Genomic DNA, 41,542 nt, shown 5'->3' with positions numbered 1-41,542 from the left:
GGCAGACGGTCGCCGGGGCGCAGCTCGCCGCCCGCGATCAGAGCCTCGATGCCGCGGGACAGCCGCGCCGCGAGCGTGCCGTCTCCGTGGGTCCATCTGCCCAACCGGGCGGAGAGCGCCTCCGAGGCGACCTCGCCCGCACGGACGAGAGTCGGCGATGAACCTGCGGATGGCGCAGGAATGGCCGATCCATGGTCCACCGGCCGAGTATTGGCCCTGTCATCGACGCTCATGAGACCTGATTCTGGACCAATGAGCACCTTCACGACCACTCCTCCGGCAGATCTCGGTCCAATCAGGCCCGATTGGACCATCGGTCAGCTCATCGAATGGCTGAGCGACGACTCCCGCCAGCACGACCCCGCGCTTCAGCATCCGCTGTCCCTGATCGAGGCGGCACTGACCGGCGAGCAGTGGTCGCGGCCGCCGTCGACCGTCGCCCTGATCCGCTCGCTGACCCACGCCGTACCGCAGCACGGGTCATCCGTGATCGCCGACGTCCTGCTCCCGTCGCGAAGCCTCACGCTCGTCGCCTAGGCGCGACGGTGTCCCGGGAGCGCGGGCCAGGTCAGGTGGCCTGAGCGGAGGCTGACGGAGGCGATGGCGCCGGAGTCGTCACGATCTCGGCGCGGTCGCGGAAGCCCTCCGCCGTCACCCGGTCCAGGGCGACCTGCTTGCGGATGGCCGCGGCCTTCTCATACAGGCTCGGGTCGCCGTAGCTCGTGAGCACCTTGACCAGCACGGGCAGCAGCTCGATCATGAAGAACAGCGCCGCGATGAGGATGTGCGCCCACAGGATCGTGGGCTCCTTCTCGCTCAGGCGGTTCAATCCGCTGATCTGGCTGAGCAGCCCGACGGCTCCGGCGTTGCCCTGGGCCACGGCATCCGCGCGCGCGTTGTACGCGGCGAGCGCCTGGTCGTAGGTGTCGCGGGCGGCCGGCAGCTGGGACTTCGCCTGCTCGCGGTTCGTCGACTCCGACGTCGAGGTGTTCTCCTTGGCGGCGGTGCCGGCGGCGGCGAGCTCCTCGTTCGCGGTGCGCAGCTGGGCGGCGAGCGCGTCGTACGTCTGCTGCGCCTCGGCGAGTTGAGCTTTGGCGGCGTCCGAGCTCGCGCCCTCGCCGTTCACGCCGGTGCAGCCGGGAACGGTGCCCGCGCCCTCACCGGTCAGCTCGCACTGGTAGAGCACGCGCGCCTGGTCGATGACCTTCTGCTGCTCGGTCATCTTGGCGGTCACGTCGTCGACCGTGGCCTGGGCGGCCGACTCGGTCGCCGAAGAGGATTCGGTGCCCGCGACGATGCCGGTCGCGGCCTGGTTCTCGAGCTCGGCGACCTTGGCGGTGGCGGAGTCCAGCGCGATCTTCTCCGGACCGGTCTCGAGCGCCTCCTGATCGGACTGCGACTGCGTGATGTTGGTCGACGCGACCTCGCGGGCGATGTCGTTGTGGAAGATCTGCAGCACGAGCGGCTCGGCGACGACGAAGCCGATGATCGCGGCCATGATCACACGCGGGATCGCGAGGCCGATGAGCCGCCACACGTTCCGCGTCGAGCTCATGGTCGAGGTGAGGAAGCGATCGAGGTTGAAGATGATGAGCGCCCACACGAGCGCGAGCGGCACGGCCAGCCAGATCGCGGCCTGCACACCGGTGGTGAGCGCGAAGAGCATCGAGATGGCGGAGACCAGCGCGGTGCCGGCGAGCACGAAGAACATCTGCACGAAGCGCGGCGTCTCGCCGGGGACGCGGTCGAGGATCTCGCCCTCCGCGCCACCGAGGATCGCGAGTGTCCGGGCACGGGAGCCGGGAGTGCGCGGGGCACGCTTCTTGCGGGGCTTGCGGACGCGGGGCTCGCGCGGGGGCTTCACGGGCGCGGACTCGTCGGCGGCGACCGCATCGGCGATCGGGGTCGCCTCGGCGGGGTCTGCGACGGGAACCTCGCGGGTGGCGTCGTCGGCGCCGGTCGGCTCGAATTCGCGCAGGAAGTCGAGGTCATCGGTGACGGCGTCGGGTTCGCCGTCGATGATGATCCGACCCTGCGAGTCGTAGCGACCCGGCCGATGGGCGGAATAGGGCATCCGAACAATCTACGAAATATCGCCTGTGGATACCGTGGAAAAGTCCTTGGAGTGCCTCACAGGTTCCGTGCCGTCCGACGGATTCAGGATGCCGGAAGCAGCCGATCGAGAGCAGCGGCGTAGGCGGACAGGCCGTCGTCGAGGGCGAAGTGTCCGGCGGCGGCGAGGGTGCCGAGCCCGTGGATCAGGCCCCACAGCGCGACGACATCGGTCGGTCGGTCGAGTCCCACCGCGGCTGCGCCCTCGGCGAGCACGGCCTCGAGCCCGTCGATCAGCGGCGCCATCGTGGCGGTCGGCGATCCCGGGATGCAGACGGTCGGGTCGTAGACGGCGTCGAACGCATGCGGATGCTCGATCGCGAAGCGGATGTAGGCCGACCCTCCGTCGATGAGCGCCGCCCGCGGGGTCGAGGCTTTCTCGGCGGCAGCGCGGACCTGGTCGAGGAGGTCGGCCATGCTGCGCTCGGCGATCGCCTTGAGCAGTCCGAGCCGGTCGGAGAAGTGATGGTACGGCGCGTTGTGGCTGACGTTCGCGGCCCGCGCGACCTCGCGCAGGCTGATCTCCGCCGCCGGCATCCGCTCCAGCAGCTGCATCGCGGCGTCTTCCAGGGCACGGGCGAGATCGCCGTGGTGGTAGCCGTCCTTCGAACTTGACATGAGCAACATCATCTCCTATCTTGACACTGTCCACCAGCTTGACACTGTCCAGATAGGAACCACGCCATGACCGCTCTCGTGATCGACGGCCACCCCGACGCCCGCTCCTTGACCGCCTCGCTCGCCCAGCGGTACGCCGCCGGGCACGGCGATGCCCGCGTGCTCGCCCTGCGCGACCTCGACTTCGACCCCAACCTGCGCTTCGGCTACCGCGAGCGCATGACGCTCGAGCCCGACCTCGTCGAGGCAAAGCAGGCTCTGCACGATGCCGACACGATCGTCATCGCGACACCGGTGTGGTGGGGCGCACCGCCGGCCCTCCTCAAGGGCTTCTTCGATCGGGCGCTGCTGCCGCAGCAGGAGTACCGCTACTCGAAGCTCGGCCTCCCCGAGGGCCTGATCCCCGCGCGCCGTGGACGTCTGCTCCTGCTCGCCGACACTCCCTGGTTCTTCCTGCCGTTCACCGGCCTCCCGGCACAGACGCAGATCGTGCGCAACACCATGAAGTTCTGCGGCATCCGCTCGGTGCGCACGCACCGCATGCTCGGAGTGAAGGATGCCAAGGCGGCGACCATCACCCGCTGGCTCGACCGCGCCGAGCAACTCGGCACGACAGACGCCCGCCGCGCGGGCGGGACTCAGGCCATCGCGGCGGAGGCGGCCTCGTCTTCGGTGGTGGCGACGAGCTGACCGCAGGCGCCGTCGATCTCCTTGCCGCGGGTGTCGCGGAGGGTGGTCGGGATGCCGGCGTCGTTCAGGCGGCGCACGAACTCGTTCGTGACGTCTTTCTCGGATGCCGTCCAGATCGAGCCGGGCGTCGGGTTCAGCGGGATCGGGTTCACGTGCACCCACCCGCGTCCGCGCTGATTGAGCTTCTCGGCCAGCAGGTCGGCGCGCCAGCCGTGGTCGTTCATGTCCTTGATGAGCGCGTACTCGATCGACACGCGGCGGCCGGTCTTGGCGTAGTAGTCGTAGGCGGCATCCAGCGCCTCATCGACCTTCCAGCGGGAGTTGACCGGGATGAGCTCGTCGCGCAGGTGGTCGTCCGGTGCGTGCAGCGACAGCGCGAACGTGACCGGGATGCCCTCGTCAGCGAGCTTCTTGATCGCCGGCACCAGGCCGACGGTCGACACGGTGATGCCACGGGCGCTCATGCCGAGGCCGTCGGGCTGTGCGGCGACCATCGACCGCACCGCATCCATCACGCGCTTGTAGTTGGCCAGCGGCTCGCCCATCCCCATGAAGACGATGTTCGAGACGCGCTCCATGCTGTGGTCGTCGGACTTCTTGCCGCCGAGCCCGCCCTCGGCGATGAGCCGGTTGGCGCGGACGATCTGCTCGATGATCTCGGCGGTCGACATGTTGCGGGTCAGACCCGCCTGGCCGGTCGCACAGAACGGGCAGTTCATGCCGCAGCCGGCCTGGCTCGACACGCACAGCGTGATGCGGCCGGGGTAGCGCATGAGCACCGACTCGACCAGGGCGCCGTCGTGCAGACGCCACAGGAACTTGATCGTGTCGCCCTTGTCGGTCTCGAGGCGGCGCACCTCGGTGAGCAGCGGCGGCAGCATCCCGGCGACCAGCTGCTCCCGGGTGTCGGCCGGGAGGTCGGTCATCTGCTCGGGGTCGGACGTGTAGTGGCGGAAGTAGTGCGTCGACAGCTGCTTCGCGCGGAAGCCGGGCAGCCCGAGCTCCTTGACCTTCTCGATGCGTTCGGCCGGTGTGAGGTCGGCCAGGTGCACGGGCGGCTTGCCGCGCTTGGGGCTCGCGAACTGCAGGAGCGGACGCCCCTCGGCATCCTTCTGCTGGGTCCACCCCTCGGTCGCCGGGCGCACCTGTGGCTTCTTGGTCTCGCGGACCGCCCCCGAACGGGACGACGCGGGCGCTGCCTGTGGGCGCGTCTCGCGCGTGCGGGGAGTCTCAGTCATACCTTCCAGGGTACGCGGTACCGGGTGGGAAGTGCCTGGAGCGCAGGCGGCCCGACCCGACTCACCCCAGCAGCGGGCGCTGTGCGGCGCGCTGACCCTCGTACTCCGCGCGCGCCCGTCGAGCCGTCTCGGTGCGCGAGACCTCGGCCACCGGCACATCCCACCAGCCCTCGCCGTCGGGGCCGTAGACCGTCGGATCGCTCTCGACATGGATGAGCGTCGTCCGCTCGGAGGCCTTCGCGGCGGCGACCGCGGCACGCAGGGCGTCGATCGCCGCGGACCCCTTCGCGATCTCGATGACGTCGACGCCGTAGCTGCGCGCGTTCATGGCGAGGTCGACCGGCAGCACGTCGCCGCGCTGGAAGTTGCGCGCCTCGTCGTCGTAGCGGCGGTACTCGGTGCCGAAGCGCTCCGAGCCGACCGTCTCCGAGAGGTGCCCGATCGAGGCATAGCCCTGGTTTTGGATGAGCACGACGATGATCTTGATCCCCTCGGCCACGGCCGTCGCGAGCTCGGAGCTCAGCATCAGGTACGAGCCGTCGCCGACCATGACGACGACGTCGCGCTCGTCGCCGGATGCCGTGAGCCCGCGCTTGACGCCGAGTCCTCCCGCGATCTCGTACCCCATGCAGGAGTATGCGTATTCGACGTGATAGCCGAGCGGATCGCTGACGCGCCAGAGCTTGTGCAGGTCGCCGGGGAGCGAGCCGGCCGCCTGCACGATCACGTCTTCGTCGGCCACGGCCCCGCGCACGGCGCCGATGATCTCGGGCTGGCCCGGCAGCTCGCGGCCCGTGGGGGCGAGCGCCCGGTCGACGACCGCATCCCACTCGCGCTTCTCGTCGGCGATCCGTGCGCTCAGCGCCGGTGCGACGCGGTATCCGTCGAGCTCGTCGCGCAGCGCGACCAGGGCCTCCCTGGCATCCGCGACGACGGGCAGCTGCGAGCCGTGCTTGTAGGCGTCGAAGGCCGCGATGTTGATGTTGACGAACACCGCGTCGGGGTTCTGGAAGGCCGTGCGGGACGCCGTCGTGAAGTCGCTGTACCGGGTGCCGACGCCGATGATGACGTCGGCCTCCGCCGCGATGCGGTTCGCCGCGGTGGCGCCGGTCGCACCGATCCCGCCCAGGTACTGGGGGTGATCCCACGGCAGCGCGCCGCCGCCCGCCTGCGTCGTGCCGACCGGGATGCCCGTGGCCTCGACCAACGCCCGCAGCGCCTGCTCCGCTTCGGAGTAGATGACACCGCCACCCGCGACGAGGAGCGGCTGCTTCGCACCACGGATCGCCGCGACCGCCCGCGCCAGCGGTCCGCGCTCCGGCAGTGGTCGGCGGATGTGCCACTCCCGGTCCTGGAGGAACTCGAGGGGCACGTCCAGCGCTTCGGCCTGAACGTCTTCGGGCAGGGCGATCGTCACCGCACCGGTCTCGGCGGGATCGGTGAGGACGCGCATCGCGGCGAGCGCGATCGAGAACAGCTGCTCCGGGCGCTGCACCCGGTCGAAGAAGACCGAGAGCGGGCGGAACGCGTCGTTCACGGTGAGCCCGATGTCGTGCGGGCGCTCCAACTGCTGCAGCACGGGGTCCGCGACCCGGGTGGCGAAGGTGTCGCTCGGCAGCAGCAGCGCCGGCAGCCGGTTGGTGGTCGCGAGCGCCGCACCGGTGAGCATGTTCGTGGCGCCAGGACCGACCGAGGCCGTGCTCGCGAACGTCGCCCTGCGGCGATGCATCCGGGCGAACCCGACGGCCTGGTGCACCATCGCCTGCTCGTTGCGGGCCTGGTGGTAGGGCATCAGGTCGGGCTGCTCGAGGTTGTACTGCTGCAGCGCCTGGCCGAGACCGGCGACGTTCCCGTGACCGAAGATGCCGAACATGCCGGGCACGGTGCGCTCGCGGATGTCGCCGTCGACCGTCCACTGCCGCGAGAGGAACTCGACCAGCGCCTGGCCGACCGTCATCCGTCTGGTCTGCATCAGAGTTCTCCCTCTGCTCGGTAGGGCAGCCGGGGATCGATGTCCTGCCCGCTCCAGCTGTCGCGCACCCACGCGTGCGCGGGGTCGTCGGTGATGAGCCAGGCCCGCTCCCGGTCGGGGCCGGCCATGACGTTCAGGTAGTAGAGGTCGTAGCCGGGAGCTGCCACGGCGGGACCGTGGAACCCGAACGGCACCAGCGCGATGTCGCCGGTGCGCACCCGTTCGGCGATGTCGATCTCGCCGGCATCCGAGGAGTAGGTCGCGAACATCCCGAAGGCCGCGTCGGCGGCAGCGGCGTCTCCGCTCGAGCGCGTGGGCGCCGCCTCGAAGTAGTAGATCTCCTCGAGCCGGGACTCTCGCCCCGGCACGTGCTCGTCGTGCTTGTGCGGCGGGTACGACGACCAGTTCTCGGCGGGCGTGATGACCTCGCACACGATGAGGCGCTCGGCGTCGAGCGCCTCCGGCGTACCGAAGTTGTGCACCTGCCGGCTGGAGGCGCCGGCGCCACGGAGTTCGACCGGGGTCTCGGCCGCGAGGATGTGCCGCGTGGGATGCACGACCGAGGTGGGCGAAGACGCCACGGCCACCCGGCCGGAGCCCGTGATGACGGCCGTGGCCGCCGCCGACAGGTAGAGCACGTCGCTCGGACCGTCGAACACGGAACGGCGACCGGCGAGCAGCGTCTCGGTGGTCGATCCCTCCTCGGTGTGCGCCACGGAGAACGACCCGGAGAGCGGCACGATGATCCGCTCCACCCCGGTGTCGGCGAGCGCGAGGCGCTCCCCCGCGCCGATCTCGCCGATGCGGATGCCGGTGTGCGCCCAGCCGGGCGTCGTGTCGTCGACCACGCTCTCCCAGCCGTCGCGGCCGATCGCGCCCCGGCGGTGGAACCAGTTCCCGTCCTCGGTCATGGCGTCTCCTGCCCGCATCCGCTGGTCAGCTGTTCTGGGGGAAGCCGAGGTCGATGCCGCCGTGGAGGGCGGGGTCGAGCCACCGACTGGTGATCGCCTTCTCGCGGGTGAAGAAGTCGAAGCCATGGACACCGTACGCCTTCGCGTCGCCGAACAGCGATGCCTTCCACCCGCCGAACGAGTGATAAGCCACGGGGACCGGGATGGGCACGTTGATGCCGATCATCCCGACCTGGACCTCGTGCTGGAAGCGGCGGGCCGCCCCGCCGTCGTTCGTGAAGATCGCGGTCCCGTTGCCGAACCGGCCGGAGTTGATCAGGTCGACCCCCTCCTGGAAGGTCTGCACCCGCACCACCGACAGCACGGGCCCGAAGATCTCCTCCTGGTAGGCCCGCGAGGATGTCGGGATCTCGTCGATGAGCGTCGGCCCGAACCAGAAGCCGTCCTCGTTCCCGTCGACCGTCAACCCTCTGCCGTCGACCACGATGCGCGCCCCGTCGGCCTCGGCGATGTCGACGTAGCCCGACACCTTCGCGCGGTGCTCCGCGGTGATCAGCGGACCCATGTCGGGCTCGCCGTCGGCACCGCCCGCACCGTCGCCGATGCGCAGCCCCGCGATGCGCTGCGAGATGCGCTCGATCAGCGCGTCCGCCACCGGCTCGACCGCGAGCAGGACCGAGACGGCCATGCACCGCTCTCCCGCCGCGCCGAATCCCGCGTTCACGGCCTGGTCGGCGACGAGGTCGAGGTCGGCATCCGGCAGGACGAGCATGTGGTTCTTCGCGCCGCCGAGTGCCTGCACGCGCTTGCCGTGGCGGGACGCGGTCTCGTAGATGTACTGGGCGATGGGCGTCGAGCCGACGAACGAGATCGAGGCGACGTCCGGGCTCTCCAGCAGCCCGTCCACCGCCTGCTTGTCGCCCTGCAGCACGGTGAACACGCCGTCGGGCAGCCCGGCCTCGGCCCAGAGGGCGGCGAGCCAGAGTGCGGCGGACGGGTCCTTCTCGCTGGGCTTGAGCACCACGGCGTTGCCCGCGGCGATCGCGACCGGGAAGAACCACATCGGCACCATCGCCGGAAAGTTGAACGGGGAGATGATGCCGACGACGCCGAGCGGCTGCTTGAGCGAGTACACGTCGATGCCGGTCGAGACGTTCTCCGAGTAGGCGCCCTTGATCAGGTGCGGGAACCCGGTCGCGAGTTCCACGACCTCCTGTCCGCGCAGGATCTCGCCCATCGCATCGGAGCGGACCTTGCCGTGCTCGGCCGTGATGATCGCCGCCAGCTCACCCTTGCGCGCGTTCAGCAGCTCACGGAACGCGAACATCACCGCCTGGCGCCGCGCGATCGAGTAGGCGCTCCACACCTGGAATCCGCGCTGCGCGGAGGCGATGGCGTCCGCGATCTCGGAGTCGTCGGCCAGGGCGACGTGCCCGGTCACCGCCCCCGTCGCGGGGTTGTGGACGGGAGCCGTGCGGCCGCTCGCCGAGGCGCGGGCGGCCCCGTCGATCCAATGGCCGATGACGGGGATGTCGGAAGCGGAGGTCATGCGTGTCCTTCTGCGGAGAGGGCGATCAGGCGGTCAGCCCGGGGTGGACGAGGGAGGCCGCGACGTCGATGGCGGATGCCACGTCGATGTCCGACGAATAGAGGAGAGTGCGGCCGACGGTCAGGCCGCGCACACCGGGGAGCGACAGGGCGTCCTCCCAGGACGAGAACGTGTCGTCGGGGTCGGCGCCCGCGTCGCCGCCGAGCAGCAGGACGGGCAGCGTCGTCGCCGCGAGCACGCGTTCCATGTCGTCGACGACCGGCAGCTTCAACCAGGTGCTCGCGCTGCTCGCACCGAGCCCGCTGGCGATCGCGATCGACAGCATCACGGCATCCGGGCTCAGGTCGTTGACGACCCGGCCATCGACCCGGCGGCTGAGGAACGGCTCGAGCATGATCGGCAGGTCGGCACGGGCCGCCGCGGTCACCGCGTCGGCCGTCGAGGCCAGCGTGGGGGCCGTCCCGTCGTCGTCGAGGTTCACCCGCAGCAGAGCCTTGGCGAAGTCGATGCCGGAGTCCACCATCGCGGGCACGTCGTACCCGGTGTAGCGGTCGTCCATCTCGAAGGTCGCTCCGCGGAGCCCGCCGCGGTTCATCGACCCGACGACGATCTTGTCGTCGAGCAGGCCCAGCATCGCCAGGTCGTCGATGATGTCGGGGGTGCCGAGCACACCGTCCACTCCCGGATGCCGCAGGGCGATCGCGAGCCGATCGAGCAGCTCATAGCGGTCGGCCATGGCGAACGGCGACCCGCCGACCGCGAGCGCACCGCGTGCGGGGTGATCGGCGGCGATGATGAACAGCCGCCCGTCCCCACGGATGATGTCGCGACGGCGACGTTCGGCCAGCGTCTCGCGGATCGCGTGCGGCGACTCCGCGCGCACCGTCCGGAGCCGGTGGAAGTCCTCTTCGGTCAGGGCTGTCATCTCACGCATCTCCGTTCACGACCTCGGCGACCTCGCGCTCGGTCGGCATCGCCGTCGAGCATTCCCGGCGTCCGGCGACGATGCCGCCCGCCGCATTCGCATAGGTCAGGGTCTTCTCCAGCTCCCACTCGGCGAGCAGTCCATGGCAGAGCGCACCGCCGAACGCGTCGCCGGCACCGAGTCCGTTCACGACCTCGACCGCGGTCGCGGGGATCTCGACCTGCCTCGACCGCGTCTTGGCGAGCACGCCGCGGGGTCCCTGCTTCACGATCGCCAGCTCGACGCCGCGCTCGAGGAGCGCATCCGCCGCACGCTGCGGGTCGGTCTCGCCGACCGCGACCTCACACTCCTCGCGGTTTCCCACGGCGACCGTGGCGAACTCCAGCGCCCGCTGGATCTGCACGCGGGCCTCGTCGGGCGTCTCCCAGAACATGGGGCGGTAGTCCAGATCGAACACGGTGTGCGCTCGGCGCCCGCGCGCCCGGAGGAGCTCGAGGTGCGTCTGCCGGCTCGGCTCCTCGCTCAGGCCGGTCGCGGTGAACCAGACGAGCGCAGCCTGCCGCACCGCGGCCTCGTCGACGTCGCCCGGCCGGATCTGCAGGTCGGGGGCGGTCGGTTCGCGATAGAAGTACAGCGGGAAGTCGTCGGGCGGGAAGATCTCGCAGAACGTGATCGGGGTCTTGTACGTCGGGTCGGTCGCGACGTACAAGCTGTGCACCCCGAGGCGCTCGAGCTCTGTGCGCAGGTACCGCCCGAAGGGGTCGTCACCGACACGGGAGAGCAGTGCGGTGTCATGGCCGTACCGTGCGGCGGCGACCGAGACGTTCGCAGCGCTGCCGCCGAGGTACTTGCCGAAGCTGGTGACCTCGCCGAGGCCGACGCCGTCCTGCAGCGGATACAGGTCGACACCCAGGCGCCCGATGGCCAGGATCTCCGGGACCGATGTGTGCTCGGTCATCGCTCCCCCTCTCCCTCGATCATTTGTCTTAACATTAGCACTTAGTCGCTCACTTGCCGAGATCAGTCGATCGCCCGGCGGATGCTGAGCATCCCGCCGCCGACGGCACGAGCAGCCGCCGCGTCGAAGGCGCCGTCCTGCATCGCACCGGCCAGGTCTACCCGCACCCAGTCGCCGGGTGACGTGAACGCCACCTCGCGCTCCTCGGTCAGGTAGTTCACGAACCGGAGCTCGGCCTCGGTGCCGACGCGTCGCGCCGACTCCAGCACCACATCACCCGACAGCCGCACGGGGAACGCCGCCTCGGGCAGCGGGCCGTCGGCCGCACCCGAACCGCGGACCACGAGCGGGTCGTGCCGGAAGAGATCGGCGGCGCGCACCGCGGTGGCATCGTCGGCGCCGACCAGGATCGCCAGATCGGTGTGCACGGCGACCCCGAGGTACTGGGCGCCCGGCACGGGGATCTCGGATCCGGCCGGCTCGTCGCGCAGCGGGTGCACGTTCACGCTCATCATCCCGACCGAGCGCGACAGCGTGACCGCGAGAGCATCCGGCGCGTCGGCCGTCGACACCAGCTCGTACTCGGACAGCTTCTGCACCAGCACCGCGGTCGAGCCCGCCGCGGCGAAGCGGTACGCCGGATAGGTCGGCAGCGGGAATTCGCCCCAGCCCCCCTCGGCCTCGCGTCCGCGCACGGTCGTGCCGTACTGCCCGGCACTGCGGGAGGAGTCGAGCCCCGCGCCGTCGACGGGCACCAGCACCCGGAGCCGGTGGTCGGAGGCGGTGTTCACGTAGTCGATGCCGACGCGCAGGAAGCCCTCGCCCTCGCGCAGCTCGATCGTGGTCTCGGTCACGAGCGGCACCGTCGAGGTCGAGCGCCGGCGGTCCGCGTCCAAGCGCTCCGGCAGGTCGTAGACCCGGCGGATGCGGATGCGTCCGCGCAGCGGACCCTCCTCGAGCACGGTCACCTCGACCGACGAGGGCGCCGAGACGGCGGATGCCGCATCGACCGGGCCGTAGTTGTACGAGTCGCCGCAGTCGCCATCGTCGACGAGAGCGAGCGCACCGTCGATCGACGAGCCGTCCGCGCCGTCGATGCGGACGGTGCCGTCGGCGTTCACGGTCGCGGTGAGGGCCCCGTTCGAGAGCGCCCCGGACGTCACGGTGACCGCGTCAGCCGATGCCGGCGCCGTGGTCTCGCCGACCGCGGCGACCGCGAGCCCGTCGACGTCGACGGCCAGGAGCGCCCGGTTCCGGGGGTCGGCGATGGTCTCGACGTGCCAGACGTCGTCGCCCGCGGCATCCGCGGCGACGCGCTCCTCGAGCTCGACGGTGAACGCGGCCAGGTCCCACACGCCCTGCGGGCTCTCGGCGACCTGGAAGCGCAGCGACCGCTCGCCCCACTCGTATCCGTTGATCTGCTGGCCGAAGAGCTCGCGGCCGTGGATGCGGCGGAGGATCTTCGGCAGGTCGGCCGTGCGCATCCGCTCGTCACCGAGGACGGTGGTCAGCGGGTCGAGCAGCTGGACGCCCGCGGAGAGCGAGCCCGCGTCGACCCCGTGCAGCGTGACCTCGACCTGCGCGCGCCGGGCGAACCCCGAGGGGTTGAACACGAGGTGCTGTGCGGGCGAGACGGCAGCCGAGACGTCACGGAGCACGGTGTCGATCACGCCGCGGGCGATGTGCCCGGCGGTGTGGATGCGCGTGCCCACCTGCTCGGCGGTCGCGTCGACGCCGCATCCGGTCACGGAGTCGTGCGCGGTGCTCTCCACGATGCGATACCAGGCCGTGTCGAAGAAGGAGCGGTGGTCGCGGGTGCCGTACATCAGGTCGAGGCGCTCCGCGGCGGTGAGCGCCTGCTCGGAGCGGGCCATCTCGCGCTTGAGGTTCGTGCGGATCGAGAAGACGCCGGGCAGGAGGTTGCCGCGGGCGTGCGAGCGCATCTCGCCGTGCACCTGCGGGAGGGCGGCGAGGGTGGCGGCATCCGTCTCGTACCGGGAGAGGTGCTCGTCGAGCGTCGCGATCGACAGGTGCGGTTCGCGCCCGCCCGCGTCGTAGTCGCGGATGACCTCGGCGAGGTCCTCGGGCGGCGCCGAGTGGTCGGTGCCCAGCATCGCGAGCACCGGGTCGTCACCGTACCAGGATGCGGTGCGGGCGGCGTAGTCGGGGGCGAGTTCGGGCAGCTGCCCCGGCAGGGCGAACATGTCGAGTCCGTTGCCGTAGCCGTCGAAGAGGTACTCGCACCGCACGGCGTCGCCGTTGGGGGCGACCCACGAGAAGGCGTGCTCGGCGATGTCGGCGGGGACGCCGCGCCAGAGGGCGCTGTGCCGGATGCCGAAGCCCGACAGGATCTGCGGCATCTGGGCCGCGTGGCCGAACATGTCGGGGAGGTAGCCGACGGGCATCGTGCGTCCGAGGCGGGCGCTCGCGGCGCGGCCGAGCTCGAGGTTGCGGATGATCGTCTCGCCGTCGCAGCCGAACTCGTCGAGGAGGATGAGGAACGGACCGACGCTGAGCTGCTCCCGCTCGACCAGCGCCACGACCCGGTCGCGCATGTCCGGGCGCATCTCGAGGTAGTCCTCGATCGCCGCGGCCTGTCCGTCGAGCGTGAACCGGTACTCCGGCTCCGCCTCCAGGATGCCGATCAGCCGGTCGAGCATGTGCACCAGGCGCAGACGGAACACATCGTGCGGCTCGTACCACTCGCGGTCCCAGTGGGTGTGGGGGACGACGACGATCTCACTGGTCACGGGCGGGGACTCCTGATTCTCTGGGGGAAGGTGTGGGGCGTGCGGCCGGTCAGGCGCACAGGGCGGCGATGCTGCGGTCGGGGTACAGCAGGTAGTGGGGGCCGGCGGAGCGCGCGGCCGGGAACGCGACGCGATCGCCGTGCACCGAGCGACGCTCGCCGGCGCCGTCGACGAGGATCAGTCCGTCGGCGTCGATGGCGAGGAGCTCGTCCTCGATGCGCAGGAGGACGGGGGCGGTGAAGAGGTCCGGTGCGGTGAGCCCGTCGCGCACGGTCACCCCGCCCATGATGGCGGTGCGCCCGGCGGCGACTCCGGCGAGGATCGCCTCGGGCGAGGCATCCTCCGCCGCGACCCAGGTCGTCGGAGTGCCCGGGCCGACGCCCTGGCTCTGCATGTGGAAGTCGGCGCCGCCGAGGAGCACGGCATCCTTGTCCCACCGTTCGTGGAAGGCGAGCGGCGAGGTCGCGATGAGTTCCCGGTACCAGGTCGAGTGCCACAGCTCGATCGCCCGCGGTGCGCGCTCCAGCGGATGCAGCCACGAGCAGTCGCCCGAGATCGGGTGGTTCACGCTGAGCACGCCGCCGCGGCGCTCGACCTCGTCGACCCACTCCTGCGCGGGGCGGCGGAAGTCGATCCAGCCGATGTCCCCGAAGGCGTTCGCGTGACCACGGTGCGTGGTCACCTCCTGCCCGGGGAGCAGCGTGATGGAGTGCTGCATCCCGACACCCGGGAGGTGCGCATGATGGCTGGTGGTGTTGTGGTCGGTGACGGCGAGGAAGTCGAGCCCGGCCCTCGCGCCCAGTGCGGCGAGCCCCGAGATGCTCTCGCGGCCGTCCGAATGGAGGGTGTGCGCGTGGAAGTCGCCGGCGAACCAGCGCAGGCCGGCGGGCGCCGGGAGGTTTCTCGAACTCCCCCGCGGCACCCCGCTCACGGGAGCCGCATCCGGTCCGTGATCGATCGTCGACTCCGCGGGGAGCGAGATCTCGACCGTGATGTCGGCGCCGCCGGCACTCAGCCGGTGCACGCCGAGGATCACATTCCACTCGCCCTCCTCGGGACGCCCCGGCAGGTACCCGGGCGTGGCGTCGTCGGTGCGGATCACGTAGGCGGTCCGCGCTCCGCCCGACCATCCGCGCCACCCTGCGGCGCCCTCGCAGCCGAGGTCGATCACCGCCGCCTCACTGTCGTACGAGATGCGCACCTCGAGCGAGTCGGTGCCGGCGGGCACGTCGAACGGCACCCGCACGTAGCGGTCGGCGTTCTGGATCTCGTGGGTGAGGTGCAGGGTGGTGCGGATGGTGCTCATCAGCCGATCCGCTCGGTGCTCTCGGCGTCGAACAGCAGCACACGGTGGAGCTGCGGGACGATCCAGCCGCGGTCACCCGGCGCCGGCTCCTGCTCCTCGGGCACGACCACCTGGAGCTTGTGCTCCCCCGCACTGACGAGCACCAGGCTCGTCGCACCGAGGGTCTCGGTCACGACGACCTCGGCGGCGATACCGCCCTCGACGGGCTCGGTCGACCAGCGCAGGTACTCGGGACGGATGCCCCAGATCACGGTCTGGCCGTCGCGCGCGGCGGCGGCGGCTTCGGTGGGCACCGCCACGTCGGACTCACCGATCCGCACGGTTCCGCCCGAGACCGCGGTCTCGAGCAGGTTCATCGGCACCGAGCCGATGAACCCCGCGACGAAGGTGTTGTTCGGGCGGTGGAAGATCTCGCGCGGCGAGCCGATCTGCTGCAGCTTGCCGGACTTCATGACCGCGATCCGGTCGGCGAGCGCGAGCGCCTCGGCCTGGTCGTGGGTCACGAACACGGTCGTGACCCCCAGGTCGCGCTGCAACTCCTTGAGGAACGTGCGCGCCTCGAGGCGCAGCCGGGCGTCGAGGTTCGACAGCGGCTCGTCGAGCAGCAGCACGTCTGGCCGGGTCGCGACGGCGCGGGCGAGCGCCACGCGCTGCTGCTGACCACCGGAGAGCTGGCCGGGGCGGCGCTCGATGAGTCCGTTCAGCGACAGCCCGTTCGCGACCGACTCGGCCGTGGTGCGGCGCTCGGTCTTCCCCACGCGGCGGATCCGCAGCGGGTAGGCGATGTTGTCGCCGACGTCCATGTGCGGGAACAGCGCGTAGTCCTGGAAGACCATCGCGACGCCGCGCTCGCCCGGCTCCGCGTTCGTGACGTCTTTCTCGCCGATCGTGAGCTTTCCGGAGGTGATGCTCTCCAGCCCCGCGATCGACCGCAGCAGCGTGGTCTTCCCGCAGCCGGAGGGGCCGAGGAGCGCGAAGAACTCGCCGTCCGCGATCTCGACGTCGACACTGTCGACGCCGCGCACCCCGCCGGGGTACTCCTTGACGAGTTCGGTTGCAATGATGGCGGCCATCAGGACTTGATCCCTCCGTGGAAGCGGAAACCGTAGCGACGGTTCACAAAGAAGTAGATGAGCAGGACAGGCACCGAGAACACCAGCGAGAACGCCGAGATCAGTCGGAGGTCGGCCTGGCCGCTCTCGGTGTAGAAGGTGTACATGAGCACGGCGGCCGGCTGCATGTCGGGCGTGCGCAGCAGCAGGAACGGAACGAGGAAGTTGCCCCAGACCTGCACGATCGTCCAGATCGCGATGAACGCGAGACCCGGGCGGGCGATCGGCACCACGATGTCCTTGAGGATGCGGAACGGGCCGGCGCCGTACAACCGCGCCGACTCCTCGTACGACTTCGGGATCGAGTCCATGAAGTCCTTGAGGATGAAGATCACCGTCGGCAGGATCCCGCCCGCCAGCACCAGGATGACGCCGACGTGCGTGTTGATCAGCTGCAGCTGGTTGATGAGCTGGAACGTCGGCACCATGGCCGCCGTCCCCGTCACGATCGACGACAGGAGCAGCAGACCGTAGAGGATGCCGTCGCGGCCGGGGATGCTGATCCGGCTCATCGCATACGACGCCAGGGCGCCGAGGACGATCACGAGCGCCATGGTGCCGACGCCGAGGATCAGCGAGTTGAGGATCGACTTCATCGCGTACGGGTTCTCGACCAGCCGCGCGAAGTTGTCGAGCGTCCAGTCCGGCCACGACACCGTCAGCGACGGGGTCGCGTCGAACGGGGCCAGGATCAGCCACACCATCGGCAGCGCGAAGAACAGCGACACGATGACGAGCACGACCGTGAACAGGATCCGCGAGACGAAGTGGGTCACCGAGCGGTCGCGCACGACCGTCTTGATGGTGGTCATCATGAGGTCACCTTCTTCTTCTTGGTGCTCTTACCCCGCGAGACGCGCGTGTACATCAGCGCGATCACGAGGTTGATGAGGAGCATGATGAGCGAGATCGCTGCACCGAGACCCAGCTGCCCGCCGGGGATGGCGGTCTGGTAGATGTACACCGACAGGATGTCGGTCTGACCGTTCGGCCCGCCCGCGGTGAGCAGGTAGGGCGTGAAGGTGTTGAACGTCCACAGCGTGATCAGCAGGGTGTTGGTCAGCAGGTGGCCCTTGATGTTGGGCAGGATCACGTCGCGCAGCTGCTGCCACGTGTTGGCGCCGACCATGCGCGCGCTCTCGAGCTGCGACGGCGGCACCGCGCTGATCGCCGAGGAGAACAGCTGCATCGAGAACGCGGTCCCGACCCAGATGTTGAAGATGATGATGCACTCCATCGGGTGCTCGATCAGCCACGCGGCGCCCTCGGTGCCGAGGAGGGAGTTCAGGGTGCCGGTGCGCCGATCCAGGAGCGCGAGCCAGAGGAACGAGGCGACCGAGGCGGGGATGACCCAGGCGGCGAGCACGAGCGTCTCGATGAAGGTCTTCACCCCCGCACGCACGTTGCGCAGCATCCAGGCCAGCGCGAAGCCGAGGATCGTCTGCCCGATGATGCCCGAGACGAGCACGAAGACGAGCGTGAGCCACAGCGAGTTCCAGAAGCGCGGATCGTTGAGAGCCGTGGAGAAGTTGTCCAGGCCGATGAACTCCGGGTTGGCGGCGGCGAAGCCGGTCAACCGGTAGTTGGTCATGCCGAGGTAGACGGTCCAGATCGCCGGGAAGAGGAGGAACAGGCCGATCAGGAGCAGACCGGGCGCCGCGAAGAGCGTGGCCCTGGCCCGACCGAGACCCGCGACATCCTCTGCGCGGCGCCGGCGGGGAGTGGTGACGCTCCCCGCCGGCATCGTTGCTTGCGTCATGGTCACTCGGAGATCGCGTCCGGACCCACGACGCCTTCGAGACCACGGACGTAGGTCTTCAGTGCATCGTCGACCGAGGTTCCGGTGGCGACGTCGAGCGTGGCCTGCTGCAGCAGCACCGACACCTGCGGGTAGGCCGCGAGTCCCGGACGGTAGGCCGTGATCGGCAGCACCTCTTCGCTGACGAAGGTGAGCATCGGGTCGGAGGAGAGCAGCTTCTCGTTCACGTCGTTGCGGGGCGAGATCGCCAGGGTGCCGGCGGCACGCGCCTCATACGCCTCGGGAGAGTTCATGAAGGCGAGCAGCTCCCACGCGAGTTCGGCGTGCTTCGAGTTGGGGTTGAGCACACGACCGGTTCCGCCGGACATCGAGACGAAGTCCTGACCGTCGATGCCCTCGCCGGGCTCGACCGCCGGGATCTTGGCGTAGCCGACGGCGCTGTCCCGGTCGGCCATGGGGGCGGTTCCCACACCCTCCTCGGGGTTGATCACGGAGCGCCAGAAGTAGTCGCCCTCGAGCAGGATGCCGATCTTGCCCTCGGCGAAGAGCTGGAACGAGGTGTCGCGTCCCGAGGCCTCCTGCTGGAGGACCGGGTCGCCGAGGCCCTCGTCGACGTAGATGGTCTCGTAGAGGTCGAGCGCCTTCTCCATGCCGTCGGTCGCGCCGATCCACTTGCCGTCCTCGTAGACCTGCTCGCCGGTGCCGACCAGCATGGGCAGCAGCCCCTGCATGGTGGTCGCCTCGCCCATCGCCGTGCCGGCGTTGAGCTGGATCGGGGTGACACCGTCGAGCTTCTTGAGGTCGCGCGACGCGTCGAGGATGTCGTCCCAGCTCTCGGGAGCCCAGTCCTCGTCGAGCCCCGCCTGCGCGAAGAGATCCTTGTTGTAGTAGAGCACGCGGCCGTCGGCGCCCTGCGGCACCCCGTAGCGGTCGCCGTCGAACGAGAGGGCGTTCTGCACGGCATCCGGGATCTGCGCCCAGCCGTCCCAGTCGTCGACCGCGTCTCCGCCGACGTCGGCGAGCGGCTTGATGTACCCGGCCTCGGCGAACTCGCCGACCCAGATGCCGTCCATGCCGATGATGTCGGCGCCCTTGCCCGACTGCAGGTCGAGGGCGATCTTGGTCTTGTAGTCCTCGTCGTCGACGCCCTGGGGCTGGAACTCGACGGTGACGTCCTTGTCCTCCGCCTTCATGGCCTTCTCGAACTCGGGGATGACCCAGTCCGCGATCCAATCCGCCTCGGCGGCGTTCTTGCCGCCGGTGATGGAGTTGGTCGTGAGGGTGAGGGTGACCGGCCCGGTCTCCTCGGCCTCCGGCTCTGATCCTCCGGAGCAGCCGGCGAGGACGACCGCACCGACAGTGGTGAGGGCGAACGCCGCAAGAAGGCGGCGCTTTCCATTCGTGACCATTTCTGGACCTTTCTGTGTCGCTGATCGCCGAGCGGATGCCGCTCGGTCTCGGGTGAGGGTGACTACTGCGCGGCTTCGGCGCTCGGGTCGAGTGCGAAGCCCTTCGAGAGCGCGAGCGCGCGGATCATCCGCTGCCCGACGCGCACATCGGCGATCGACTCCTCGACGCTCGCCCCGTCGGGGCGCTCGCCGCGGACCAGTGCCGCCAGCGCGAACAGCTCGTTCTCGAAAGCCTCTTGCTGCATCCAGCGCGATTCGCTCACGCGGATACCCAGCTCCGGGTGGTTCTCGGTCACACGGAGGATCGTGGGGAGGTTGGTCACATACGGCACCCCGAAGACGAGCTCGATCGAGCCGGTCTCGTGGTGGAAGGTGACGGTCTCCTGGTAGTCGGGGTAGGCGTCGATGTAGTGCCAGTCGAGCGTCCACGGTGTCTCGTCACGGGCGAGCGCACCGCGCAGGTGGACCGACCCGGGCATCTTCCGCCCCCAGTGCTGCGCGAAGTCCACGTCGCCCAGACCCCCGACGAGCATGCGCAGCAGTCCGACGTCGTGGACGATCGAGCCGAGCACGACGTTCGTGTAGAGCGTGCGCAGGTCGACGGGGAGGTCGGAGCCGACGGCCGAGTCGACGATCGCCGACGTGGCGTCGATCAGCGGAGCGAGGGTGTCGCGGGAGACGTCGCCGGTGGGCGCCGCGAGGCGGGCGTACGCGAGCTGGGAACCGTCCAGCGGGTGCATTACCTGCACGCTCACCGCGCGCAGGTCGACGTCGGCGAGGAGCTCCTTCGCTCGGAGCGATGCGAGGTCGTACTCCTTCATGTAGCCGACGCGCACCCAGTCGCGCAGATCGATCCCCGTCTCGGCGGCGTGGGCGGCGAGCGCGTCGAGCTCGCCGAGCGAGTAGGCGAGGGGCTTCTCGGCGAGCACCCGGATGCCGGCGCGCACGAGGCGCAGCGTGTCGCCCGCGTGAGAGCCCGTGGTGGCGAGGATGGCGGCGTCGATCACGAGCGCGCCCTCGTCCTTCGCGGCGATCAGGGCGTCGACGGACGAGAACCGACGGTCGTCGGCGACCCCGTAGCGGGCGGCCATGTCGGCGGTGCGCTCGGCGGAGAGGTCGACGAGCGCGGCGATCTCGAAGCTCTCGGCGTTCCGGCGCAGCAGCGGCAGGTGGACGCTCTGGCTGATCGCTCCCAGTCCGATGACGGCGACGCGGGTGATGCTCATGCGAACCACTTCCGGAGGGCGTCGCGGTTGGCGATCTGCTCGGCCTTGGCCTGCTCGACCTCGGCGGCGGAGCGGGGAACCACGTCCTGCTCCACGATCAGCCACCCGTCGTATCCGCTGTCGATGATCTCGTCGACGAGCTCGGTGACGGCCAGGTCGCCTTCGCCCAGAGGCACGAAGACGCGCTTCTCCCACACCGACCGCATCGGGTCGTCGGTCTGCAGCGCCTCACGCAGGATCTGCGTGCGTGCGTCTTTCAGGTGCAGGTGGTTGATGCGGTCGCGCCAGCGACGGTAGTCGGGCAGCGGGTCGCCTCCGCCGATGAGGAGGTGACCGGAGTCGAAGGTGAGTCCGACATCGGTCGTCTCGAGCAGCGCGTCGACTTCTTCCGGTGTCTCCACGTAGGTGCAGGCGTGGTGGTGGAACGTGGGCTCGAGGCCGCGGTCGCGCACCCGGGCAGTCGTGATGTTCACGCGATCGGCGAACCGGGCCCAGTCGTCGCCGCGGAGCGTGAGCTCGGGAGCACCACCGGGGCGCGCCTTGCGCTCGGCACTGCCGGAGTCGGCGAGGGTCGGGAGCGGGGCGAGGACGGGGCCGGTCTCGGCGGCGGCGACGAAGACGTCGAGGATGCCGTCGAGGTCGGCGAGCGCGCGCTCGAACTCGTCATCGGTGCCCGCGAAGGGCAGATCGATCCATCCGCCGGCGAGCTCGAGGCCGTACCTCTGCAGGCGATCCGTGAGATCCGCCCCGCGACCGAGGAGGCCGACCGGACCGAGGTCGATGCCCTGGTAGCCGGCTTCGCTGATCCAGCGCGCGAGCTCCTCCCCTTCGGGGAGAGCGACGAGATCCGGCCGAGCCAGCTCGAAGACTCCGTAGCTCACCGGCGCATTCGCGATACGGATCACTCGATTTCCTTTCTCCATTGAACGGTCGGACCCGAGGCCCGGTGAAAATGTTAGCAGGTAATTACATATGCATCAATCGTCGTCTGAGAAGCCTTGGACGACGACGGATCGCACCCCGTCGAGTCGTGCGATCGCGTCGATCAGCTCCGACCTCATCTCGGGGGAAGCCTCCGCGAACTCGAGCGTCGCGCGCATGTCGGAGTCCCCGTGGATCCGCGCGGCACCGAGGAGGGTGGCGGGAAGACCGCGGCGCTCGGCGGCGGCGAGCACCTCGCGGATGGCGCCGCGCTCGGACTCGTACTGCAGCGTGACCCGCAGCCGCTCCGGCTCGGGGCGCACACGATCACGCACGCGGGACAGGGGTCCGACCGTCAGCAGGTGCAGCCCCGTGCCGGCGATCGCCAGCAGCGGCATGTTGGCCCCGCACGCCATGCCGATCGCCGCCACGACCCAGATGGTCGCGGCGGAGGTCAGCCCGGAGACGGCATTGTTGCGCACGAAGATGACGCCGGCGCCGAGGAAGCCGATGCCGGAGACCACCTGCGCCGCGATGCGAGAGGGATCGACGGCCACGTCCGGGCCGAGCACTCCCTCGAATCCGTAGGCCGAGATCAGCGTGAAGATCGCGGAGCCGATCCCCACCAGGACGTGCGTCCGCAGGCCCGCGCTCTTGAGCTTGCGCGACCTCTCGACCCCGACGGCGAGCGAGAGGACGAATGCCAGGGCGAGGAGTCCGAGCTCCACGAGCAGGTGCGGATCCCCCACGATGCTCACGAGTACTCCACCATGTCCGAACAATAGCACTTTATGCATCTCGCGGGCCAGGTCACTCTCGGAACCGATGTCTCCGCGCGCCTCACCGCCCGGATCCGCCGAAAAAGAGCCGACATAGGCGATCGTATGATTGTCGCTACAATATGACTCCCTCACAGAAAGCGGAGCACCATGGCCGATCTCGTCACTCCGTGGCCGAACGATCTGTTCGCCGACATCGACCGCACGGGACCCGTCCCGCTCTACTTCCAGGTGTCGACGCGCCTCCAGAGCGCGATCCAATCCGGCGCCATCCCCGCCGGCGCCCGCCTCGAGAACGAGGTCTCGATCGCCGAGCAGCTCGGCCTGTCGCGACCCACCATCCGACGCGCCATCCAGGAACTCGTCGACAAGGGTCTGCTCGTGCGACGCCGCGGCATCGGCACCCAGGTCGTGCAGGGATCCGTCACGCGCCAGGTCGAGCTCACCAGCCTGTTCGAAGACCTGCAGAGCGCCCATCACGAACCGGGGACGCAGGTGCTCACCCACGAGGTCATCGCGGCATCCGACGAGGTCGCGGCCGCGCTGGCACTCGCCCCCGGCACCGAGGTGCTGCACCTGCGCCGACGACGCAGCACCGACGGCGTCCCCGTCGCCGTGCTGGAGAACTACCTGCCGGGCGAGTTCGCGAACATCTCGTCGGAGCAGCTCGAATCCCGCGGCCTCTACCAGGTGCTGCGTGCGCGCGGCGTCGCCATCCGCGTCGCCAAGCAGAAGATCGGAGCCCGGCGGGCGGAGGCCGACGAGCCCGAGTTGCTGGAGATCGAAGCCGGCGGGCCGTTGCTGACGATGGAGCGCATCTCGTTCGACCAGTCCGGCGCGGCGATCGAGTTCGGACACCACTGCTACCGGCCCGACCTCTACCGCTTCGAGACCACGCTCGTCGCCAAGTAGTCCGCAAGCCCCTGGGGCGGCGGATGTCGCCTCCGTAGACTGACCCCATGGATGACGCGCTGTGGATCATCGGGATCGTCGTCGGCCTGATCGTCGTCGTCGCGATCCTGGCCGTCGCGCTGCGCGGAATGCGGCCGAAGCTGCCGGAGCCGCAGGTCTTCACACCGACGGCCGCGACGCCGCGCTCCGCGCCCGCCTCCTCGGCATCGGCACCCACCTCCGGACTCACGCCCGACGTCGTCGCCGAGATCGACCGGCTCGTCGGAGCGGGGCACAAGATCCACGCCATCAAGCTCTACCGCGACCACACCGGCGTGGGCCTGAAAGAGGCGAAGGATCGCGTGGAGCACTGGTCGGCCAGCACGACCGCGCCGCAGCTCGCCGCCGTATCGAACGCCACCGCCGTGCACTCCGCCATCACCCCGAGCGCGTTGACGCCGTCGACCGTGCGCGCCTCGCTGCCGGCATCCGTGGCATCCGAGATCGATGCGCTCATCGCCCGCGATTCCCGGATCGGCGCGATCAAGCTGCTCCGGGAGCAGACGGGCCTCGGCCTCAAGGAGTCGAAGCTCCTGATCGACGCCTGGGCACCGCACCGCAGCTGAGCGCGACGGCCCGGCACCCGCGGCGCGCGGAAGCGGTCTCCCCGGCGAGGGAGAATGGAACCGTCCCCGATCGCAAGGAGCCTCATGACCGACCGTCTCGACCGCGCCCGCCGCACCGGCATCCTCGCCGTGCTCCGCGCCTCGTCCCCCGAGCTGGCCCTGGAGGCGTCCGAGGCGATCATCCGCGGTGGGGTCACCGGTATCGAGGTGACCTTCTCGACGCCCGACGCGCCCGCCGTGATCCGCGAGCTCATCACCCGCCACGGTGACGCCGCGTACATCGGCGCCGGAACCGTGACGACCGCCGCGCAGGCAGCAGCAGCCGCGGATGCGGGGGCGGAGTTCCTCGTCAGCCCCGGCACGCTCCCCCACCTGACCCGCACGATGCTCGACACCGATCGCGTCGTGATGACCGGGGCCATGACGCCCACCGAGGTCATGAGCGCACTCGAACTCGGCGTCGACGTGGTGAAGATCTTCCCGGCGTCACTGGGCGGTCCGTCGTACCTCGGCGCGCTGCGTGGACCGTTCCCCGACGCCCCGCTCATGCCGACCGGCGGCGTGAGCCCCGACAACCTGGCTGCGTGGTTCGCGGCGGGTGCCGTCGCGGTCGGCGCCGGCGGCGACCTGGCCAACGGCGCATCGATCGCGGCATCCGACTGGGCGGACATCGAGCAGCGCGCCGCCCGGTTCACGGCAGCACTCACCGCCGCCCGCGGCTGATCGACCCGGCGGCGTTCAGCATCGTTTGGTATACCAGACGCATGCGTGCGCGACCGATCCTCATCCTCAGTGCACTCGTCGCCGTCCTGCTGACCGCGACGGCCTGCACGGCGAACCCCGCCCCGTCCGCACCGACACCGGAGGTCTCCATGTCCGACGCCACTCAGGATCTGCTCGTCGCCGCCACCAGCGGAGATGCGGATGCCGTGCGCGCGGCCCTCGATGCGGGAGCTGCGATCGAGGCGCGGGGCGACGGCGGCATGACCGCCCTGGTCGCGGCGACCAAGGGAAATCAGGTCGACGCGGCACGAGTGCTCATCGAGGCCGGTGCCGACGTGAACGCGAAGGACGACATCCAGGACTCCGCCTACCTGTACGCCGGCGCCCGCGGGCACGACGAGATCCTGCGTCTGACGCTCGAGAGCGGCGCCGACCTGACGAGCACGAACCGCTTCGGGGGCACCGCCCTGATCCCGGCCTCCGAACGCGGACTGCTGTCGACGGTCGAGATCCTGCTCGAGGCGGGCGTCGACCCGAACCACGTCAACAACCTGAACTGGACGGCGCTGCACGAGGCGATCGTGCTCGGCGACGGCTCCTCCCGCTACGTCGAGGTCGTGCGCGCGCTCCTCGACGGCGGGGCGGACATCGGCATCCCCGACGGCGACGGTGTGCTGCCGGTCGACCTCGCGAGGAGCCGCGGCTACGGCGCGATCGTCGCCGAGCTCGAACGGTGATCGCCCTCGACCCGTGGGCCTGGGCCGCCCTCGCCGTGGCCGCGGTCACGATCGGCATCTCGAAGACGGCACTGCCCGGCGGCAGCATCCTGGCCATCGCCCTGTTCGCCGCGGTGCTGCCCGCCCGCACCTCGACGGCCGCGACCCTGCTGCTGCTCATGGTGGGCGACCTGTTCGCGCTCTTCGCCTACCGCCGGCACGCCCACTGGCCGACGCTGCTGCGCCTGGCCCCCGCGGTGATCGCCGGACTCCTCGTCGGATTCGCGTTCCTCGCACTCGCCGGCGACGGAGTGGTCCGCCGGGCCATCGGCGTGATCCTGCTCCTGATGATCGCGGTGACCCTCTGGCGCCGGTGGCGGCAGAGCAAGGCCGACGCGGCGGCCCCGCCGTCGGGCGGCATCGTGCTCGCGGGCGCCTACGGCACGCTCGGTGGTTTCACGACCATGGTCGCCAACGCGGGCGGACCGGTCATGTCGATGTACTTCTTGGCCACCCGCACGCCCGTGCAGGTGTTCCTCGGCACCTCGGCGTGGTTCTTCGCCATCATCAACGTGATCAAGGTGCCGTTCCTCGCCGGCCTCGGGCTCTTCCACGCGCCGGTGCTGCTGATGGATGCCGTGCTCGCCCCGCTCGTGGTGATCGGCGCCCTGCTCGGCCTGCGGGTCGCGCGGCGCATGAACCAGCGCGTGTTCGACCGCATCGTGATCGTGCTGACGATCCTCGGCGCGGTCTACCTGCTGATCTGAGCGGCGCGCCGCGCCCTCAGTCGAGGAAGATGTCCGGGAACAGCGCGCTGTCTGGTGTGCCGGGGATCGCGGCGTAGCCCGAGAAGTCGGTCACGCCGTCGGCCTCGAGCACGTCTTCCACGATGAGCGACTGCCCCGTGTACGACGCGGCGGGCTTGAGCAGCACGGCGTACGCGGCATCCGCGTAGATCTCGGGCGTGCGACTCGCGGCCATGACCTTGTCGCCGCCGAGCAGGTTCTGCACGGCCGCCGTCGCGATCGTGGTGCGGGGCCACAGCGTGTTGGCGGCGATCCCGTCGCGCGCGAACTCTGCCGCGAGGCCGAGCGTCGCCAGCGTCATGCCGAACTTCGCGAGCGTGTACCCCGTGTGCGCGCCGAGCCACTTCGGGCTCGGGTTCAGGGGCGGCGAGAGGGAGAGGATGTGGGGATTCTCGGCATCCTTCAGGATCGGCACGGCCGCGCGGGACAGCATGAAGGTGCCGCGCACGTTGACGTCCTGCATCAGGTCGTACTTCTTGGCGCCCAGGTCGAGCGAGCGCGAGAGGTCGATGACGCTGGCGTTGTTGATGACGATGTCGATGCCGCCGAACTCGCCCTGCGTCTTCATGACCGCTTCGGTGATGTCGTCGTCGTCGCGCACGTCGCCGACGATCGGGAGCGCGTTGCCGCCGGCTGCCCGGATCTGCTCGGCGGCGGTGTGGATGGTGCCTTCGAGCTTCGGATGCGGGGTGTCGGTCTTCGCGAGCATCGCGATGTTCGCACCGTCGGCGGCCGCCCGCAGCGCGATCGCGAGTCCGATTCCGCGGCTGCCGCCCGACATCAGGATGGTCTTTCCGGCAAGGGACATGGTTTCTCCTGGGTTCTGATCGCGACGGGAAGTGGGGGCTGCGGTCATCTCGGGGCCATGCGGATGGCGCCGTCGAGACGGATGGTCTCGCCGTTGAGGTAGCCGTTCTCGACGATCTGCTGCACGAGGGCGGCGTACTCATCGGGGCGACCGAGGCGCGACGGGAAGGGAACCTGCTGGCCGAGGGAGTCCTGCGCGGCCTGCGGGAGGCCCATCAGCATCGGCGTCTCCATGATGCCGGGGGCGATCGTGCACACCCGGATGCCGTGGCGCGCGAGTTCGCGTGCGACGGGGAGGGTCATCGCGTGCACGCCGCCCTTCGACGCGGAGTAGGCGGGCTGGCCGATCTGACCATCGAAAGCCGCGACGCTCGCGGTGTTGACGATGACGCCGCGCTCCTCGTCGTGCAGCTCGTTCCGGGCCATCACGGCCGACGCCTGGGAGATGACGTTGAACGTGCCGACGAGGTTGATGCGGATCACGCGCTCGAAGTCGGCGAGCACCGCGGGATTGCCCTCACGGTCGAGCACCTTGGCGGGCGGCGCGATGCCGGCGCAGTTCACGACCACGCGCAGCGGAGCGGCGGACTGCGCGGCGGCCACGGCTGCCTGCACCTCGTCGGCGTTCGTGACGTCGGCCGCGACGAAGAGTCCGCCGAGCTCGTCCGCGATCTCCGCCCCCTTCGACGAGGGGAGGTCGATGATCGTGACGTGAGCTCCCGCGGCGACGAGCCGGCGCGCGGTGGCGAGCCCGAGGCCCGAGGCCCCTCCGGTGATGAGTGCACCCTGACCGCTGATCTGCATCTGAGGTTCTCCTTCGAACGTCGTTGCGACACGCTTCGCTGGAACGCGGTCTCAGCCTACGTGGTTCCTGGTTCCACCACGAAACGGGTGGCGCCCGCCCGCAGGAAGCGCGTTCAGAGCGAGCCTACGACACCGCCTCCACGAAGAACGGTCCCGTCGTCCGAAGCCTCCCGCAGATATCGGTCCCCCGTCCGAAGCCTGCGGCAGGATGGGAGCATGACCATCCCCACCGACGACGTCGTCGTGCCCGATCGCGTCCGGCTCCTCGCCCGCGGCGCCGACCTCGAGTGCGTGTGGCGGAACGACTACGGCGGGCTGACGTTCCGTGCCACCGGCCAGGGCGATCCGTTCTTCATCAAATGGGGGCCGCGGAACCTCGAGTTCACCCTGAGCGACGAGGCGGAGCGGATGCAGTGGGCGTCGCAGTGGATCACGGTGCCGACCGTGCTCGAGAGCGGCGGCGACGAGACGCACGAGTGGATGGTCACGGCCGCGCTCGACGGGCTGAGCGCCGTGGACCCGCGGTGGGTCGCCGAACCCGCGGTCGCCGTTCGTGCCGTCGGCGAGGCACTCCGCGCCATGCACGACGCCCTTCCCGTCGCGGACTGCCCCTGGGACTGGAGCGTGTCATCGCGCATCGAGAACGCCGAGCGGCGCGGGATCGTCGTGCCGGACGAGCTCCGGACCGCGCCCGAGATCGACCTCCTCGTCGTCAGCCACGGCGACGCCTGCTGCCCGAACACACTGGTCGGCGACGACGGCCGGTGGCTCGCGCACGTCGACCTGGCGCTGCTCGGCGTGGCCGACCGCTGGGCCGACATCGCCGTCGCCGCCATGAGCACCGAGTGGAACTACGGCCCCGGCTGGGAGGACGCGCTCATCGAGGCCTACGGAGTCGAGCCCGACCGCGCGCGCCTCGCCTACTACCGCGAGCTCTGGAACGCCGCCTGACCCCGCGCTGACACCGCGCTCAGGTGCCGGGGCCGAGGATGAAGTTCCACGCCCCGGTGGCGACGGCGGCGGCGATCGCGATGCCGGAGATCGCGGCCCCCACGGCGAGCAGCATCCACTCGGCCGCGCCGAACCGTGACTCGCGCGCCCAGGTGCGCCGCCCCGGCGCTCCGAATCCCCGCGCCTCCATGGCGGTGGCGAGCTTCGCCCCGCGCCGGATCGACAGCACGAGCAGCGCGAACGCCATCCCGAGGAACCGGCGGATGCGACCGCGATCGGCCACGCCCCTCGCTCGGCGGGCGAGCTCGAGCGCGCGCCAGTCGTCGAGGAACAGACCCACCATCCGCAGCCCGGCGAGCGCCCCGAGCACGAACCGGGCAGGAAGTCGCACGATCTGGCCGAGGCCGTCGGCGAGGTCGGTCGGGTCGACCGTGATGAACAGGACCACCGAGGGCAGCGCGATCGCGAGCACCCGCAGCATCGTGGCGAGCGCGAGCGCGAGCGATCCCTCGCTGATCCGCAGCACGAACCAGTCGACGTAGACGGTGCCGCTCGTCTCGCCGTAGAGCGCGATGGTCAGGCCGGTCAGGGGTGCGGCGAGCCAGACCGGCCAGGTGCGCACCCAGAACTCGCGCCAGCCGATTCCGGCGAACAGGAACAGCACGAACTCCAGCACGAGCGCGACGGATGCCGACACCGGATCGAGCGTCAGGATCAGCGGCACCGCGATCAGCGCACTGACCCCGAGCTTGGCCACCGGGTTGACGGCGGCGAGGGCTCCGGCGCGCGCCTGCGTGTCGAGCAGGGTCATGACACGCCCCCGAGTTCGAACCGCTCGGCGTGCAGCGCGCGCGCGACATCGAGGTCGTGGGTGATCGTGACGATCGCCGACCCCTCGTCGCGGAGCGCCGCGAGCATGGCGACGAGTTCCGCCCAGGTGCGGGCGTCCTGCCCGAAGGTGGGCTCGTCGAGCACGAGCACCCGCGGCCGGGTCGCGATGGCCGCGGCGACCGTGAGGCGACGTTTCTCGCCGCCCGAGAGCGTGTACGGGTTGGCGGCGGCGAGGTGCGTCAGGCGCAGTCGCGCGAGCAGCTCGTCGCTGCGCACGGCGATCTCGACTTCGTCCATCCCGAGCGCGCGCGGTCCGACGGCCAGCTCGTGGCGCACGGTCTTCGCGAGCAGCTGATGCTCGGGCTCCTGGAACACCATGCCGATGCGGGTCAGCAGATCCCGCGAGGCCCAGCGGATCGGCGAGGGGTCCGCCCCGGCGGCGAGCACGGCGGATGCCGTCAGGTCACCCGCAGCAGGCGGCAGGAGCCCTGCGAGGGTCAGTCCGAGCGTGGACTTGCCGGCGCCGTTCGGGCCGGTGATCGCCAGCGCCTGGCCGGCGTGCACATCGAGGTCGATGCCGGTGGCGACCGGGCGTCCCTTGACGCGGGCGACGGCGAGTCCGCGCGCCGAGAGCAGAGTCTCGCCCGGTTTCCCGCGCGGGGGCGGCGGGGCGGCGGGGGCGTGCCCCGGCACCCACACGCCGTCGGCCGCGAGTCGTGCACCCTGGTCACCGAGCACCTCAGCGGGCGCTCCGTCTGCCACCACTCCCCCGGCGCCGATCACGATCACCCGTGTGATGAGCGGCAGCCACACCTCGAGGCGGTGCTCGACGACGATGAGTGTCGCCGGCTGCGACTGCAGCATCCGCTCCACCGCGTCGCGCACCTCGACGACACCGGCCGGGTCGAGGTTCGCGGTCGGCTCGTCGAGCAGCACGAGCCCCGGACGCATCGCGAGCATGCCGGCGAGCGCGAGCCGCTGCTTCTGCCCGCCGGAGAGCGCCTTGGTCGGGTGGTCCAGCGGCACATCGAGGCCGACGGCATCCAGCGCCGCCTCCACCCGGGGCCAGATCTGCGCCCGTGGCACGCCGAGGTTCTCGCAACCGAACGCGACATCGTCGCCGGCTCGCGCCAGGATCACCTGCGAGTCCGGGTCCTGCAGCACGAGACCGGCGCGCCCCCGGGTGGCGACGGCGGGAGCGCCGTCGACGAGCAGTTCGCCCGCGCTCTCGCCTTCCTCCTCGCCGCCGAGCACGCCCGCGAGACCATGGAGCAGCGTGGACTTGCCCGCCCCGGAAGCCCCGAGCACCAGCACACGCTCACCGGGGTCGATGCGGAACGAGACGTCGCTCAGCGCCCAGGCGAGGCGACTCGCGTGGCGCCACCCCCAGCCGCGCGCCTCGACGGCGGCGGGGACGGTGTGATCCGCCGCCATCAGACGCGGACGCGTGCCTCGCGCCCGGAGCCGAACCGGTCGAGCGCTCCGGTCGCGGCGATGCCTCGCGCCAGCACCCACGACAGCGCCCCCGCGATGACGGCACCGGAGATGACCGTGCTGATGAGGTAGATCGTCGTGAAGGCGGGCCCGGAGCCGGCGTACCAGAGCACGAGGTTGTTGATCCCGCCGGCGAGGGCTGCACCGGCACCCGCGAGGATCGCGACCGGCAATGACCAGCGGCGGTAGAAGAAGAGGAGGAAGACCAGTTCGGCGCCGAGACCCTGCACGAGTCCGGCTTCGAGAGTGAGGAATCCGCCCCACTGGTTGCCGATGAGGGCCGAGACGACCGCCGCGAGCAGCTCGACGTAGATCGCCGCGCCGGCCTTGCGGATGATCAGCCCGCCGAGGACGCCGGCGAAGAGCCACGGGCCGTCGAGGAGGCCCTGGACGCCGGGGAGCAGCGGCTCGAGCAGGGCCTTCGGGCCGAGGTATCCGACGTTCCACGCGAGGAAGATCAGGCCGGCGGCGACACCGATGACGCTGGCGACGACGATGTCGACGATGCGCCAGCGCAGGAAGCTCCTGGCCGGGGGCGTGGCCGGGGCCTTGGTGGACGCCGATGTGGACGTGGACGTGATCATCTGAACTCCTCCCTGCGCTGGCATGACCCAGATCAGGTTCGACGGTCGAAGCGCGATTCGCTCCCTCTCAGCCCGGCTCGCCGGACTCCCGTGGTTGTGCTGAAGAGCCTACCGGCTCACGACACCCCGCGGGCGACGAGGCTGCGCGCCGCGCAACGCGCCCGGGATTGGGTACCGTAAACGAGTGACCGCTTCAGATCCCGCCGACGAGGCGACGGGCGTCGTCGATGGCGACAGCTCGCCGGACGCCGTCCCCTCCGGACCCGTCGACGACCTGCCGGTCGCGGTGGATGCTGCCCCTGCAGACTCCGCCGACACCTCCGCGTTCGCCGCCGACCAGCTGTTCGCGGGCGATGTGCGACCCCCGGATGCCGCCGTGTCAGCGGCCATCCCGGTCGACTCCGCGGCGATCGGCGCGCTGTTCACGACACCGAGCTCCACGGGCGGCGGCGTCGATCACGAACCCGAGCTGCTCTCCGAACCCGCAGCGGAGCCCGTCGAGGCCGCCGGCCTCGTAGAGCCCGGCGAGCCCATCGAGCCTGTCGAGCCCATCGATACGACGCCGACGACACCCCCGCTGACCAAACCGCCGTTCGTCCCGTCCGAGCGGACGACCGGTGAAGAGCCGGCGGACGACGCGAATGCTCTCCTCGACGCGAGCGCACCGCAGTGGGCGGATGACACGACCGGGGCGACGGCCCTCACCTGGGTCGATGCCGCAACGGTCGCCGCGCACCCGCCTCTCGCCACCCTCGACGAGCCGGCCGAGGCCGAGCAGACAGGCGGACTGATGCGCGGGGCCCACCTGCGACCGGCGATCGCCCGTCCGGGGATCCTGGTGCCGTTGGCGACGCTGGTCGCGATCGTCGCCGCCTACGCCGGCACGACGATGCTGTGGCCACTGCACGAAGTCCGTCCGACGGTGCAGTCCGTCGAATTCGAGACCACTCCCGCCGCCGCGGCTGCGCCCACCTGGCCCGGCGAGGGCAGCGCCGCTGTCGGCATCGGCGGGTTGAGCACGGTGGCCTCGAACCCCGGTGCCGTCAGCATCGCGAGCATCACCAAGGTCGTGAGCAGCCTGATGGTGCTCGACCGGATGCCGCTGGCGCTCGGCGAGCAGGGCCCCGAGTTCCGCTTCAGCTACCGCGACAGCGTGGAGTACTGGGACTACCGGCGCAGTGATCAGTCCGCGCTGGATGTGCCCGTCGACGGTGTGCTGACCGAATACCAGCTGCTGCAGGGCACGCTCCTGGGGTCGGCGAACAACTACATCGACCGGCTCGCGTCCGAGATCTGGGGCTCCGACCGGGAGTTCGCGTCCGCCGCGGAGACCTGGCTGCGGGAGCGCAACCTCACCGGCATCACGGTCGTGACCCCGTCGGGCTTCGACGAACGCAACGTCTCGACGCCCGAGTCTCTGATCGCACTGGGCGAGCTGGCGATGCAGAATCCGGTGTTCGCGGAGATCGTGGGCACGAAGTCGGTGGACCTCCCCGGCGCGGGCACGGTCGTCAACACGAACGGGATGCTCGCCGATCCGGGCGTCGTCGGCATCAAGACCGGCACGCTGGTCGGATGGAACCTGCTCACGGCGAAGGATGTGACGGTCGGCGACACGACGGTGAAGTTGTACGCCGCCGCGCTGAACCAGGCGGGCGACGATGAGCGGCTCGCCCTGACCCGCTCGCTGTTCGCCGAGACCGAAGCTGCACTGCAGGCGCAGGGCCCGGCGGTCGCCGCGGGCACGGTCGTCGGACGCGTCACGACCCAGTGGGGCGAGGATGTCGAGGTCGTCACCGACTCCGACGCCGATGTGGTGCTGTGGAACGGTGCCCTCGCCACAGCCACCCCGACCTTCGACCTCGCGGACGAGCGCGACGAGAACGGCACGGTGGGGACGATGACCGCTGCCGGCCCGCTCGACAGTGTGACGGTTCCCCTGGTCCTGGCCGAAGATGTCGAGGGACCGAGCCCCTGGTGGCGTCTGACCCACCCGCTCGAGCTCCTGGGCATCACCACCGACCCGCGCTGACTCTCGCGCCCTGAAGAGTCAAAGAACACCGCCTCCAGGCCTGAGGAGGCGGCGTTCTTTGGCTCCTCACCTGCTGCGTACACAGCACCTCGCGCACAGAAACGCGCACACAGCACAGCGCCCCACCCCGCGAGTGCGGGATGGGGCGCTGTTCTATGAGCGTCGCTGCGCCGGACGCGGATCAGCCGCGAGGGGCGGAGCCGTCGGCCCCGTCCTCGAGCAGACCCTGCGCGGCGGCGACCTCGGCCGCGGGCGCCTGGGCCCCGACCGAGGCTCCGGCCACGGCGGCGGCTTCTTCCTTCGCGCTCTCGTCGTCGCCGGCCTCTCCGGTGACGACGACGGGCGTCGATCCGGTGAGAGCGTCTTCGGCGTCGATGTCGGTCGCCGCCTGCTCGAACTGCGACTGGTACAGACGCCAGTAGGCGCCCTGCGCGGCGATGAGCTCGTCGTGCGTGCCCTTCTCCACGATGTCGCCGTGCTCCATCACGAGGATGAGGTCGGCGTCGCGGATGGTCGACAGACGGTGCGCGATCACGAACGACGTGCGCCCCTCGCGGAGCGCGGCCATCGCGTGCTGCAGCAGCAGCTCGGTGCGGGTGTCGACCGCCGACGTGGCCTCATCGAGGATGAGGATCGACGGCTGCGCGACGAATGCCCTGGCGATCGTGATGAGCTGACGCTCGCCCGCCGAGACGTTCGCGGCATCCTCGTCGAGCACCGTGTCGTAGCCCTCGGGGAGGGCGTGCACGAAGCGGTCGACGTAGGTCGCCTTGGCGGCGGCGAGAACCTCTTCGTCGGTCGCCGTGGAGCGACCGTATCGGATGTTCTCGCGGATGCTGCCGGCGAACAGCCACGGGTCCTGCAGCACCATGCCGGTGCGTGAGCGCAGTTCGTCGCGGGTCGCCTCGGCGATGTCCTGGCCGTCGAGCGTGATGCGTCCGCCGCTGAGCTCGTAGAAGCGCATGATCAGGTTGACCAACGTCGTCTTGCCGGCACCCGTCGGGCCGACGATCGCGACCGTCTGCCCCGGCTCCACCCGGAACGACAGGTCCCGGATGAGCGGGCGGTCGGGCGTGTACGAGAACGCGACGTTCTCGAACTCGATGACACCCTTGCCCTCCACGAGCTCGGGAGCATCGGCGTCGTCCGCCTCCTGCTCGTCGGCGTCGAGCAGCTCGAACACCCGCTCGGCGGATGCCGTGCCCGACTGGACCACCGCAGCCATGCCACCCAGCTCGGACAGCGGCTGCGTGAACTGCTGCGAGTACTGGATGAACGCCTGCACGTCGCCGAGACGCAGCTGTCCGTTCGCGACCATCAGACCGCCGAGCACCGCGATGCCCACATAGCTGAGGTTTCCGACGAACATCATCGCCGGCATGATGATGCCGGAGAGGAACTGCGCCTTGAAGCTCGCCTGGAACAGCTCTTCGTTCTCGACCTGGAACTTGTCCAGAGCGTCCTTCTCGCGTCCGAAGACCTTCACCAGTGCGTGGCCGGAGAATGCCTCCTCGACGCGGGCGTTCAGTCGCCCGACCTTGCGCCACTGCGTGCCGAAGGCCTTCTGCGAACGCGGTCCGATGATGCCGAAGATCACGCCCATGAGAGGCAGTGTGATGAGTGCGACGAGCGCGAGCTGCCACGAGATCGAGAACATCATGACGAGCACGCCGATCACGGTGAGCACCGAGGTGAGTGCACCGGAGAGCGACTGCTGCATCGTCTGCGTGATGTTGTCGATGTCGTTCGTGACGCGCGAGATCAGTTCACCGCGCTGCACCTTGTCGAAGTACGCCAGCGGCAGACGGTTGATCTTCGCCTCGACGGACTCGCGCAGGCGCCACATGGTGCGCACCATGATCACGTTGATGACGTAACCCTGGATCCAGGTGAGGAATGCCGCAGCCACGTAGATCGCGAGCACCGCGGCGATCACCAGACGCAGCGCCTCGAAGTCGACGCCCTGGCCGACCGTGAAGTCGCCCAGCGCCCCGACCTGGTTCGCGAAGTCATCCTGACCGGAACCACGCAGCGCATCGATCACGACGTCCTGCGGTGTGCCCGCGGGGAAACCGGGGAAGTCGCCGTTCGGCTGCCCGAGCTGGATGGAGATGAATCCCTTGTAGACGAGGTTCGTCGCCTCGGCGAGCACCTTGGGCGCCGCGACCGTGAGTACGACGCCGATGGCGCCGAGGATCGACACGAAGACGAACCAGATCGCGGAGGGCTTCAGCAGCCCGATCATGCGCGCGAAGCTCGGACCGAAGTTGTCGGCCTTGCCCGGCGCGACGCTGTCCCAGTCGCCGGAGTTCTGACGAGCCTGCTCGGCGAGCTCGGCCTCGTACTGCTCTTCGGCCGACAGCTCGACCTCGGCCACGGCCGTCGTCGCCTTGCCGCGGCCGCGGCCGCGCTTGGCCTTGCCCTGTTCTTCGTTCAGTTCGCTCATGCGTCCACCCCCAGCTGCGACTCGACGATCTCCCGGTAGGTGTCGTTCGTCTCGAGCAGCTGCTCATGCGTGCCGACGCCGACCATGGTGCCGCCGTCGAGGACGACGATGCGGTCGGCGTCCGTGATCGTGGAGACGCGCTGCGCGACGACGATCTTCGTCACGTGCGGGAGTTCCCGCCACAGCGCCTGGCGCAGCCGGGCGTCCGTGGTGAGGTCGAGCGCCGAGAACGAGTCGTCGAACACGAGGATCTTCGGCTGGTGCACGATCGCACGCGCGATCGCGAGACGCTGACGCTGACCGCCGGAGACGTTCGTGCCGCCCTGGGCGATGCGCGAGTCGAGCCCGTCGGGCATCTCCTCGACGAAGTCGCGTCCCTGCGCGATGTCGAGCGCGTGCCAGAGCTCCTCGTCGGTCGCCTCCTCGCGTCCGTAGCGCAGGTTCGACGCGACGGTGCCGGTGAAGAGGAACGGACGCTGCGGCACGAGGCCGATGCTGTCCCACAGCGACTCGACGTCGGCCTCGCGCACATCTGTGCCGCCGACGTGCACGGATCCGCCCGAAACGTCGAAGAGCCGCGGGATGAGCGAGATGAGCGTCGTCTTGCCGGAACCGGTGGATCCGACGATCGCGACCGTCTCTCCGGGCTCGGCCGCGAAGCTGATGCCGCGCAGCACCGGGGAGTCGGCACCGGGGTAGGTGAACTCCACATCGTCGAGCGCGACGGCTCCGGGAACCGGGAACTCGGTGACGCCGTTCTCGGGGCGGACCAGCGTGGACTCCGAGTCGAGCACCTCGCCGATGCGCTCGGCCGAGACCGCGGCGCGCGGGATCATCATCGCCATGAAGCTCGCCATGATGACGCCGCCCATGATCTGGCCGATGTACTGCATGAAGGCGAACAGGGTGCCGACCTGCACCGTGCCGTTGTTGACCTCGATGCCGCCGAACCAGATGACCGAGACCACGGTCACGTTCAGGATGAGCATGAACAGCGGGAACAGCAGCACGAAGAGCGAGCCGACCTTGCGTCCGACCACCATGATGTCGGTGTTGGCTCCGCGGAAGCGCTCTTCCTCGATGCGCTCGCGCACGAAGGCGCGCACGACGCGCACACCGGTGAGCTGCTCGCGCATGATGCGGTTGACGTTGTCGAGCTTGCCCTGGTAGCTGCGGAATAGCGGCACCATGCGCCCGATCACGAGCGCGGCCAGGATCAGCAACGCGGGCACCGAGACGGCGATCAGCCAGCTGAGGCCGACGTTGGTCTGGATGGCGAAGAAGATGCCGCCGATCGCGAGCAGCGGGGCGGTGACGAGCATGGTGGCGCCCATCATCGCGAGCATCTGCACCTGCTGCACGTCGTTGGTGTTTCGCGTGATGAGCGAGCCGGCGCCGAACTGCGACACCTCGCGCTCGGAGAAGCCGCTGACCTTGCCGAAGACGTCGGCGCGGATGTCGCGGCCGGCGCCCATCGCGGCGCGCGCGGCGAAGAAGGTCGCCGTGACCGAGGCGATGATCTGCCCCAGCGACACCGCGAGCATGAACAGACCCGTGCCCCAGATGTAGGCGGTGTCACCCTGGGCGACGCCCTTGTCGATGATGTCGGCGTTGAGGCGCGGGAGGTAGAGGGTCGCCGCGGCGCTGGCGAGCTGGAACACCAGCACGCCGAGCAGCAGCCACCGGTATCGAGAGAGATAGCGGAAGAGGATTTTTCCCAGCACAGGCGGACTTTCTAGGAAGGATGAAACGGCGGGTTTCTCGGCAGACGGATGCCGACCGACAACCGGCCACAAGACAGAGTGCCACGAACCGTGGACATTCGTATCCCCCTCGAGGCTGACCTTCGCTGACAGCGAACCCCTCCACCCGGGGATCATTCCGTTTCTGCACGCGGGCGAAAAAACGAACGACCCGGACGGAGCATCCCTTGTGTTTACTCGTTGACACAACTTGTGATAGACATATGACACAACCGAGAACGGACCTCCCATGCTTCCGCGCATCGCATCCCTGCTCGACCCGATCCAGCCGCTCGGCGGCCTCCTGTCGTTGCCGCTGGTCTCCCTGATCCTCGCGGCGATCATCGCGGTGGGGATCGCCGTCTCGCCCCGAGGGGCTGCGCGACGACGCGGTCGCGTCCGGCTCACGCCCTCGGCATCCACCGCGATGTCCGCCCGCTATACGCCGGAGCACCGCGTCCTCGGCATCGCGGCGATCGTCGTGATCGTGATCTTCATCGCCGAGAACCTGATCACGGGGTACGTCCTGGGGATGTTCGGCGTGAGCCTCAACTGCGTCGTCGGCTGGTGGCGATACGCGACACCCGTCTTCACGGCATCCGTCGGCGTGGCCATCCTGCTGGCGATGATCGCGACACGAGGCAGCACCCCTCCCGAGCGACCCGTCGTCTCCGCGCGCCGGACCTGGCTGACCTTCAGCTCCCGCGTGGGGTCGGTGGGCACCGCCCTCGCCCTTCTCGCCCTCGCGACGACCACGCTGCTCGCCGGGCTCGCGTCGTCGAACCTCAACGGCGGCCCGTACGTCTACCTCGAGATCGACGTCCCCAACGAGACCATCGACCCGATCCGGCCCTGGTTCTACGGATGGGCCTACGGCATCCCCGTCCTGATCTGCACCGCCGCCCTCATCGCCGTCGTCGTGGCGGCACTGCAGGCCAACTCTGCCCGCGCGTTCCTCCGTCCGGAGGCGGTCGTCGCCGAGCAGCGGGAGCGCCGCGACATCGCGAGCGGGATCAGCCGGCTCGCGGCATCCGCGGCCCTGCTCGCTCTGGCGGGCGCACTCCGGTTCATCGCCGAGGCGGGATCTGTCGCCGGGCTCACCATCCAGGGCGACAGCGGCAGCGACTCCTACGACGTGTTCTGGCGATACGGCGAGCTCGCCGCCATCGGCGGTTGGGTGGCTCCGGCGCTCGAGATCACCGCGTTCGTGCTCCTGTTCCTCGTGACCGCACAGCTGGCGCACGGCACAGGTCCCGCCGCCCCCGCCGAGCAGGCCGCCGAATCGAGGGCCGCACAGTGAGCCCGAGCCCGAAGCTGTCGCCGGCCGATGAGGCGAATCCGGCTCTCGACATCTACCGACAACTGCGCGGGCTGATCGTGTCGGGACAGCTCGGCGCCGGCGAACGGCTGCCGACGGTGCGTCAGACCGCGAGCGATCTGGGCGTGGCTCCCGGCACGGCCGCACGCGCATACAAGATGCTCGAGGGCGAGGGGCTCGTGATCTCGCGCACCGCAGCGGGCACACGGGTGGCGGAGACGGCGGGTGTGCTTCCGGCATCCGTCATCCGGCGCATCCGCGAACTGGTCGAGGAGGCCGCATCCGTCGAGGCCGATCCGGATGACGTGGTCGACGTGCTCCGGACGATCTGGCAGACGCGCACCCCGGATCCGTCCGTGGCCGACGAGCGCGCGTAGGCCCGGATCCCGCGACGCGACCTCAGAACAGGGCGGGCTGCGGCACGTAGTCCCGTGCGGGGGCACCGGCATCCGGGGCGAGCTCCGCCAGTGTCGGCGGATCCCACTTCGGGTTGCGGTCCTTGTCGACCAGCTGTGCCCTGATGCCCTCGACGAGGTCAGGATGCTCGTTCACGAACCACAGCACCCGTCGGTACTCACCCTCGAGCGCCGCGCGCAGACCCGGCATCTCCCTCGCCTCGCGCACTGCGTCGAGGGTCACGGTGAGCCCGGTCGGCGCGAGCCCCTCCAGGAGTTCGGCCGTGGCGGCGGCATCCGTGTGCTCCTGCGCGCGCAGTCGATCGACGATCTCGGTCACGGTCGGTGCGGAGAAGGCCTCGTCGATCCACTCCCGCGATGCCGGAAGCTGCGTGGGCTCGGGCGTCTCGTCGAAGAGCAGCACGATCTCGCTGGGCCCGGTCGGGTCCGCGCGGAAGGCGAGCGCTTCGCTCAGCGCCTCCAGGCGGTCCGAGGGCACGAAGTGGTCGGCGAAGCCGAGATACACGGCATCCGCGCCGTTCATCGTCGATCCGGTGAGTCCGAAGTACTCGCCGAAACGCCCCGGCGCCCGTCCGAGAAGCCAGGTGCCGCCCACATCGGGCGTGAAGCCGATGCGGGTCTCGGGCATCGCGAGCTTCGATCGCTCGGTGACGATGCGGATGGCGGCGTGGCCGGCGAGCCCGATGCCGCCGCCCATGGTGATGCCGTCCGCGAAGGCGACGACCGGCTTCGGGTATTCGGCGATCATCGCGTTCAGGGCGTACTCGGCGCGGAAGAACTCCGCGGTCCGTTCGGCCTGCCCCGCCACGATCTGCCCGTGCAGCGCGCGCACGTCGCCGCCGGCGCACATGCCGCGCTCCCCCGCGCCGTCGATCAGCACGATCTGCACATCGGTGTCGTCGCGCCATGCGGTGAGGGTCTCGGCGAGGATCCCGATCATCTCCGCGTCGAGGGCGTTGATCGCCTCCGGACGGTTGAGGGTGAGCCGCCCGAGCGCCCCTTCGGTACGGACGAGGACACGGGAGGCAGCCTGAGAATCGGTCACGCGTGCCAGGCTACCTTTCCCGAAGGGCGGTATTCCGCGCGAAATGCGGGATCCGACAGGCTTTTCCGGCAGGATAGGGAGGAACTGTTCCACGCGACGAGAGGTCACGATGCCCGAAGGACAGGTGCTGGAGTTCACGCACGTGACGAAGCGCTTCAATGAGGTGACCGCCGTCTCGGACTTCTCCGCGCGCGTCGAGCCGGGTGCCGTCACCGCCTTCCTCGGCCCCAACGGAGCCGGCAAGACCACCACGCTGCGCATCCTGCTCGGTCAGGTGCGCGCCACCTCCGGAACCGCGACGATCGGCGGCACGGCCTACGGCGAACTCCGCCAGCCGCTGCGCACGATCGGCGCCGTGCTGGAAGAGACCGCCTACCGCCCGCGCCGCACCGCCGAGCGACAGTTGACGATCGCCGCGAAGGCGAACGGCGTGCCGCTGGCGCGCGTGGGCGAGGTCCTCTCGCTGGTCGGGCTCGACGGCGAGGGCGACTCGCGGATCGGCGGTTTCTCGCTCGGCATGCGCCAGCGGCTCAGCGTCGCGCACGCGCTTCTCGGCGACCCGGGCGCCCTCGTCTTCGACGAGCCGGCCAACGGGCTGGACCCGGAAGGCATCCGCTGGATGCGTCTGCTGATGCGCCGCCTCGCGGACGAAGGGCGCACGGTGCTCGTGTCGTCGCACGTCCTCAGCGAGGTGGAGCAGGTCGCCGACAACGTGCTCGTGCTGTCGAAGGGCGAGCTGGTCCTGGCCAGTGGCATCGAGACCCTGGCCGACCCGAAGGGCGGCTCCGTCATCGTCGACGCCGCCGACCGCGATGCGCTCAGCGCTGCGCTCTCCGCAGCCGGATTCGACATCGAGGTGCTGCGATCGGGCCTGACCGTCCGCGGCGGCGACGCCGGCACGGTCGGCGCAGTGGCCGCCGACGCAGGCATCGCGCTGAGCACGCTCGTGCAGCGCGGACCGACGCTGGAAGACGTCTTCATCGACCTGATGCGCGGCGGTAGGCACGCGCCGCCCGCCTACCCGGCCCAGGCACCGGCACCGATCGTGCCGCCCGTGGCCGCCGAGGCTCTGGCC

37 protein-coding genes, 1 pseudogene and 1 riboswitch are annotated in these 41,542 nt (G+C 70.0%); of the genes and pseudogenes, 12 read left to right on the top strand and 26 right to left on the bottom strand.

Annotated elements, in window-relative coordinates; translation table 11 throughout:
• Positions 1-200: pseudogene (locus tag GZ67_RS20355) on the bottom strand (hypothetical protein); the annotation flags it as partial.
• A 52-nt stretch (positions 201-252) separates the two neighbouring features.
• Between GZ67_RS20355 and GZ67_RS0106185 the strand changes: the two are divergent.
• Positions 253-537, top strand: coding sequence for a hypothetical protein (locus GZ67_RS0106185; RefSeq protein WP_029261192.1), 285 nt, complete (start codon positions 253-255; stop codon positions 535-537).
• 31 nt (positions 538-568) lie between these two features.
• On the opposite strand, the gene GZ67_RS0106180 is transcribed toward GZ67_RS0106185, so the two are convergent.
• Together GZ67_RS0106180 and GZ67_RS0106175 are read right to left on the bottom strand one after the other, a co-directional pair.
• The gene (locus GZ67_RS0106180; protein ID WP_029261193.1) at positions 569-2,074 is read right to left on the bottom strand and encodes a DUF4407 domain-containing protein; all 1,506 of its coding nucleotides are present in this window, start codon (positions 2,072-2,074) and stop codon (positions 569-571) included.
• Between the two features lie 83 nt (positions 2,075-2,157).
• Positions 2,158-2,730: a TetR/AcrR family transcriptional regulator gene (locus GZ67_RS0106175; protein WP_029261194.1), complete on the bottom strand. Its 573-nt coding sequence runs from the start codon at positions 2,728-2,730 to the stop codon at positions 2,158-2,160.
• Positions 2,731-2,796: 66 nt separating this feature from the next.
• Here GZ67_RS0106175 and GZ67_RS0106170 point away from each other — a divergent pair, with 66 nt between their 5' ends.
• Positions 2,797-3,420, top strand: a complete 624-nt coding sequence (locus tag GZ67_RS0106170; RefSeq protein ID WP_029273821.1) for an NAD(P)H-dependent oxidoreductase — start codon at positions 2,797-2,799, stop codon at positions 3,418-3,420.
• On the opposite strand, the gene rlmN is transcribed toward GZ67_RS0106170, so the two are convergent.
• From rlmN to GZ67_RS0106095, 15 genes are all read right to left on the bottom strand, one after another.
• A complete protein-coding gene (rlmN, locus tag GZ67_RS0106165) occupies positions 3,369-4,658 on the bottom strand; it encodes a 23S rRNA (adenine(2503)-C(2))-methyltransferase RlmN (RefSeq protein WP_029261196.1) in 1,290 nt (429 codons plus the stop codon). The two genes, GZ67_RS0106170 and rlmN, sit on opposite strands and share 52 nt — an antisense overlap.
• Before the next feature lie 61 nt (positions 4,659-4,719).
• Positions 4,720-6,630, bottom strand: a complete 1,911-nt coding sequence (gene iolD / locus GZ67_RS0106160; RefSeq protein ID WP_197021024.1) for a 3D-(3,5/4)-trihydroxycyclohexane-1,2-dione acylhydrolase (decyclizing) — start codon at positions 6,628-6,630, stop codon at positions 4,720-4,722.
• The gene (gene iolB, locus GZ67_RS0106155; RefSeq protein ID WP_029261198.1) at positions 6,630-7,541 is read right to left on the bottom strand and encodes a 5-deoxy-glucuronate isomerase; all 912 of its coding nucleotides are present in this window, start codon (positions 7,539-7,541) and stop codon (positions 6,630-6,632) included. The genes iolD and iolB overlap by 1 nt, the downstream gene beginning before the upstream one ends.
• 25 nt (positions 7,542-7,566) lie before the next feature.
• Positions 7,567-9,090 carry a CoA-acylating methylmalonate-semialdehyde dehydrogenase gene (locus GZ67_RS0106150; protein ID WP_029261199.1) on the bottom strand — a complete coding sequence of 508 codons (1,524 nt, stop codon included), beginning with the start codon at positions 9,088-9,090 and terminating at the stop codon, positions 7,567-7,569.
• 25 nt (positions 9,091-9,115) lie between these two features.
• Positions 9,116-10,015 (bottom strand): Cgl0159 family (beta/alpha)8-fold protein, encoded by a 900-nt coding sequence (locus tag GZ67_RS0106145; RefSeq protein ID WP_029261200.1) that lies wholly within the window; start codon positions 10,013-10,015, stop codon positions 9,116-9,118.
• A gap of 1 nt (position 10,016) precedes the next feature.
• On the bottom strand, positions 10,017-10,973 hold the full coding sequence (gene iolC / locus GZ67_RS0106140) for a 5-dehydro-2-deoxygluconokinase (RefSeq protein ID WP_029261201.1): 957 nt from the start codon (positions 10,971-10,973) through the stop codon (positions 10,017-10,019).
• Positions 10,974-11,035: 62 nt separating this feature from the next.
• Positions 11,036-13,723 carry a hypothetical protein gene (locus GZ67_RS0106135; RefSeq protein WP_051662380.1) on the bottom strand — a complete coding sequence of 896 codons (2,688 nt, stop codon included), beginning with the start codon at positions 13,721-13,723 and terminating at the stop codon, positions 11,036-11,038.
• A 49-nt stretch (positions 13,724-13,772) separates the two neighbouring features.
• Positions 13,773-15,029 carry a CehA/McbA family metallohydrolase gene (locus tag GZ67_RS0106130; protein WP_051662379.1) on the bottom strand — a complete coding sequence of 419 codons (1,257 nt, stop codon included), beginning with the start codon at positions 15,027-15,029 and terminating at the stop codon, positions 13,773-13,775.
• Positions 15,029-16,102 (bottom strand): ABC transporter ATP-binding protein, encoded by a 1,074-nt coding sequence (locus GZ67_RS0106125; protein WP_029261204.1) that lies wholly within the window; start codon positions 16,100-16,102, stop codon positions 15,029-15,031. The genes GZ67_RS0106130 and GZ67_RS0106125 overlap by 1 nt, the downstream gene beginning before the upstream one ends.
• Entirely contained in the window at positions 16,102-16,956 is an 855-nt protein-coding gene (locus GZ67_RS0106120; RefSeq protein ID WP_197021025.1) for a carbohydrate ABC transporter permease, read from the bottom strand. The genes GZ67_RS0106125 and GZ67_RS0106120 overlap by 1 nt, the downstream gene beginning before the upstream one ends.
• Positions 16,953-17,900: a carbohydrate ABC transporter permease gene (locus tag GZ67_RS0106115; RefSeq protein WP_091031549.1), complete on the bottom strand. Its 948-nt coding sequence runs from the start codon at positions 17,898-17,900 to the stop codon at positions 16,953-16,955. The genes GZ67_RS0106120 and GZ67_RS0106115 overlap by 4 nt, the downstream gene beginning before the upstream one ends.
• Before the next feature lie 2 nt (positions 17,901-17,902).
• A complete protein-coding gene (locus GZ67_RS0106110; RefSeq protein ID WP_029261207.1) occupies positions 17,903-19,309 on the bottom strand; it encodes an extracellular solute-binding protein in 1,407 nt (468 codons plus the stop codon).
• 62 nt (positions 19,310-19,371) lie between these two features.
• Positions 19,372-20,535, bottom strand: a complete 1,164-nt coding sequence (locus GZ67_RS0106105) for a Gfo/Idh/MocA family protein (protein ID WP_051662378.1) — start codon at positions 20,533-20,535, stop codon at positions 19,372-19,374.
• The gene (locus tag GZ67_RS0106100; RefSeq protein ID WP_051662377.1) at positions 20,532-21,440 is read right to left on the bottom strand and encodes a sugar phosphate isomerase/epimerase family protein; all 909 of its coding nucleotides are present in this window, start codon (positions 21,438-21,440) and stop codon (positions 20,532-20,534) included. Before GZ67_RS0106100 ends, GZ67_RS0106105 begins: the two co-directional genes overlap by 4 nt.
• 72 nt (positions 21,441-21,512) lie before the next feature.
• Positions 21,513-22,214 carry an MgtC/SapB family protein gene (locus tag GZ67_RS0106095; RefSeq protein WP_051662376.1) on the bottom strand — a complete coding sequence of 234 codons (702 nt, stop codon included), beginning with the start codon at positions 22,212-22,214 and terminating at the stop codon, positions 21,513-21,515.
• Positions 22,215-22,385: 171 nt separating this feature from the next.
• Between GZ67_RS0106095 and GZ67_RS0106090 the strand changes: the two genes are divergently transcribed.
• The 5 genes from GZ67_RS0106090 to GZ67_RS0106070 all read left to right on the top strand — a co-directional run bounded on the left by GZ67_RS0106090 (position 22,386) and on the right by GZ67_RS0106070 (position 25,958).
• Positions 22,386-23,147: a GntR family transcriptional regulator gene (locus GZ67_RS0106090; protein ID WP_029261211.1), complete on the top strand. Its 762-nt coding sequence runs from the start codon at positions 22,386-22,388 to the stop codon at positions 23,145-23,147.
• Between the two features lie 47 nt (positions 23,148-23,194).
• Positions 23,195-23,752, top strand: coding sequence for a ribosomal protein L7/L12 (locus tag GZ67_RS0106085; protein WP_029261212.1), 558 nt, complete (start codon positions 23,195-23,197; stop codon positions 23,750-23,752).
• Positions 23,753-23,836: 84 nt separating this feature from the next.
• Positions 23,837-24,475, top strand: coding sequence for a bifunctional 4-hydroxy-2-oxoglutarate aldolase/2-dehydro-3-deoxy-phosphogluconate aldolase (locus GZ67_RS0106080; RefSeq protein ID WP_029261213.1), 639 nt, complete (start codon positions 23,837-23,839; stop codon positions 24,473-24,475).
• 41 nt (positions 24,476-24,516) lie between these two features.
• On the top strand, positions 24,517-25,212 hold the full coding sequence (locus GZ67_RS0106075) for an ankyrin repeat domain-containing protein (protein WP_029261214.1): 696 nt from the start codon (positions 24,517-24,519) through the stop codon (positions 25,210-25,212).
• Positions 25,209-25,958 carry a sulfite exporter TauE/SafE family protein gene (locus tag GZ67_RS0106070; RefSeq protein ID WP_029261215.1) on the top strand — a complete coding sequence of 250 codons (750 nt, stop codon included), beginning with the start codon at positions 25,209-25,211 and terminating at the stop codon, positions 25,956-25,958. The genes GZ67_RS0106075 and GZ67_RS0106070 overlap by 4 nt, the downstream gene beginning before the upstream one ends.
• 16 nt (positions 25,959-25,974) lie before the next feature.
• Here the strand turns inward: GZ67_RS0106070 and GZ67_RS0106065 are convergent, their stop codons facing one another.
• Positions 25,975-26,805: an SDR family oxidoreductase gene (locus GZ67_RS0106065; RefSeq protein WP_029261216.1), complete on the bottom strand. Its 831-nt coding sequence runs from the start codon at positions 26,803-26,805 to the stop codon at positions 25,975-25,977.
• Positions 26,806-26,849: 44 nt separating this feature from the next.
• Complete coding sequence (locus GZ67_RS0106060) at positions 26,850-27,608, bottom strand: SDR family NAD(P)-dependent oxidoreductase (RefSeq protein WP_029261217.1); 759 nt, start codon at positions 27,606-27,608, stop codon at positions 26,850-26,852.
• Positions 27,609-27,824: 216 nt separating this feature from the next.
• On the opposite strand from GZ67_RS0106060, the gene GZ67_RS0106055 reads away from it, so the two are divergent.
• On the top strand, positions 27,825-28,559 hold the full coding sequence (locus GZ67_RS0106055) for an aminoglycoside 3'-phosphotransferase (protein ID WP_029261218.1): 735 nt from the start codon (positions 27,825-27,827) through the stop codon (positions 28,557-28,559).
• Between the two features lie 19 nt (positions 28,560-28,578).
• On the opposite strand, the gene GZ67_RS0106050 is transcribed toward GZ67_RS0106055, so the two are convergent.
• The 3 genes from GZ67_RS0106050 to GZ67_RS0106040 all read right to left on the bottom strand — a co-directional run bounded on the left by GZ67_RS0106050 (position 28,579) and on the right by GZ67_RS0106040 (position 31,468).
• Positions 28,579-29,370, bottom strand: coding sequence for an energy-coupling factor transporter transmembrane component T family protein (locus tag GZ67_RS0106050; protein WP_029261219.1), 792 nt, complete (start codon positions 29,368-29,370; stop codon positions 28,579-28,581).
• Positions 29,367-30,824: an ABC transporter ATP-binding protein gene (locus tag GZ67_RS0106045; protein ID WP_029261220.1), complete on the bottom strand. Its 1,458-nt coding sequence runs from the start codon at positions 30,822-30,824 to the stop codon at positions 29,367-29,369. The genes GZ67_RS0106050 and GZ67_RS0106045 overlap by 4 nt, the downstream gene beginning before the upstream one ends.
• Positions 30,824-31,468: an ECF transporter S component gene (locus tag GZ67_RS0106040; RefSeq protein ID WP_029261221.1), complete on the bottom strand. Its 645-nt coding sequence runs from the start codon at positions 31,466-31,468 to the stop codon at positions 30,824-30,826. The genes GZ67_RS0106045 and GZ67_RS0106040 overlap by 1 nt, the downstream gene beginning before the upstream one ends.
• Positions 31,459-31,570, bottom strand: a riboswitch (TPP riboswitch). Its footprint overlaps the gene before it by 10 nt.
• An 82-nt stretch (positions 31,571-31,652) precedes the next feature.
• Between GZ67_RS0106040 and GZ67_RS20085 the strand changes: the two genes are divergently transcribed.
• Positions 31,653-33,500 carry a hypothetical protein gene (locus GZ67_RS20085; RefSeq protein ID WP_051662375.1) on the top strand — a complete coding sequence of 616 codons (1,848 nt, stop codon included), beginning with the start codon at positions 31,653-31,655 and terminating at the stop codon, positions 33,498-33,500.
• Positions 33,501-33,681: 181 nt separating this feature from the next.
• Here GZ67_RS20085 and GZ67_RS0106030 read toward each other — a convergent pair whose 3' ends face one another.
• On the bottom strand, positions 33,682-35,946 hold the full coding sequence (locus GZ67_RS0106030; RefSeq protein ID WP_029261223.1) for an ABC transporter ATP-binding protein: 2,265 nt from the start codon (positions 35,944-35,946) through the stop codon (positions 33,682-33,684).
• Positions 35,943-37,670: an ABC transporter ATP-binding protein gene (locus GZ67_RS0106025; protein ID WP_029261224.1), complete on the bottom strand. Its 1,728-nt coding sequence runs from the start codon at positions 37,668-37,670 to the stop codon at positions 35,943-35,945. Before GZ67_RS0106025 ends, GZ67_RS0106030 begins: the two co-directional genes overlap by 4 nt.
• 268 nt (positions 37,671-37,938) lie before the next feature.
• On the opposite strand from GZ67_RS0106025, the gene GZ67_RS0106020 reads away from it, so the two are divergent.
• Both GZ67_RS0106020 and GZ67_RS0106015 read left to right on the top strand, forming a co-directional pair.
• Positions 37,939-38,988, top strand: coding sequence for a hypothetical protein (locus tag GZ67_RS0106020; protein WP_029261225.1), 1,050 nt, complete (start codon positions 37,939-37,941; stop codon positions 38,986-38,988).
• Entirely contained in the window at positions 38,985-39,383 is a 399-nt protein-coding gene (locus GZ67_RS0106015) for a GntR family transcriptional regulator (RefSeq protein WP_029261226.1), read from the top strand. Before GZ67_RS0106020 ends, GZ67_RS0106015 begins: the two co-directional genes overlap by 4 nt.
• Positions 39,384-39,405: 22 nt before the next feature.
• Here the strand turns inward: GZ67_RS0106015 and GZ67_RS0106010 are convergent, their stop codons facing one another.
• Entirely contained in the window at positions 39,406-40,467 is a 1,062-nt protein-coding gene (locus tag GZ67_RS0106010) for an enoyl-CoA hydratase/isomerase family protein (protein WP_029261227.1), read from the bottom strand.
• A gap of 109 nt (positions 40,468-40,576) precedes the next feature.
• Between GZ67_RS0106010 and GZ67_RS0106005 the strand changes: the two genes are divergently transcribed.
• The coding region (locus tag GZ67_RS0106005; protein WP_029273814.1) for an ATP-binding cassette domain-containing protein at positions 40,577-41,542 on the top strand (966 nt) is incomplete at its 3' end.

This window comes from Microbacterium sp. Cr-K20, assembly GCF_000708325.1.
Lineage (GTDB): Bacteria > Actinomycetota > Actinomycetes > Actinomycetales > Microbacteriaceae > Microbacterium.
Note: the sequence above shows the minus strand (reverse complement) of the source record. Positions and strands in the feature narration are given on the sequence as shown.

What these genes read in the sequence shown, in the direction of transcription:
- GZ67_RS0106150 (WP_029261199.1), bottom strand. Translation starts at nt 9,090, where the DNA reads ATGACCTCCGCTTCCGACATCCCCGTCATCGGCCATTGGATCGACGGG.
- GZ67_RS0106040 (WP_029261221.1), bottom strand. Translation starts at nt 31,468, where the DNA reads ATGATCACGTCCACGTCCACATCGGCGTCCACCAAGGCCCCGGCCACG.
- rlmN (WP_029261196.1), bottom strand. Translation starts at nt 4,658, where the DNA reads ATGACTGAGACTCCCCGCACGCGCGAGACGCGCCCACAGGCAGCGCCC.
- GZ67_RS0106175 (WP_029261194.1), bottom strand. Translation starts at nt 2,730, where the DNA reads ATGTCAAGTTCGAAGGACGGCTACCACCACGGCGATCTCGCCCGTGCC.
- GZ67_RS0106130 (WP_051662379.1), bottom strand. Translation starts at nt 15,029, where the DNA reads ATGAGCACCATCCGCACCACCCTGCACCTCACCCACGAGATCCAGAAC.
- GZ67_RS0106045 (WP_029261220.1), bottom strand. Translation starts at nt 30,824, where the DNA reads ATGGCGGCGGATCACACCGTCCCCGCCGCCGTCGAGGCGCGCGGCTGG.
- GZ67_RS0106185 (WP_029261192.1), top strand. Translation starts at nt 253, where the DNA reads ATGAGCACCTTCACGACCACTCCTCCGGCAGATCTCGGTCCAATCAGG.
- GZ67_RS0106145 (WP_029261200.1), bottom strand. Translation starts at nt 10,015, where the DNA reads ATGACAGCCCTGACCGAAGAGGACTTCCACCGGCTCCGGACGGTGCGC.
- GZ67_RS0106180 (WP_029261193.1), bottom strand. Translation starts at nt 2,074, where the DNA reads ATGCCCTATTCCGCCCATCGGCCGGGTCGCTACGACTCGCAGGGTCGG.
- GZ67_RS0106065 (WP_029261216.1), bottom strand. Translation starts at nt 26,805, where the DNA reads ATGTCCCTTGCCGGAAAGACCATCCTGATGTCGGGCGGCAGCCGCGGA.
- iolB (WP_029261198.1), bottom strand. Translation starts at nt 7,541, where the DNA reads ATGACCGAGGACGGGAACTGGTTCCACCGCCGGGGCGCGATCGGCCGC.
- GZ67_RS0106090 (WP_029261211.1), top strand. Translation starts at nt 22,386, where the DNA reads ATGGCCGATCTCGTCACTCCGTGGCCGAACGATCTGTTCGCCGACATC.
- GZ67_RS0106030 (WP_029261223.1), bottom strand. Translation starts at nt 35,946, where the DNA reads ATGAGCGAACTGAACGAAGAACAGGGCAAGGCCAAGCGCGGCCGCGGC.
- GZ67_RS0106120 (WP_197021025.1), bottom strand. Translation starts at nt 16,956, where the DNA reads ATGATGACCACCATCAAGACGGTCGTGCGCGACCGCTCGGTGACCCAC.
- GZ67_RS0106080 (WP_029261213.1), top strand. Translation starts at nt 23,837, where the DNA reads ATGACCGACCGTCTCGACCGCGCCCGCCGCACCGGCATCCTCGCCGTG.
- GZ67_RS0106050 (WP_029261219.1), bottom strand. Translation starts at nt 29,370, where the DNA reads ATGACCCTGCTCGACACGCAGGCGCGCGCCGGAGCCCTCGCCGCCGTC.
- GZ67_RS0106075 (WP_029261214.1), top strand. Translation starts at nt 24,517, where the DNA reads ATGCGTGCGCGACCGATCCTCATCCTCAGTGCACTCGTCGCCGTCCTG.
- GZ67_RS0106170 (WP_029273821.1), top strand. Translation starts at nt 2,797, where the DNA reads ATGACCGCTCTCGTGATCGACGGCCACCCCGACGCCCGCTCCTTGACC.
- GZ67_RS0106060 (WP_029261217.1), bottom strand. Translation starts at nt 27,608, where the DNA reads ATGCAGATCAGCGGTCAGGGTGCACTCATCACCGGAGGGGCCTCGGGC.
- iolD (WP_197021024.1), bottom strand. Translation starts at nt 6,630, where the DNA reads ATGCAGACCAGACGGATGACGGTCGGCCAGGCGCTGGTCGAGTTCCTC.
- GZ67_RS0106020 (WP_029261225.1), top strand. Translation starts at nt 37,939, where the DNA reads ATGCTTCCGCGCATCGCATCCCTGCTCGACCCGATCCAGCCGCTCGGC.
- GZ67_RS0106125 (WP_029261204.1), bottom strand. Translation starts at nt 16,102, where the DNA reads ATGGCCGCCATCATTGCAACCGAACTCGTCAAGGAGTACCCCGGCGGG.
- iolC (WP_029261201.1), bottom strand. Translation starts at nt 10,973, where the DNA reads ATGACCGAGCACACATCGGTCCCGGAGATCCTGGCCATCGGGCGCCTG.
- GZ67_RS0106105 (WP_051662378.1), bottom strand. Translation starts at nt 20,535, where the DNA reads ATGAGCATCACCCGCGTCGCCGTCATCGGACTGGGAGCGATCAGCCAG.
- GZ67_RS0106055 (WP_029261218.1), top strand. Translation starts at nt 27,825, where the DNA reads ATGACCATCCCCACCGACGACGTCGTCGTGCCCGATCGCGTCCGGCTC.
- GZ67_RS0106115 (WP_091031549.1), bottom strand. Translation starts at nt 17,900, where the DNA reads ATGACGCAAGCAACGATGCCGGCGGGGAGCGTCACCACTCCCCGCCGG.
- GZ67_RS0106085 (WP_029261212.1), top strand. Translation starts at nt 23,195, where the DNA reads ATGGATGACGCGCTGTGGATCATCGGGATCGTCGTCGGCCTGATCGTC.
- GZ67_RS0106110 (WP_029261207.1), bottom strand. Translation starts at nt 19,309, where the DNA reads ATGGTCACGAATGGAAAGCGCCGCCTTCTTGCGGCGTTCGCCCTCACC.